Source organism: Dyella sp. 05T440 (genome assembly GCF_056395965.1).
Genome location: NZ_JBFTKN010000007.1, coordinates 1 through 54854 on the forward strand (window position 1 = coordinate 1; position 54854 = coordinate 54854).

The 54854-nt window shown below is 64.9% G+C and carries 58 protein-coding genes (1 of these 58 running past the window's edge); 32 read left to right on the forward strand and 26 right to left on the reverse strand.

Going from position 1 to position 54854, the window contains the following annotated elements:
• The first annotated feature begins 549 nt into the window (after positions 1 to 549).
• The 3 genes from AC1DE1_RS10780 (at position 550) to AC1DE1_RS10790 (ending at position 2989) form a co-directional block, all read left to right on the forward strand.
• Positions 550 to 1431, forward strand: a complete 882-nt coding sequence (locus AC1DE1_RS10780; protein ID WP_441604166.1) for a 23S rRNA (adenine(2030)-N(6))-methyltransferase RlmJ — start codon at positions 550 to 552, stop codon at positions 1429 to 1431.
• Positions 1432 to 1514: 83 nt separating this feature from the next.
• Positions 1515 to 2030: a Slp family lipoprotein gene (locus AC1DE1_RS10785; protein ID WP_477176131.1), complete on the forward strand. Its 516-nt coding sequence runs from the start codon at positions 1515 to 1517 to the stop codon at positions 2028 to 2030.
• 50 nt (positions 2031 to 2080) lie between these two features.
• Positions 2081 to 2989 (forward strand): cation diffusion facilitator family transporter, encoded by a 909-nt coding sequence (locus tag AC1DE1_RS10790; protein WP_477176130.1) that lies wholly within the window; start codon positions 2081 to 2083, stop codon positions 2987 to 2989.
• 99 nt (positions 2990 to 3088) lie between these two features.
• Here the strand turns inward: AC1DE1_RS10790 and AC1DE1_RS10795 are convergent, their stop codons facing one another.
• Both AC1DE1_RS10795 and AC1DE1_RS10800 read right to left on the reverse strand, forming a co-directional pair.
• On the reverse strand, positions 3089 to 3484 hold the full coding sequence (locus AC1DE1_RS10795) for a VOC family protein (protein WP_477176129.1): 396 nt from the start codon (positions 3482 to 3484) through the stop codon (positions 3089 to 3091).
• Complete coding sequence (locus tag AC1DE1_RS10800) at positions 3481 to 3870, reverse strand: MmcQ/YjbR family DNA-binding protein (protein ID WP_477176128.1); 390 nt, start codon at positions 3868 to 3870, stop codon at positions 3481 to 3483. The genes AC1DE1_RS10795 and AC1DE1_RS10800 overlap by 4 nt, the downstream gene beginning before the upstream one ends.
• 180 nt (positions 3871 to 4050) lie before the next feature.
• On the opposite strand from AC1DE1_RS10800, the gene AC1DE1_RS10805 reads away from it, so the two are divergent.
• The 5 genes from AC1DE1_RS10805 (at position 4051) to AC1DE1_RS10825 (ending at position 11632) form a co-directional block, all read left to right on the forward strand.
• Positions 4051 to 4659 (forward strand): N-acetyltransferase family protein, encoded by a 609-nt coding sequence (locus AC1DE1_RS10805; protein ID WP_477176127.1) that lies wholly within the window; start codon positions 4051 to 4053, stop codon positions 4657 to 4659.
• A gap of 141 nt (positions 4660 to 4800) precedes the next feature.
• Entirely contained in the window at positions 4801 to 8253 is a 3453-nt protein-coding gene (gene mfd, locus AC1DE1_RS10810; protein ID WP_477179080.1) for a transcription-repair coupling factor, read from the forward strand.
• 814 nt (positions 8254 to 9067) lie between these two features.
• A complete protein-coding gene (locus AC1DE1_RS10815) occupies positions 9068 to 9985 on the forward strand; it encodes a LysR family transcriptional regulator (RefSeq protein ID WP_477176125.1) in 918 nt (305 codons plus the stop codon).
• A 60-nt stretch (positions 9986 to 10045) separates the two neighbouring features.
• A complete protein-coding gene (locus AC1DE1_RS10820; RefSeq protein WP_477176124.1) occupies positions 10046 to 10465 on the forward strand; it encodes a VOC family protein in 420 nt (139 codons plus the stop codon).
• A 12-nt stretch (positions 10466 to 10477) separates the two neighbouring features.
• Positions 10478 to 11632, forward strand: a complete 1155-nt coding sequence (locus AC1DE1_RS10825; protein WP_477176123.1) for a calcium:cation antiporter — start codon at positions 10478 to 10480, stop codon at positions 11630 to 11632.
• Positions 11633 to 11670: 38 nt separating this feature from the next.
• Here AC1DE1_RS10825 and egtD read toward each other — a convergent pair whose 3' ends face one another.
• The 5 genes from egtD to AC1DE1_RS10850 form a co-directional block, all read right to left on the reverse strand.
• On the reverse strand, positions 11671 to 12657 hold the full coding sequence (gene egtD, locus AC1DE1_RS10830) for an L-histidine N(alpha)-methyltransferase (RefSeq protein ID WP_441604176.1): 987 nt from the start codon (positions 12655 to 12657) through the stop codon (positions 11671 to 11673).
• Positions 12654 to 13904: an ergothioneine biosynthesis protein EgtB gene (egtB, locus tag AC1DE1_RS10835; protein ID WP_477176122.1), complete on the reverse strand. Its 1251-nt coding sequence runs from the start codon at positions 13902 to 13904 to the stop codon at positions 12654 to 12656. Before egtB ends, egtD begins: the two co-directional genes overlap by 4 nt.
• A 247-nt stretch (positions 13905 to 14151) precedes the next feature.
• Positions 14152 to 14508: a hypothetical protein gene (locus AC1DE1_RS10840; protein WP_477176121.1), complete on the reverse strand. Its 357-nt coding sequence runs from the start codon at positions 14506 to 14508 to the stop codon at positions 14152 to 14154.
• A gap of 127 nt (positions 14509 to 14635) precedes the next feature.
• Positions 14636 to 16831 carry a bifunctional 23S rRNA (guanine(2069)-N(7))-methyltransferase RlmK/23S rRNA (guanine(2445)-N(2))-methyltransferase RlmL gene (rlmKL, locus tag AC1DE1_RS10845; RefSeq protein WP_441604179.1) on the reverse strand — a complete coding sequence of 732 codons (2196 nt, stop codon included), beginning with the start codon at positions 16829 to 16831 and terminating at the stop codon, positions 14636 to 14638.
• Positions 16828 to 17352, reverse strand: a complete 525-nt coding sequence (locus tag AC1DE1_RS10850) for an alpha/beta hydrolase (RefSeq protein ID WP_441604180.1) — start codon at positions 17350 to 17352, stop codon at positions 16828 to 16830. The genes rlmKL and AC1DE1_RS10850 overlap by 4 nt, the downstream gene beginning before the upstream one ends.
• 81 nt (positions 17353 to 17433) lie before the next feature.
• Here AC1DE1_RS10850 and AC1DE1_RS10855 point away from each other — a divergent pair, with 81 nt between their 5' ends.
• Positions 17434 to 18000, forward strand: coding sequence for an N-acetylmuramoyl-L-alanine amidase (locus AC1DE1_RS10855; RefSeq protein ID WP_441604181.1), 567 nt, complete (start codon positions 17434 to 17436; stop codon positions 17998 to 18000).
• Here the strand turns inward: AC1DE1_RS10855 and AC1DE1_RS10860 are convergent.
• The gene (locus AC1DE1_RS10860) at positions 17990 to 18247 is read right to left on the reverse strand and encodes a helix-hairpin-helix domain-containing protein (RefSeq protein WP_477176119.1); all 258 of its coding nucleotides are present in this window, start codon (positions 18245 to 18247) and stop codon (positions 17990 to 17992) included. The two genes, AC1DE1_RS10855 and AC1DE1_RS10860, sit on opposite strands and share 11 nt — an antisense overlap.
• A gap of 126 nt (positions 18248 to 18373) precedes the next feature.
• On the opposite strand from AC1DE1_RS10860, the gene tesB reads away from it, so the two are divergent.
• The 3 genes from tesB to AC1DE1_RS10875 all read left to right on the forward strand — a co-directional run bounded on the left by tesB (position 18374) and on the right by AC1DE1_RS10875 (position 20510).
• A complete protein-coding gene (gene tesB / locus AC1DE1_RS10865; protein ID WP_441604183.1) occupies positions 18374 to 19237 on the forward strand; it encodes an acyl-CoA thioesterase II in 864 nt (287 codons plus the stop codon).
• 90 nt (positions 19238 to 19327) lie between these two features.
• On the forward strand, positions 19328 to 19720 hold the full coding sequence (locus AC1DE1_RS10870) for a putative signal transducing protein (protein WP_441604184.1): 393 nt from the start codon (positions 19328 to 19330) through the stop codon (positions 19718 to 19720).
• A gap of 79 nt (positions 19721 to 19799) precedes the next feature.
• Positions 19800 to 20510: an arginyltransferase gene (locus AC1DE1_RS10875; protein ID WP_441604185.1), complete on the forward strand. Its 711-nt coding sequence runs from the start codon at positions 19800 to 19802 to the stop codon at positions 20508 to 20510.
• Between the two features lie 128 nt (positions 20511 to 20638).
• On the opposite strand, the gene AC1DE1_RS10880 is transcribed toward AC1DE1_RS10875, so the two are convergent.
• Complete coding sequence (locus AC1DE1_RS10880; RefSeq protein WP_477176118.1) at positions 20639 to 22156, reverse strand: FMN-binding glutamate synthase family protein; 1518 nt, start codon at positions 22154 to 22156, stop codon at positions 20639 to 20641.
• Between the two features lie 118 nt (positions 22157 to 22274).
• On the reverse strand, positions 22275 to 23456 hold the full coding sequence (gene purT, locus AC1DE1_RS10885) for a formate-dependent phosphoribosylglycinamide formyltransferase (protein WP_477176117.1): 1182 nt from the start codon (positions 23454 to 23456) through the stop codon (positions 22275 to 22277).
• 145 nt (positions 23457 to 23601) lie between these two features.
• On the opposite strand from purT, the gene AC1DE1_RS10890 reads away from it, so the two are divergent.
• The 5 genes from AC1DE1_RS10890 (at position 23602) to AC1DE1_RS10910 (ending at position 27056) form a co-directional block, all read left to right on the forward strand.
• On the forward strand, positions 23602 to 25098 hold the full coding sequence (locus tag AC1DE1_RS10890; protein ID WP_477176116.1) for a transglutaminase-like domain-containing protein: 1497 nt from the start codon (positions 23602 to 23604) through the stop codon (positions 25096 to 25098).
• Positions 25099 to 25158: 60 nt separating this feature from the next.
• Complete coding sequence (locus tag AC1DE1_RS10895) at positions 25159 to 26034, forward strand: SPFH domain-containing protein (RefSeq protein ID WP_441604189.1); 876 nt, start codon at positions 25159 to 25161, stop codon at positions 26032 to 26034.
• Complete coding sequence (locus AC1DE1_RS10900) at positions 26024 to 26215, forward strand: type II toxin-antitoxin system antitoxin (protein WP_477176115.1); 192 nt, start codon at positions 26024 to 26026, stop codon at positions 26213 to 26215. The genes AC1DE1_RS10895 and AC1DE1_RS10900 overlap by 11 nt, the downstream gene beginning before the upstream one ends.
• A gap of 92 nt (positions 26216 to 26307) precedes the next feature.
• The gene (locus AC1DE1_RS10905; RefSeq protein ID WP_441604190.1) at positions 26308 to 26511 is read left to right on the forward strand and encodes a hypothetical protein; all 204 of its coding nucleotides are present in this window, start codon (positions 26308 to 26310) and stop codon (positions 26509 to 26511) included.
• A gap of 80 nt (positions 26512 to 26591) precedes the next feature.
• Positions 26592 to 27056, forward strand: a complete 465-nt coding sequence (locus tag AC1DE1_RS10910) for a DUF1203 domain-containing protein (protein ID WP_477176114.1) — start codon at positions 26592 to 26594, stop codon at positions 27054 to 27056.
• A 6-nt stretch (positions 27057 to 27062) separates the two neighbouring features.
• On the opposite strand, the gene AC1DE1_RS10915 is transcribed toward AC1DE1_RS10910, so the two are convergent.
• A complete protein-coding gene (locus tag AC1DE1_RS10915; protein WP_477176113.1) occupies positions 27063 to 27449 on the reverse strand; it encodes a DUF423 domain-containing protein in 387 nt (128 codons plus the stop codon).
• Between the two features lie 111 nt (positions 27450 to 27560).
• Between AC1DE1_RS10915 and AC1DE1_RS10920 the strand changes: the two genes are divergently transcribed.
• Both AC1DE1_RS10920 and AC1DE1_RS10925 read left to right on the forward strand, forming a co-directional pair.
• Entirely contained in the window at positions 27561 to 28148 is a 588-nt protein-coding gene (locus tag AC1DE1_RS10920) for an SCO family protein (protein ID WP_477176112.1), read from the forward strand.
• Entirely contained in the window at positions 28145 to 28594 is a 450-nt protein-coding gene (locus tag AC1DE1_RS10925; protein WP_477176111.1) for a copper chaperone PCu(A)C, read from the forward strand. The genes AC1DE1_RS10920 and AC1DE1_RS10925 overlap by 4 nt, the downstream gene beginning before the upstream one ends.
• Positions 28595 to 28708: 114 nt before the next feature.
• On the opposite strand, the gene AC1DE1_RS10930 is transcribed toward AC1DE1_RS10925, so the two are convergent.
• From AC1DE1_RS10930 to AC1DE1_RS10960, 7 genes are all read right to left on the reverse strand, one after another.
• A complete protein-coding gene (locus AC1DE1_RS10930) occupies positions 28709 to 29572 on the reverse strand; it encodes a cytochrome c oxidase assembly protein (RefSeq protein WP_477176110.1) in 864 nt (287 codons plus the stop codon).
• 101 nt (positions 29573 to 29673) lie between these two features.
• Entirely contained in the window at positions 29674 to 31572 is a 1899-nt protein-coding gene (locus AC1DE1_RS10935; RefSeq protein ID WP_441604196.1) for a GldG family protein, read from the reverse strand.
• A complete protein-coding gene (locus AC1DE1_RS10940; protein WP_441604197.1) occupies positions 31569 to 32303 on the reverse strand; it encodes an ABC transporter permease subunit in 735 nt (244 codons plus the stop codon). Before AC1DE1_RS10940 ends, AC1DE1_RS10935 begins: the two co-directional genes overlap by 4 nt.
• Positions 32300 to 33232 (reverse strand): ABC transporter ATP-binding protein, encoded by a 933-nt coding sequence (locus AC1DE1_RS10945; RefSeq protein ID WP_046970580.1) that lies wholly within the window; start codon positions 33230 to 33232, stop codon positions 32300 to 32302. The genes AC1DE1_RS10940 and AC1DE1_RS10945 overlap by 4 nt, the downstream gene beginning before the upstream one ends.
• 155 nt (positions 33233 to 33387) lie before the next feature.
• Positions 33388 to 34734, reverse strand: coding sequence for a polyketide cyclase (locus AC1DE1_RS10950; protein WP_441604198.1), 1347 nt, complete (start codon positions 34732 to 34734; stop codon positions 33388 to 33390).
• A gap of 265 nt (positions 34735 to 34999) precedes the next feature.
• Entirely contained in the window at positions 35000 to 35641 is a 642-nt protein-coding gene (locus tag AC1DE1_RS10955; RefSeq protein ID WP_046970578.1) for a response regulator, read from the reverse strand.
• Positions 35642 to 35746: 105 nt separating this feature from the next.
• Positions 35747 to 36976 carry a sensor histidine kinase gene (locus tag AC1DE1_RS10960; RefSeq protein ID WP_441604199.1) on the reverse strand — a complete coding sequence of 410 codons (1230 nt, stop codon included), beginning with the start codon at positions 36974 to 36976 and terminating at the stop codon, positions 35747 to 35749.
• A gap of 210 nt (positions 36977 to 37186) precedes the next feature.
• Here AC1DE1_RS10960 and AC1DE1_RS10965 point away from each other — a divergent pair, with 210 nt between their 5' ends.
• From AC1DE1_RS10965 to AC1DE1_RS11005, 9 genes are all read left to right on the forward strand, one after another.
• Positions 37187 to 37810 carry a GNAT family N-acetyltransferase gene (locus AC1DE1_RS10965; protein WP_121878804.1) on the forward strand — a complete coding sequence of 208 codons (624 nt, stop codon included), beginning with the start codon at positions 37187 to 37189 and terminating at the stop codon, positions 37808 to 37810.
• Positions 37811 to 37818: 8 nt separating this feature from the next.
• The gene (minC, locus tag AC1DE1_RS10970) at positions 37819 to 38598 is read left to right on the forward strand and encodes a septum site-determining protein MinC (protein WP_477176109.1); all 780 of its coding nucleotides are present in this window, start codon (positions 37819 to 37821) and stop codon (positions 38596 to 38598) included.
• Positions 38599 to 38641: 43 nt separating this feature from the next.
• On the forward strand, positions 38642 to 39457 hold the full coding sequence (gene minD, locus AC1DE1_RS10975) for a septum site-determining protein MinD (RefSeq protein ID WP_046970574.1): 816 nt from the start codon (positions 38642 to 38644) through the stop codon (positions 39455 to 39457).
• 5 nt (positions 39458 to 39462) lie between these two features.
• Positions 39463 to 39732: a cell division topological specificity factor MinE gene (minE, locus tag AC1DE1_RS10980; RefSeq protein WP_441604201.1), complete on the forward strand. Its 270-nt coding sequence runs from the start codon at positions 39463 to 39465 to the stop codon at positions 39730 to 39732.
• A 113-nt stretch (positions 39733 to 39845) separates the two neighbouring features.
• Positions 39846 to 40316, forward strand: a complete 471-nt coding sequence (locus AC1DE1_RS10985; RefSeq protein WP_477176193.1) for a hypothetical protein — start codon at positions 39846 to 39848, stop codon at positions 40314 to 40316.
• Between the two features lie 90 nt (positions 40317 to 40406).
• On the forward strand, positions 40407 to 41777 hold the full coding sequence (locus AC1DE1_RS10990; RefSeq protein WP_441604203.1) for an NfeD family protein: 1371 nt from the start codon (positions 40407 to 40409) through the stop codon (positions 41775 to 41777).
• 23 nt (positions 41778 to 41800) lie between these two features.
• Positions 41801 to 42550: a slipin family protein gene (locus AC1DE1_RS10995; protein ID WP_477176108.1), complete on the forward strand. Its 750-nt coding sequence runs from the start codon at positions 41801 to 41803 to the stop codon at positions 42548 to 42550.
• Positions 42551 to 42694: 144 nt separating this feature from the next.
• Positions 42695 to 43954 (forward strand): TIGR03862 family flavoprotein, encoded by a 1260-nt coding sequence (locus AC1DE1_RS11000; RefSeq protein ID WP_477179081.1) that lies wholly within the window; start codon positions 42695 to 42697, stop codon positions 43952 to 43954.
• Between the two features lie 188 nt (positions 43955 to 44142).
• Positions 44143 to 45084, forward strand: coding sequence for an HDOD domain-containing protein (locus AC1DE1_RS11005; protein ID WP_441604206.1), 942 nt, complete (start codon positions 44143 to 44145; stop codon positions 45082 to 45084).
• A gap of 9 nt (positions 45085 to 45093) precedes the next feature.
• Here the strand turns inward: AC1DE1_RS11005 and AC1DE1_RS11010 are convergent, their stop codons facing one another.
• From AC1DE1_RS11010 to thpR, 7 genes are all read right to left on the reverse strand, one after another.
• Positions 45094 to 46086 carry an LLM class flavin-dependent oxidoreductase gene (locus tag AC1DE1_RS11010; RefSeq protein WP_441604207.1) on the reverse strand — a complete coding sequence of 331 codons (993 nt, stop codon included), beginning with the start codon at positions 46084 to 46086 and terminating at the stop codon, positions 45094 to 45096.
• 474 nt (positions 46087 to 46560) lie between these two features.
• A complete protein-coding gene (locus AC1DE1_RS11015) occupies positions 46561 to 47736 on the reverse strand; it encodes a YncE family protein (RefSeq protein WP_477176106.1) in 1176 nt (391 codons plus the stop codon).
• 33 nt (positions 47737 to 47769) lie between these two features.
• A complete protein-coding gene (locus AC1DE1_RS11020; protein WP_477176105.1) occupies positions 47770 to 48582 on the reverse strand; it encodes a creatininase family protein in 813 nt (270 codons plus the stop codon).
• 182 nt (positions 48583 to 48764) lie between these two features.
• Positions 48765 to 48977, reverse strand: coding sequence for an oxidoreductase-like domain-containing protein (locus AC1DE1_RS11025; protein WP_477176104.1), 213 nt, complete (start codon positions 48975 to 48977; stop codon positions 48765 to 48767).
• Between the two features lie 20 nt (positions 48978 to 48997).
• Positions 48998 to 49765 carry a class I SAM-dependent methyltransferase gene (locus AC1DE1_RS11030; RefSeq protein WP_441604211.1) on the reverse strand — a complete coding sequence of 256 codons (768 nt, stop codon included), beginning with the start codon at positions 49763 to 49765 and terminating at the stop codon, positions 48998 to 49000.
• A 94-nt stretch (positions 49766 to 49859) separates the two neighbouring features.
• Positions 49860 to 51257: a M20/M25/M40 family metallo-hydrolase gene (locus AC1DE1_RS11035; protein ID WP_477176103.1), complete on the reverse strand. Its 1398-nt coding sequence runs from the start codon at positions 51255 to 51257 to the stop codon at positions 49860 to 49862.
• An 87-nt stretch (positions 51258 to 51344) separates the two neighbouring features.
• A complete protein-coding gene (gene thpR, locus AC1DE1_RS11040; RefSeq protein WP_477176102.1) occupies positions 51345 to 51941 on the reverse strand; it encodes an RNA 2',3'-cyclic phosphodiesterase in 597 nt (198 codons plus the stop codon).
• A gap of 151 nt (positions 51942 to 52092) precedes the next feature.
• Between thpR and AC1DE1_RS11045 the strand changes: the two genes are divergently transcribed.
• The 3 genes from AC1DE1_RS11045 to AC1DE1_RS11055 all read left to right on the forward strand — a co-directional run bounded on the left by AC1DE1_RS11045 (position 52093) and on the right by AC1DE1_RS11055 (position 53631).
• The gene (locus AC1DE1_RS11045) at positions 52093 to 52494 is read left to right on the forward strand and encodes an ExbD/TolR family protein (protein ID WP_441604214.1); all 402 of its coding nucleotides are present in this window, start codon (positions 52093 to 52095) and stop codon (positions 52492 to 52494) included.
• 192 nt (positions 52495 to 52686) lie between these two features.
• Entirely contained in the window at positions 52687 to 53037 is a 351-nt protein-coding gene (locus AC1DE1_RS11050) for a hypothetical protein (RefSeq protein ID WP_477179082.1), read from the forward strand.
• A 36-nt stretch (positions 53038 to 53073) separates the two neighbouring features.
• Positions 53074 to 53631: a Spy/CpxP family protein refolding chaperone gene (locus tag AC1DE1_RS11055; RefSeq protein WP_477176101.1), complete on the forward strand. Its 558-nt coding sequence runs from the start codon at positions 53074 to 53076 to the stop codon at positions 53629 to 53631.
• 52 nt (positions 53632 to 53683) lie between these two features.
• Here AC1DE1_RS11055 and AC1DE1_RS11060 read toward each other — a convergent pair whose 3' ends face one another.
• Positions 53684 to 54301, reverse strand: a complete 618-nt coding sequence (locus AC1DE1_RS11060; protein ID WP_477176100.1) for a 2'-5' RNA ligase family protein — start codon at positions 54299 to 54301, stop codon at positions 53684 to 53686.
• 159 nt (positions 54302 to 54460) lie between these two features.
• Between AC1DE1_RS11060 and AC1DE1_RS11065 the strand changes: the two genes are divergently transcribed.
• A protein-coding gene (locus AC1DE1_RS11065) for a hypothetical protein (RefSeq protein WP_477176099.1) crosses the window boundary here: on the forward strand, positions 54461 to 54854 show its 5' portion. Its footprint extends 62 nt past the window's final position; the window shows 394 of its 456 coding nt (coding positions 1-394); the start codon lies at positions 54461 to 54463; its stop codon lies off the right edge, out of view.

The window sequence follows — 54854 nt, forward strand, 5'->3', positions numbered from 1 at the left end:
GCGCGCCTGGCGTTGTTCGGCTCTTGGTGTGGCTCTTCGCCCTCGGGGTCCCCGTATGACGCGGCGGGCGGGTGGAGGAAAGCCCGAAGGGTGGCCGCATGGATGCGGCCAGTTTTTCGACAGGACAGGGATGTCCTGTCGAAAAACCCCGTAACCCGCCCGCGCACCTGGAGGGCCGCAGGCCCGGAAGGCGCGTCATCCGGGGTGCCGTTTCTTTTGGTTACTTTTCTTTGGGCAAGCAAAGAAAAGTAACTCGGGCCGCGGCAGCGGCACGGAAGCCCGCGGCAGGCGAGCCAGATCGCGGCATCGCGACAATCAAAGACCGCCGCTACTGGATGACCAGCCATCCGGCTGTTGAAGAGCGCTTCCGGCCCTCGCCCCCTCTTGTGGGGTGCGCCGGGATGACGAGCAAGAACTACGCACCGTCTCTGTTTCACGATGAGGCTAGATTGGCCCCTCACCCCAACCCTCTCCCCGGCGGGGAGAGGGAGTAAAGGCGCGCCCCACCACCCCCTATACTGTCCCTCCGCCCGGCGCCCCCTCCTCCCCATGAACTACCGCCACGCCTACCACGCCGGCAACTTCGCCGATGTCCTCAAACACAGCGTCCTTTTCGCGCTGATCGAAGCCATGCAGGCGAAGCCGACCCCGTTCGCCTTCATCGATACGCACGCCGGCAGCGGATGCTATGCGCTGGACAGCACCGAGGCGGGCAAAACGGGCGAATACAAAGACGGCATCTCGCGGCTGCTGTTTCCGGACCTGTCTCCAAACAACGGCAAGGCCCAGGCGCTGCCGCCGCTGCTGCGCCGCTGGCTCGATGCCATCCTGCGCCTGCCGGGCAACGATCACGGCCTGAAGCTCTACCCCGGCTCGCCGCTGCAGGTCGCCAACGCGATGCGCGACATCGACAGCGCCCAGCTATGCGAACTGCACCCGGAGGAAGCCACGCGCCTGCGCGACCTGTTCCATCGCGACCACCGCGTACACGTGCATCAGCGCAACGGCTATGAAGCACTCAAGGCCCTGCTGCCGCCCAAGGAAAAACGCGGCCTGGTGCTGATCGACCCGCCTTATGAAGCGCAGGACAGCGAGTATCGCGTGATCGAGAAGGCGCTCAAGGCAGCGCTGGAACGCTGGCCCACCGGCGTGTATGCGGTGTGGTATCCGATCAAGCTGCGCAGCCAGGTGCAGCCCTTCCATCGCTGGTTGCAGCACTGCGGCGCGCGGCGCGTGCTGCGCGCGGAGCTGATGGTGCATCCGGACGATTCGCCGCTGCGACTCAACGGCTCGGGCATGGTGATCCTCAACGCCCCGTGGAAGCTGGACGACGCCCTGCGCGATTCGCTGCGCGCCATGGCGCCCATGTTGTCGCAGGAACGCCCTGCCCAATGGCGGCTCGACTGGCTGGCGCAGGACAGCGCCAGCTGAATGCCTGATCCGGTTTCCACTTGCCGTATACCTTCCGCGCGACGAGCCCGTTAAGCTCAAACCAACTCACGCGGAATACGGCCATGACCCACGCCTCCAGCACCCTCCTGCGCAGTGCCGCCGCCCTCGCCATGCTGACGCTCGCGGCTTGCGCGCCGGCGCCCATCTACAAGCCGTCGGCCAACACCGTGGCCACAACGCCGAACAACGTGGCGCAGTCACCGGACCGCTATGCCAATGCCGACGTGATCTGGGGCGGCACCGTGGTCGAAGTGCGCAACTTCCCCGACCGCAGCGAAGTGGAAGTGGTGGGTTATCCGCTGGACAGCTCGCAGCGTCCCAAGCTGGACAACAACGGTGGCTGGGGTCGTTTCGTCGCGGTGATGCCGGGCTTCGTGGAGCCGTTCAACTATCCGACCGGCTCGCTGATCACGCTTGCCGGCCGCATCACCGGCACGCGTCCCGGCAACGTGGGGCAGGCCAGCTACGTCTTCCCGACGGTCAGCGTGGCGCAGTCGCACGTGTGGACCGCCTCCGAAATGGAAGCCGGCAAGTCGAACGTGAGCTTCGGCATCGGTGTGGGCGGCGTCATACACTGACGCGACGCATAGCCGGCTAAACTCAGCGCCTTCGTCCAAAGGAAGGCACGATGTCCGGTCAGGCAAACTCACTCAGGGCGATCCTGCTCGCCCTCGGCGCCAATTTCGCCATCTTCATCAGCAAGCTCGTGGCCGCGTTCATCACCGGCTCGGGCGCCATGCTGGCCGAAGCGGTGCATTCGCTGGCCGACTGCGGCAACCAGGGCCTGTTGCTGTTGGGGATGCGCCAGGCTGACCGACCGCCTTCGGATGAATACCCACTGGGCTGGGGCCGCGCCCTGTATTTCTGGTCGTTCCTGGTCGCCATCCTGCTATTCAGCGTGGGCGGCATGTTTTCCATCTACGAAGGCATCCACAAGCTCAACCATCCGGAGCCGCTGAAATGGGCGTGGCTGGCGATCGGCGTGCTGACCTTCGGCGTGGTCGCCGAATCCATTTCGATGCACGGCTGCCTCGTCGAAGTGAACAAGGCCCGCGAGGGCCGCAGCTTGTGGCGCTGGTTTCGCGAAACCCGCTCGAGTGAGCTGCTGGTGATCTTCGGCGAGGATCTCGCCGCCCTGCTCGGCCTGACCATCGCGCTGCTCGCCGTGCTGGCGACCATGATCACCGGCAACCTGCTTTACGACGCCGCCGGCACCGTCGCCATTGGCGCGCTACTGATGCTGGTGGCCGTGGTGATCGCCAACAAAGTGAAGGACCTGCTGATCGGCCAGGGCGTGGAGCCCAGGCGCCGCGAGGAGCTGGTGGCCTTCATCAATGCGCGCCCGGAAGTGGATGTGGTGCTCAACCTGCTCACTCTGCAGATGGGCCCGGACGTGATGGTCGCGGTGAAGGCGCGCATGTCGCCGGCGCCGGATCAGTCGGCGCTCGTCGAAGCGATCAACAATGTGGAGCGCGCCATGAAGGTGCGGTTCCCGGATATCCGCTGGAGTTTCTTCGAGCCGGATATCGCCGATTGACCTGTGGGAGCGCACCCTGTGCGCGACAGCCACGCCGGGGTGTATCGCTCCGTAGGCTTGTCGCGCACAGGGTGCGCTCCCACAGGAATCTGCGCGGGGTTAGGCGGACTTGAGCTGCAACAAATCCCACTTGTTGCCGTACAAATCCTGGAACACCACCACCGTGCCATACGCTTCCTCGCGCGGCTTTTCGCAGAACGTCGCGCCCTCCGCTTCCATGCGTCGATAGTCGCGCCAGAAATCGTCGGTGTGCAGCAACAGGAACACGCGACCACCGGTCTGATCGCCCACGCGTGCCAACTGCTCCGGCGTCGTCGCCTTCGCCAACAGCACGCGCGTTTCAGCAGCGCCCGGCGGCGCCACCACGACCCAGCGCTTGCCGCCGCCCATATCGGTGTCGTCAATCAGCGTGAAGCCGAGCACGCGCGTGTACCAGTGGATCGCTTCGTCGTAGTCCGCCACGACGAGGGCGATGCTGCCGATGTATTGCTTCACTTCTTGTGTTCCTTTGATGGCGGCCACTCGCCCAACTCGGCCTGCAGTTTTTTGGTCAGCTTGGCGCGGATCAGCCCGTAGGCCGTGCCGATCAGCTCCGACAGTTCCGCGGTGCTGAAACGCTTGGGCTCCACTACTGAGATCCAGCGGGCGCGGGCCAGATAAGGGGCGGCGATCATACCCGGCTGGTCGCTGAGTTCCAGAAAGCGCTCGTCCTCCACCTTGAAGGAGATCCGTCCGCCGTCGGTGGGCATGACGGCAAACATCTTGCCGCCCACGCTGAACACCAGGTCCGCGCCCCATTTGATGTCCCGGGTCACGCCGGGCCAGCCCCCGCAGAGCTTCTCCAGTTGTGCCGGGGTGATGCCTTTGGACCCAGTCGCCATGGATTTCACTCTCTCTCAACGCCGTCACAGGCGTGCTGGCGCATTCTGCCCGGGTCCGGCCCGCTCTCGCAGAATTTCGCGTGCGCTCAGCCATGCGGTGCGACATAGAGTCACCAAGAAGCGCTGCCTTGAAGGCCTTTTGTTCATGTTGCACTGCACACAGTACGGTAAAGTATGGGCATGACTCCCGCCATCGACTACTACTCCAACAGCCGCGCCCTGGTGCCCCTGCGCAGCCCCGAGCGTTTTGCACGCCCGCGCCTGGTGGAGCCGTCCAAGTCCAAGGGTGAGCGGGTGCAGACCCACGATGGCCGCGAGCTGTTCCTGCGCGGCATCGAGCCGGGTGACATGGCCGCGCTCAAGCGCCAGTTCTCGCGCCTGTCGCCGGAAGACATCCGCCGCCGCTTCCTGCATTCGATGGGCGAGCTGCCCGATTCGATGGCCCTGCGCCTGACGAATATCGATCCCGAGCTGGAAACGGCCTTCGTGCTGATGGACGAAACGGTGCAGCCGGCCGAGCTTCGCGGCGTCGGCCGCATCTTTGTGGACGAGTCCGCCAACAGTGCCGAGTTCTCGGTGCTGGTCGAGCATGACTGGGCCCGCCAGGGCCTGGGCGCCCTGCTGATGCAGCGCCTGGTCGATGATTGCCGCAAGCGTGGCCTGAGCGAGATCTGGGGCTATGTGCTGCTGGAAAATCGCCCCATGCTGCAGCTGTGCAAGGAACTGGGCTTCGTGCGCCGCCTGACGCCGGACGAACCCGGCACCGCGCAGATCTCGCTGCAGCTCTGAGGCGCCAGCCGCCCGGGCTTGTCGCGCCTCGCACGCGTTCCCATATAGAGAAGTCCATCCGCCCCGGCTCGTCCGGGGCGGTCGCGTTACACTTGCGCGCTTTCCGGTGTGGTTAGCCACGCCTCTGATTGTCGGGTTCGCATGACCAAGTCGATTCCCCACCCTTCCCTGCCCACCAGTCCCAAGCAGCGCCGTTTCTGGACGTCGCCGCACGGCTCCTCGCGCGCCCTGCTGGTTGCCGAAGCCGCGCGCACGCACCAGGGCCTGCTGGTCGCCGTCACGCGCGACACCCAGCGGGCGAGCGCGCTGGAGGACGAGCTGCGCGTGTTCGCGGGCAATCTGCCCGTGCTGCATTTTCCGGACTGGGAAACGCTGCCCTACGACGTGTTCAGTCCGCACCCGGACATCGTCTCGCAACGCATCGCCACGCTTTACCAGCTGCCCACCGTGCAGCGCGGCGTGCTGGTGGTGCCCATCGCCACGCTCATGCAGCGCATCGCTCCGCGCAGCCACATCACCGGCGCCGGTCTGGTGGTGAAGAAGAGCCAGAAGCTGGACCTGGCCGCCGAACAGCGCCGCCTGGAAGCGGCCGGCTATCGCAACGTGCCGCAAGTGGCCGAGCCCGGCGATTTCGCCGTACGCGGCGCGCTGATCGACATCTTTCCGATGGGTTCGGCCCAGCCCTACCGCATCGAGCTATTCGACGACGAAGTGGAATCGATCCGCAGCTTCGATCCGGAGACGCAGCGCTCGCAACAGCAGGTGGAGACCATCGAGCTGCTGCCGGCGCGCGAATTCCCGCTCACCGAAAACGCCGCCAAGGATTTCCGCACGCGCCTGCGCGAACGCTTCCCGATCGACGTGCGCCGCTGCCCGCTCTATCAGGACATGAAAGAAGGCGTGACGCCGGGCGGCATCGAGTACTACCTGCCCATGTTCTTCGAGCAGACCGCGACCTTGTTCGACTATCTCGCCGACAACGCCGTGTTCCTGCTCGGCGAAGGCGCGCTCGAATCGGCCGAACAGTTCTGGACGCAGACCGGCGAGCGCTACGACCAACGCGCGCACGATATCGAACGTCCCGTGCTGCCGCCCGCCGAGCTGTATTTGCCGACCGAACTGCTGCGCGAACAGCTCAACAAGCGCCTGCGCATCGAAGTGGTGGAGAGCGGCCACGAGCACGCCCTGCCCACCGGCACGCAGCCCGCGCCGGAGCTGCCGCTCAACCGCAAGGGTGAGGAGCCGGGCACGTCGCTGCGCCACTTCCTGTCCAATTATCCGGGACGCGTGCTGATCACCGCCGATTCGGCGGGCCGCCGCGAAGCGCTGATCGAACAACTGGCCGGCGCAGGTCTCAAGCCCGAGACACTCGATGGCTGGCCGGCGTTTCTGAGCAACGACAAGCTGCGTCTTGCCATCACCACGGCAGGACTGGAACAAGGCTTCGCGCTCAACGATCCGGCGCTCACCGTACTCACCGAACGCGAACTGTTCGGCGAGCGCGTGCGCACGGAGCGCAAGCGACGCCGCGGCGCGGCGCGCGATCCGGAAAGCATCATCCGCGATCTCACCGAGCTCACCATCGGCGCGCCCATTGTCCACGTCGATCACGGCGTGGGTCGCTACCAGGGCCTGGTCTCGATGGAACTGGGCGGCATGGACGGCGAGTTCCTCATCATCGAATACGCCAAGGGCGACAAGCTCTACGTGCCGGTGGCGCAGCTGGGTCTGGTCAGCCGCTATACCGGCACCGCGCCGGAACTGGCGCCGCTGCATTCGCTGGGCGGCGATGCGTGGGAACGCGCGCGCAGGAAAGCTGCAGAGAAAGTACGCGACGTGGCCGCCGAACTGCTCGGCATCTATGCGCAACGCGAAGCGCGCGGCGGCGAATCGATGCCGATCGATCGACAGATGGTGGAGGAGTTCGGCGCCACCTTCCCATTCGAAGAGACACCCGACCAGCAGCAGGCCATCGACTCCGTGCTGCACGATCTGGCCGCGCCGCGTGCGATGGATCGCGTGATCTGCGGCGACGTGGGTTTCGGCAAGACCGAGGTCGCGCTGCGTGCCGCCTTCGCCGCCGCCACGGCTGGCCGCCAGGTCGCGGTGCTGGTGCCCACCACCCTGCTCGCCCAGCAGCACTACCGCAACTTCGCCGACCGTTTTGCCGACTGGCCGGTCAAGGTCGACGTGCTGTCGCGCTTCAAGTCGGGCAAGGAAGTCAACGACGCACTCAAGCGCCTCGCCGACGGACAGATCGACGTGATCGTGGGTACGCACAAGCTGCTCGCGCCGGAGATCAAGTTCAAGAATCTCGGCCTGGTCATCGTCGACGAAGAGCAGCGCTTTGGTGTGCGCCAGAAAGAACAGCTGAAGAAGCTGCGTGCTGAAGTCGACCTGCTCACCATGACGGCCACGCCGATCCCGCGCACGCTCAATATGGCGATGGCCGGCTTGCGCGACCTGTCGCTGATCGCCACGCCGCCGGCCCATCGCACAGCCGTGCGCACCTTCGTTGCGCAATGGGAACCGGCACTCGCCCGCGAAGCGTTCCAGCGCGAACTGCAGCGCGGTGGCCAGGTGTACTTCCTGCACAACGAGGTCGACACCATCGAGCGCGCCGCGCGCGAAGTGCAGGAGCTGATCCCCGAGGCGCGCATCGGCGTAGCCCACGGCCAGCTGCCCGAACGCGAACTCGAACGGGCGATGGCGGATTTCCACCGCCAGCGCTTCAACGTGCTGGTGTGCACCACCATCATCGAAACCGGCATCGACATCCCCACCGCCAATACCATCATCATCAACCGCGCCGACCGCTTCGGCCTCGCTCAGCTGCATCAGCTGCGCGGCCGCGTGGGCCGTTCGCACCACCGCGCGTATGCCTACCTGGTGGTGCCCGATCGCAAGGCAATGACGGCCGATGCCGAGAAGCGCCTTGAAGCGATCGCTTCGCTGGAAGAACTGGGCGCGGGCTTCACGCTTGCCACGCACGACCTGGAAATCCGCGGCGCCGGCGAGTTGCTGGGCGACGAGCAGTCGGGCCAGATCCAGGAAATCGGTTTTGGTCTGTACACCGAGCTGCTGGAACGCGCCGTGCGCGCACTGAAGTCCGGCAAAGTGCCCGACTTCGATCTCAGCAGCGAGCACGAAACCGAAGTTGAACTGCACCTGCCAGCGCTGATTCCGGATGACTACCTGCCCGATGTGCACACCCGCCTGACGCTCTACAAGCGCATCGCCAGCGCGCGCAACGACGACCACTTGCGCGACCTGCAAGTGGAAATGATCGACCGCTTCGGCCTGCTGCCCGACCCCGCCAAGCAACTGTTCGCTATCGCCCAGCTGAAGTTGATGGCGACGCCGCTAGGCATCCGGAAACTGGACTTCGGCGCCAATGGTGGACGCATCGTTTTCCGCGACAAGCCGGAAGTCGATCCCATGGCCATCATCCGCCTGATCCAGGGCCTGCCGCGCGTTTACAAGCTCGATGGCCAGGACAAGCTGAAGGTGAACCTGGAGCTGCCGGGGGCGACAGAGCGCATTCGCTCGGCGCATGAGGTATTGGTGCAGCTGGGCGCGCGCAGGCCGAACTGAAAGCCCGCGCGCTTTTCTCGCGACCTTCAATGAGCGCAGCGCGGACAACCCGCGCTTGTCTGTGGGAGCGCACCCTGTGCGCGACAGCCATGCTGCGGTGTACCGCTCCGTAGGTTTGTCGCGCACAGGGTGCGCTCCCACAAATAGCCGACCGCAACTCCAGGTCCACGCCCCACGGCGTGCGCGCTCCCTTGTAGGAGCGGACTTGTGCGCGACCGCGGAGCGTGGGTGTATCGCTCCGTAGGCTGGTCGCGCACAAGTGCGCTCCTACAAAAAGACACCCGGCAAGACAAGCGTTGTTTTTCTCTTGATCCGGCTTTTGGCTCTACCCCCGGGGTCCCCGTATGACGCGGCGGGCGGGTGGAGGAAAGCCCGCAGGGTGGCCGCATGGATGCGGCCAGTTTTTCGACAGGACAGGGATGTCCTGTCGAAAAACCCCGTAACCCGCCCGCGCACCTGGAGGGCCAAAGGCCCGGAAGGCGCGTCATCCGGGGGGCCCTTCTCTTTGGTTACTTTCTCTTGGGCAAGGAAGAGAAAGTAACCCGGCCTCCGGCAGGAGGACGGAAGCCCGCGGCAGGCGAGCCAGATCGCGATAACGCGACAACTAAATACCGAGGCTCTTGGTTCCTGCCGCGCAAGAACTACAAATAGAAACGTTCCCGCGAGCACCCGCCCCTCACCCCAACCCTCTCCCCTGCGGGGAGAGGGAGAAAGTCGCAGTCTGACGGGCACCCAAGCCAGCCGAAAGAAAGCCCACAACCAAACCCAACCCCTTGTCGTACCATCCCCCCACACTCGTTCGAAAGGCCCGAACATGTTGTCCGAAGACGAACTGGCCCTGCTGGAAGCCATTCGCGAAAGCGGCAGCCTCTCCCGCGCCGCCGCACGCCTCGGCAAAGCCCCCTCCACCATCTCGCACGCCGCCCGCCAACTCGAAACCCGCTTCGACGCCCTGCTGTTCGACCGCCGCCGCTACCGCCTGCAACTGACTCCCGCCGGCCAATTGCTCGCACTGGAAGCTGCGCGACTGATGCAGGACGTGTCGCGCCTAAGCCGCCGCGTGAAGCAGATCGCCAGCGGCTGGGAAGACCGGCTGTGGATCGTCACCGATGAAATCATCGAGTTCGAACTCTTCTCGCCCGTCATCCGCAGCTTCGACGCGCTTCAATCGGGCGTGGCCCTGCGCATGACGCATGAGGTGCTGGGTGGCACGTGGGAGGCGCTGCGCGATGGCCGTGCCGATCTGATCGTGGGCGCCACCAACGAGCCGCCGGTCATTCCCAAGTTGCGCTGGTTCGAATTGGGCGTGATGAATTGGGTATTCGCCATCTCACCGAGGCATCCGTTGGCCAAGGCTGCCGAGCCGCTGGAACGCGAAGTGGTCACGCGCCACCGCAGCGTCGTGGTGGCCGATTCATCGCGCAGCTCCGGCGGTCGCGCCTATGGCCTGATCGGTGGGCAAGCCACGCTGGCGGTGCCGAGCATGGCGGCAAAGATCCATGCACAGAAGGAAGGCCTCGGCGTGGGCTGGCTGCCTCGCCAGCGCGTCGCCGGCTTGCTCAAGCGCGGCGAACTGGTGGAAAAACGCATGGCCGATCCACGCGAACCCAATGTGCTTTACGTGGCCTGGCGTGGCGACCAGGAAGGGCGTGCCCTGTCGTGGTGGCTGGAACAACTGCGCCAGCCGCGCCTGGCCAAGCGACTGGTACGCGGGATCGAGATCACCGGCTGAGCACGCCGCGTGACGCATCGTGGCAAGCTTGTTCGTGCATCAGCGACCAGGAAGGTTTCCATGATCAGCAACCGCTCCATGCCGCCGGGCGTCATCATTCCCGAGCTGGCCTATCCCGATGTCCTGGCGGCCTCGGCCTGGTTATGCCGGGCGCTCGGCTTTCGCGAGCGCTTGCGCATCGGCGATCACCGCGTGCAGTTGATCTATGAGGGCACCTGCATCGTGGTCACGGAACGCGCCGATGGCGGCCACGTGGTCGATCATTCGCACGGCGTGATGGTTCATGTGGCAAATGTCGACGAGCATCATGCGCAGGCCACAGCCAGCGGTGCCCGTGTGCTGCGCCCGCCTGCAGACTACCCCTATGGCGAACGCCAATATTCGCTTGAAGACATCGGCGGCCATCGCTGGACGTTCTCGCAATCGATCACCGATGTCGACCCTGCCAGCTATGGCGGCATACTGAGCGATACCCACTGAGCCGGAGCCACCATGACACTCGACTCGACCCTTTCCGACGAGCAACCGCTGTTGCAACCGAAGATGTTCCTGCGCCCCGCCATTGCGTGGGCCACGGTGGCGATGTTCCTGATCTTTGGCTCGGACTGGATGCAGCACCTCAGCAACCACGCCATCGGCATCTCGCTGTTYGCGTGGCTGTTCGTGGTGATCGTATGGGGCTCGTTCGGCGTGGTGCACGAGGCGGAGGAACTGGCGGGCCTGCTCGGCGAGCCGGTAGGCACGCTGGTGCTCACGCTGTCCATCGTGTTGATCGAGGTGGTGCTGATCTCCGCAGTGATGCTCGGCGCGGGCGATACGGCGACACTCGCCCGCGACACCATGTACGCGGTACTGATGATCGTATTGAACGGCGTGGTGGGAATAGGCTTGCTGATCGGCGGCATGCGCCATCACGAGCAGGCGTACAACCTGCATGGCGCCTCCGCCTTCCTGGCGGTGATCATTCCGTTGGCGATGATCGCGCTGGTGCTGCCCAGCTTCACCGCCTCTACCCCGGACGGCTCGCTGACGCCGGTGCAGGCGGTGAGCTTCTCCATCCTCACCATCGGCCTCTACGGCTTGTTCCTGTGGCTGCAGACGGGACGCCACCAGGGCTACTTCGTGGCGCCACGCTCGGACACCGACGCGATCGTGCCCGAAGAGCCTCCTGCGCCACCGCGCCGCGCGCGCAAGGGCGAGATGGCGCTGCATCTGATCATGCTGCTGGTCAACATCCTGCCCATCGTGATTCTCTCCAAGAGCCTGGCCAAGGTGCTCGATTACGGGATCGCGGCGACGGGCGCGCCGCATGCGCTGGGCGGCGTCATCATCGCCATGCTGGTGTTCACGCCCGAAGGCATTTCGGCGCTCATCGCGATACGCCGCGATCAACTCACGCGCGCGATCAACCTGTGCCTGGGCGGCGCTGCATCGACGGTTGGCCTCACCGTGCCGGCCGTACTCGCCATCGGGCTGTTCACGGGCAAGCCCGTAGTGCTCGGCCTGCCGCCGGCCAGCATGGTGGTGCTCGCTTCCACCCTGGTGCTGAGCACGCTGACCTTCTCGGGTTGGCGCACCACCATGCTCGAAGGCGCCGTGCACCTGTCGATGTTTGTGGTGTTCCTGGTGCTGGTGTTCAGCCCTTGAGAGTGTGAGCGCGCTTGTGCGCAAGCGCGCTCCATCGCTCAGGCGACGCGGGCGCCGGCGCGTACGAGATAGTAGACGGCGAACATGCCCTGCGGGTCGGTCCACTCATGGGCAATGGCGAGACCCGCCTTGCCGGCCAGCGCGGCGAAATCCTCGGGCGAGTACTTGCAGCTGTATTCCACCTGCATCGCCTCCTCCGCAGTGAAACCCACCTGCTGCTTGCCCACGCGCACCTTCTGGTCCTTGCTGCTGACGATGAAGGTTTCGATGCGGCCAGCCATCGCGTTGTAGTGCGCGCGATGACGGAACGCCGACAGGTCGAAGTCGCTGCCCAGTTCGCGGTTCAGACGCATCAGCAGGTTGAGGGTGAACTCCGCGGTGACGCCCGCCTTGTCGTTGTACGCCGCCTCGATGGTGGCGGTGTCCTTCTTCAGGTCGGCGCCGATCAGGATGCCGCCGTTGTCGCCCATCTCGCCGCGCATCTTGCGCAGCAGTTCGGCGGCGTCGCGCGCCTCGAAATTGCCGATGGTGGAACCGGGGAAGTAGATCACCGTGCGGCGCGGCGCGCGCGGCGGGATCGGCAAGCGCAGCGGACGGGTAAAGTCCGCATGCAAGGCCTGCACCGGCACGCCCGGGAAGCGCTCGTTCAAGGCCTGCGTGCTGTTGCGCAACGGCTCGGCGGAAATCTCCACCGGCACGTAGGACACCGGCGCGTGCAGATGTTCGAGCAGCATGCGCGTCTTGATCGCGTTGCCGCTGCCGTATTCGACCAGGCGCACGTCCTCGCCCAATACATCGGCGATATCGCCCGCATGCGCATCCATCAGCGCGATCTCGGCGCGCGTCAGGTAGTACTCGGGTTGCTCGCAGATCTCTTCGAACAACTGCGAGCCACGCTCGTCATAGAACAACCAGGATGGCAATCGCTTGGGCTGCGCGCGCAGCCCGCGCTGCACGATGCCGAGCAGGTCGTCGACCGGTGGGCGGCGGTCATCGTCGCGGATATCGAAAGCTTGCACACTCATCGGTCCTGTCCCAAGCGTATCCCCATGAACTGCCAGCGGGCATGGGGAGGAAAGAAATTCCGGTACGTCGCACGCAGATGTTCGCGGGGCGTCGCGCAGGAGCCTCCGCGCAGCACCCACTGTCCATTCATGAATTTGCCGTTGTATTCGCCCAGCGCGCCAGCCAGCGGCCGGAAGCCGGGATAGCTCACATAGGGTGAGGCCGTCCATTCCCAGACATCGCCGAACATCTGGAGCAGGCCGTCCCCGCCCTTCGCTGCTTGGGGATGGAACGACTTGGTATCAAGTAGGTTGCCCTGCAGCGGCAAGCTGGCAGCCGCATTTTCCCACTCCGCTTCGGTGGGCAGGCGCATGCCGGCCCAGCGCGCAAACGCGTCGGCCTCGAAGTAGCTGATATGGCTCACGGGCGCATTCGGATCGATCGGCTGCACGCCGGCCAGGGTGAACTCGCTGGCCAGGTCCTCCTGCCAGTAGAACGGCCGCTGCCACTGTTCGCGGCTGATCGTGTCCCATCCTTCGGACAACCACAGCGAGGGCTCCTCATAACCGCCGTCATGCACGAAGGCGGCGTACTCGGCATTGGTCACCGGCCGGTTGGCCAGCGCGTGCGGCTGCAACAGGCTGCGGTGCCGCGGCGATTCGTTGTCGAAGGCGAAACCGCCACTCTGGTGGCCGATCTCCACGATGCCCTCCTTGCCCGCGATGAAGCTCATGGGCACGGAGGTCGACGAGGACGAGCTGAGCGGCGCGGTATAGGCCGGGAGCAGCGGATTGATGAAGAACGCATGCTTGATGTCGGTGAGCAACAGCTCCTGGTGCTGCTGTTCGTGCTCCAGCCCCAGTTCGATGATGCCCATCGTGGTGGCGTCGATATCGCGCGACAGCCAGTCGCTGATCGCCTCATCCACCCGTTCGCGATAGTCGCGCACCTGGGCGACGCCAGGCCGCGAAAGCAGGCCGCGGCGAGGACGCGCGTGCATCGGGCCCACACTCTGGTAGTAGGAGTTGAACAGGTAGTTCCACTCCGGGTGCGGCGACCGGTAAGCCGGATCGCGCTCGAGCACGAAGCGTTCGAAGAACCAGGTGGTGTGCGCAAGATGCCACTTTGCCGGGCTGGCGTCCGGCATGGACTGCACCATCATGTCTTCGGGGGTGAGCGTCGCGCACAAGGCCATGCTGCGGGAGCGGATTCTCCGGAATCGCAGCGTCAGCGCCTCGGCTTGCGCGGCCGAATGCGCCAAGGTCATCGGGGCCTCCGGGAGGCGGTCGCGGGGCCGTCGGACATGCCAGAGATTTTATGAAGACTCATACCGCGATCATTGCGCCGTGACATACGCAAACGATGCCGGACAGAACGTTCAAACGGTGTGATGTGAAGATGGCGAAACGTTGAAATGTGAGCACCCGCAATACTCCTTTGGTATCGCCATTGCCACAAAAAAAGAAACCCGGCGCCAGGCCGGGTTTCTTCCGTATCAACGAACGCCTGCGCGATCAGTGACCGTAGTAACGGTAGCCGCCGCGATTGTAGTAGCCGCGGTTGTAGTAGCCACCATGATGGTAGTAGCCGCCATGGCCACCCACCACCACCGCAGCGCCCACCGGGTAAACCACCGGGCCACCGTAGACGGGACCGCCGTAGACGACCGGAGCCGGCGCGTAATACACCGGCGGAGGCGGTGCGTACACCACCGGGGCCGGAGCGTAATAACCCACGCCAACGGCCGGCAGACCGATACCCACGTTCAAGCTGACGTGGCCCGCAAACGCCGGGGCAACGGCGGCACAGCCAACGATCATGGCCGCGGCCATCGCAACGCGCTTGATGGTGGAAATCTTCGTCTTATTCATGAGTTTGTCTCCCAAGGGAGGCTTGATTCCGACAGAAGGATTGGACGTTGCCTTCTATCGCTCTTTGCCGGGATCAATGCTGTGACTTTTGCGCTGAATCCGGACTGAGTAGAAACCGTGAAAACGCTTAACGCCTGGCCTTGTTCCGGACGTGGTTCACACTCTCACCCCAGGGCGATTCCTGTGGATGCAGGCGCAGCAGCCAGCAGCCGTGGATATCGGACCGGCGGGTGAAATCAAACGGGATGCTGGGGGCACTCCAGTCCTCGATGATGAACCGTTCAGCCAGCGCCTCATGGTTCAGCTTGAAGCGGCGGAAGTTGTTCGAAAACACGATCACGCCATCGCTGGAAAGACGTTCCGCGCAAGCCAGCAGGAGCTGGGCGTGATCGCGCTGGACATCGAAGTCTTCCGCCCGCTTGGAGTTGGAGAAGGTCGGCGGGTCGACATAGATCAGCCCGTAGCGTTCCTTGTCCTGCTTGAGGAAACTCATCGCGTCCGCCTGCATCAGGCGATGCTTGCCGCCGGTGAAGCCGTTGAGCGCAAGATTGCGCGACGCCCAGTCCAGGTAGGTGGCCGACAGGTCCACGCTGGTGGTATCGCGCGCCTCGCCCGCCGCCGCATAGACGCTGGCCGTCGCCGTATAGGCAAACAGGTTGAGGAAGCGGCGGCCCGAGGCCAGCTCGCGGAGCTTGCCGCGTACCAGCCGGTGGTCGATGAACAGGCCGGTGTCCAGGTAATCGGTAAGGTTGGCCAGGAAGCGCAGGCCGCCTTCGGCCACCTCGATGAACTCGCCACGCTGGTCGAACTGGCCGTACTTGGAGCCGCCCTTGCCGCGTTCGCGCGTCTTCAGCGCAATGCGATCGCGCGGGACGCCCAGCACTTCGCCGGCCACGCGCACGATCTCGCGCAGGCGGTGGCGAGCCGTTTCGACGGGGATCTCGGCCGGCGCGCGGTATTCCTGGATGTGCAGCCAGGGTTCCGCGCCCTCCCTGCCATAGACGTCGATGGCCGCCGCGTATTCGGGCAGGTCCTGGTCGTAGGCACGCCAGCAATGGATGTCTTCGCGGTCAAGGCGCTTGCGCAGGTTGCGCAGGTTCTTCTCGAGGCGGTTGCGCAGCATCTGCGCGCCTTCGGAAAGCGGCTTCACTTCGCGCGGGGTCTCGCTGCGCGCGTGCAGTTCAAACACCAGCAGCTGCGTTTCCAGGGCGCCGTTGTAGAGCGCGTATTTCTTTTCGGCGCGCAGCGGGATCGCCTGCCCCAGTTCCGCATCGCCTGCCAGCACGGCGGCGCGCCAGCCGGCAAAGCGCTCGCGCAGGGTTTCGCCCAGGGCGCGGTAAAGGCGCGGCATTTCCACGCGGTCGCCCAGACGCTCGCCGTACGGCGGGTTGGTGATCACCAGTCCGCGCGTATAGCCCGGCGGCGGCGACACATGGGTGGCGTCGTGCTTGTCCAGCGTGAGGAAGCCGGCGACGCCCGCTTCCTGCGCATTGCGCTTGGCCGTCTGCACCATGCGCGAATCCGCATCGCTGCCGAAAAAGCAGCTACGCAGGGAACGCAAGCCGGCTTCGGCACGCTGGCGCGCGTCATCGAGCAGGCTGCGCCATACAGCGATGTCGTGCTGTGCCCAACCCAGGAAGCCGTAGTACTCGCGGTGCAGGCCCGGCGCCACGTCCGCGGCCATCCAGGCGCCTTCGACCAGCAGCGTGCCCGAGCCACACATCGGATCGAGCAGCGCGCCGCCTTCGGCATAAATTTCCGGCCAACGCGCACGCAACAGCATCGCAGCGGCTAGGTTTTCCTTCAGCGGTGCTTCGCCCTGCACTTCGCGCCAGCCACGGCGATGCAGCGGCGAGCCGGCCAGGTCGAGCGATAGCGTCGCGCGGTCACGACGCAGGCGCAGGTTGATGCGCACGTCCGGCTCGTCGGTATCCACAGCGGGGCGCGAACCATCGCGCTGGCGGAACTGATCGACCACCGCGTCTTTCACGCGCTGGGCGATGAACTGGCTATGGGTGAGCTTGCTCTGCGCCGAATTGGCGTCGACCGCCAGGGTGGCGTGCGAGGCGAGGTGCTTTGACCAGTCGATCGCCTGCACGCCCGCGTAAAGCGCGTCGTCCGTGGCGGCATCGAAGTCGGCCAGCGGCAATAGCACACGGCTGGCCAGGCGCGACCACAGGCAGGCCCGGTAAGCGGTCTCCAGCGTGCCGGCGAAATGCACGCCGGCCAATGCCTCGCGCACGTCTTCGGCGCCCAGCGCCACCAGTTCGTCGCGCAGCAGGTATTCGAGGCCCTTGGGGCACGTGGCAAAGAAAGCGCTCATGCGGCCGCCAAAGAAGTAAGGAACAAGCCGAACTGGTCGACGATGCGATCGACGCTGTCGCTCAGGCGGTGGTCGTCATCGACCACGATCAGAGGCAGTCGACGGCGGGCGGAGAAGCTGATCACCCCTTCGGGCGGGCAGACGTCATCGCGCCAGCCGTGGTAGAGCAAGGTGGGCACGCCCTCGGCCAGATCGAATGCCTGGCGGTAGCCGGGGATCTCGCTGGGCGTCGCCAACAGGAACAGGCCGGCCACCGGGCGCTGCAACGAGGCCAGGCCGGACACGAAGGAACCCATGCTGGAACCGACCAGGATCGGCGGCGCGTCCAGCGTATCGATGGCCGCCAGCAGGCGCTCCACGCGCGGAGCCACCGAGCCGGCGTAACCCGGCAGGTCGTCGCTGCGATAGTCCGGGCGCTGGGTTTTCCAGCCCAGGGACTCGGCGAAGCCGGCCAGCACGCTGACCTTGGTGGCGTCCGGACCGGAATCCGAACCGTGCGAAAGAATGATCTGGCCGCGCATCGCGGTCTCCACTACTGCGTCCATCTGGCCGCGCATGGTAACAGGCGACGTCCCGGCCCACCGTCGCTAGACTGCCAGCCCATGCCTCTGACCATCACAGATCAGCCCCTCCCCTACGTCTCCCTGCTGCCAGAGCGTCCCGCCGACGCGGTGGAGATGGTGGTCATCCACTGCACCGAGCTGCCCGATCTGGCCACGGCCCGCGAGTACGGCGAGCGTGTGCTCTATGACAGCGGCGCGGGCGCCAGCGGGCATTACTACATCGACCGCGACGGCAGCATTTACCGCTATGTGCCAGGCACCCGCGTGGCCCACCACGTGCGCGGCCACAACCCGTATTCCATCGGCATCGAACTGGTGAACCTGGGACGCTACCCGGAGTGGTGGGATTCCCGCCGCCAGACCATGACCGAGCCCTACCCGCCTGCCCAGCTCGCCGCGCTGCGTGCCCTGCTGGCCCAGCTGAGGCAGGACTTCCCTCGCCTGCAGCTGATCGCCGGCCACGAGCAGCTGGACACGGACCGTCTGCCGGCCACCGACGATCCGGCCCTGGATGTGCCGCGCAAGCTCGATCCAGGCCCGCTGTTCCCCTGGGCCGAGGTGCTGGAAGGCAGCGGGCTGACCCGATGGACCCCGCCTAACGGCTAGACGTCAGCGGGGGCGAATGACGAGCCAGCGCCACGGCCAGCATCACGGCGACGCGCGCCTGCGGGCTGCTGCGCCAACAGGTGGCGCCCAGCAGGGTGCTGATCTGCAGGAGCACGTCGTCGACCTCAACGCCGGCCAGTTGGTCCAGCGTGCAGATGCCGATCTGTTCCAGGCGGGACACCACCGCCAGACCGACGCCAGGCACATCCAGCAGGCATCGCCGTTCCCAGTCTGAAAACTGTTCCATCACCGCCCCCTTGGTCGTGGAACGATGAATACCGTCGGCGCTATCCACCCGTCTGCCAGCCCTTCCCGACCGCGACGGTCGGCGCGTCGCTATAATTCCCGGCCACTTACACCGAGCCTGCTCTCCATGACGGAAAACCACGTCCGCGAACTCGTCGACCTGCTCGAACTCGAGCGTCTGGAGGACAACCTGTTCCGCGGCCAGAGCCGGGACATCGGTACGCATTTCGTGTTCGGCGGCCAGGTGCTGGGCCAGGCCTTGTCTGCCGCCCAGCGCACCGTGGATGCCGATCGCGAAGCCCATTCGCTGCACGCCTATTTCCTGCGCGCGGGCGACATCAAGGCGCCCATCGTCTACAACGTGGAGCGCACGCGCGACGGCGGCACGTTCTCCTCGCGTCGAGTGGTGGCGATCCAGCACGGCCAGCCCATCCTCAACGGATCGATTTCCTTCCAGGTGCCGGAGACCGGCTTCGAGCATCAGTCCTCGATGCCCGAAGTGCCCATGCCCGAGGACATCGAGCCGATGCAGGCCGTGCCGCCGGAGCAGCTGACCAAGCTGCCGGAGAAGCTGCAGCGCTGGCTGGGCGTGGATGCGCCGTTCGAATTCCGCCATGTCTGGCCGCAGGACAAGCTGCATCCGACCAAGCGGCCGCCGATCCAGCACATCTGGTTCCGTCTTACCGCGCCGGTCAGCGATTCGCCGATGCTGCAGCGCTCGCTGCTGGCCTATGCCTCGGATTTCAACCTGATCGGCACGGCCACCCTGCCGCACGGCATCTCCTACTACACGCACAACGTGCAGATGGCGAGCCTGGATCATGCGCTGTGGTTCCATCGCCCGTTCCGGGTGGACGAGTGGCTGCTCTACTCGTTCGACAGCCCGACCGCCCAGGGTGCCCGCGGTCTGGCCCGCGGCCAGATATTCACCCGTGACGGCGAGCTGGTCGCCTCGACCGCCCAGGAAGGCCTGATCCGCCTGCGCGGCTGAGGGGCCGCATCACCGTAGTAATATCGGGCTGGCCCTTCCCCGCGGCCAGCCATTCCCGTACCTGCCCGCCCGGCGAACCAAGGTTTCCTTATGCGTCAGCTCTATACCTCGCCCCGCCAGGAAAACATCGACCGGGTTGCCAAGCTCCTCAAGGAGCAAGGCATCGAGTGCACCATCGAGAACCGCTCGAACTACAACCGCGGGACCTACCAGCGCTTCAGCTATACCCAGCGTCAGGAGAACCGGGATAACTGGGCCCAGGTCTGGGTGACCCGGGCGGACGACTACACCCGGGCCCGCGCCCTGCTCAAAGAGCTGGGCATCGAGCCGGTGGTCCGGCACGCGGAGGAGCTGGCCCTGGCCCGCAACGCCACGCCGGACATGAAGCGCCAGGGCATGGCCAACCGGGTGCGCCGCATTGTCATGTTGGCCGTGGCGGGCGCCTTTGTGGTCCTGATGCTCCGGTATATGGGCGTCATCTGACACCGATTCGGCTCAGCCAATCGCCATATCAGATTTCCCCTACTGACACAGTGACGTGGACCGGACATAGAATCAGGCCATGCGCTCTGACCGTGTCCGCCTCTTCCAAACCCTGCCGCACGCCTGCGGCTACTTTGCCGAGCGCACGGCACAGAACCTTGTGATCGATCCGGCCGCGCCGCAGCTGGACCAGCTCTATGGTCCGGCGTTGGAGCGCGGCTTCCGCCGCGCGGGCGGACACCTCTACTACCCCTACTGCACCAGTTGCCGCGCCTGCACGCCCTGCCGCATCGACGTGGAGCGGTTCACGCCGGATCGCAGCCAGCGCCGCTGCCTCAAGCGCAACGAGGATGTGCAGGTGGTCGAATCGATGGCCGGCTACAACGCCGAACGCCACGCGCTATACGAGCGCTACCTGCGCCAGCGTCATCCCGGCGGCGGCATGGACGAGGCGGACGCCAGCGATTTCCGCCGCTTCCTCACCGCGCCGTGGAGCCCGACCATGTTCCTGGAATTCCGCCAGGGCTCGCGCCTGCTCGGCGTGGCGGTGACGGACGTTTGCCAGCAAGGGCTTTCAGCCGTCTACACGTTCTACGAGCCGGAGGAAACGTCGCGAGGCCTGGGCACCTTCGCGATCCTGCAGCAGGTCGCGCTGGCCAAGCGCCGCGGCCTGCCGTGGATTTATCTGGGCTTCTGGATCGCCGGCCATCCGAAGATGGACTACAAGCGCAAGTTCCGCCCGATGCAGATACGTACCAGCGAAGGCTGGACGGAGATGGCGGAAGGCTGAGGCTGGCGTTGCCTCTCTCAAACCCTGTGGGAGCGCACCCTGTGCGCGACAAGCTGACGGAGCGATGCGCCGCGGCGTGACAGTCGCGCACAGGGTGCGCTCCCACAGGCGTGGCGACTTTGTCGCGTTTACGCCTGCGTCGCCCTCGGCACCACCGGATACGGATACAGCTTCACCAACGGTACCGAGATGCCGTCATCCCCCACCACGCGACAATGCGTGCGATTGAGCTGCCGCGGCTCATCCACTCCGCAACTGTGCGCGATGATGCCGACCTCGTGCATCAGGTTGGTGGCGTAGTTGGCCACGCGCTCGCTCTTGTCGGCGACCACCAGGCCGCGCTGCAGCTTGGGATTCTGCGTGGTAACGCCAGTGGGACAAGTATTGCGATTGCACTGCAGCGACTGGATGCACCCCAGCGACAGCATGAAACCACGCGCCGAGTTGACGAAGTCAGCGCCCATCGACAACGCCCACGCCACGTCGTACGCCGTGATGCACTTGCCCGAACAGATCACCTTGATGCGTTCGCGCACGCCTCGCACCACCAGCAAGTCGACCAGCGCGGGCAAGGCCTCGTGCAACGGCAGGCCCACGCCTTCCATCAAGGTTTGCGGTGCGGCGCCGGTGCCGCCTTCCGAACCGTCGACGATGATGAAGTCTGGTGCGTGTTCGATGCCGCGCTTGCCGATCTCGTCGCATAGATCCGCAATCCATTCCACGCCGCCAAACACCGCCTTGAAGCCGACCGGTTTGCCGGTGAGCTCGCGGATGTGATGGATCGCATCCATCAGCTCCTGCACGTTGCCGATGTCGAGATGACGGTTGGGACTCTGCGAATCCTGTCCCACCGGAATGCCGCGAATCGCAGCGATTTCCGGCGTTACTTTTGCGGCCGGCAATAATCCGCCCATGCCCGGTTTGGCGCCCTGGCCGAGCTTGATGCTGACCATCTTCACCTGCGGATGGGCGCAGATAGCCAACAGCTTGTTGTCGTCGAGTTTGCCGTCGGGCGTGCGCACGCCGTACTTGGCCGTGCCGATCTCGAAGATGATGTCGCAGCCGCCTTCCAGGTGGTACGGCGCGAGACCGCCCTCGCCCGTGTCCATCCAGATGCCGGCTTTTTTCGCGCCGCGAGACAGCGCACGCACGGCCGGCGCCGACAAAGCGCCGAAACTCATCGCCGAGATGTTGAAGAACGCGGCATGCGAATACGGTTCGCGAGAATAAGGGCCCAGCGTCACCGGCAGCGGATCGACGTGTTTTTCGCCCAGCGCGGGAAATGGCGCATTGACGAAAAACGGCACGCCCTCGCCACGCAGGTCGCGCGTGGAACCGAAGCTGTTGGTGTTGTCCACGTTCTTGGCCGCGCGATACACCCAGGTGCGCTGCGCCCGGTTGAACGGCAGCTCTTCGCGATCGCTGGAATACAGGTACTGCCGGAAAAATTCACCCAGGTGCAGAAACCAGTAACGGAAGTGGCCGATCACCGGGAAGTTGCGCAGCACGGAGTTGCTGGTCTGGTTGCGGTCGACCAGCCAGACCACTGCGATGACCACGACCAGCAGCGCCAGCAGCACGAGAAACAGGGCGGCGAAGGTTTCCACCATCACCACCAGCCAATGGGCGAAGCCTGTCGGTTGCATCAATGTCTCCGTATGTTCGGCGTCTTGCAGGTCATCCATGCGGGGCTGGCACGATCTCCGGCACCCGCGACTCGTTCAACGATACAAGCGTATTCCTTTCACGCCATGCGCGAGGGCGTCAAAACGTAACGCGGATGAACTTGGCAGCGCGGATCGCTTTGGCCTTCGCGGCCTCCACATCTTCGTCGCGTGCCAGCGTCACCGCCATACGACGACGGCCCTTCACGGCCGGCTTGCCGAAGATGCGCAGCTGGGTGTCCGGCTCCTGCAAGGCGTCGGCCAGCCCGTGGTACTGGGGCGCCTCGCCCTCGCCTTCTACCAGCACGGCGCACGATGCCGACGGACCCAGCTGGCGGATCACCGGAATCGGCAACCCAAGTATGGCGCGCGCATGCAGCGCAAACTCCGAAAGGTCTTGCGATATCAGGGTCACCAGTCCGGTGTCGTGCGGACGCGGGCTCACCTCCGAGAAGATGACGCTGTCGCCCTTCACGAAAAACTCCACGCCAAACACGCCCCAGCCGCCCAGCGCGCCGGTGATCGCCGCCGCCTGTCGCTGCGCCTCCTCCAGCGCGGCCGCGCTCATCGCCTGCGGCTGCCAGGATTCGCGATAGTCGCCGTCTTCCTGGCGATGGCCGATCGGTGCGCAGAAACTCACCCCATCCTTGTGTCGCACGGTGAGCAAGGTGATTTCGTAGTCGAAATCGACGAAGCCCTCGACGATCACGCGTCCCTTGCCGGCGCGACCGCCCGATTGCGCGTAATCCCAGGCGTGCTGCAACTCGCCAGCCTGGCGCACCACGCTCTGGCCCTTGCCGGAGGAGCTCATCACCGGCTTGATCACGAACGGCAGGCCGATGCTGGTTGCGGCGTCCTGGTACTCCGCTTCGGTGTCGCAAAACCGGTAACGCGACGTCGGCAGCTTCAGTTCCTCGGCGGCGAGGCGGCGGATGCCTTCGCGGTCCATGGTGAGCCAGGCGGCGCGCGCGGTGGGAATGACGCGCAGGCCTTCCTTCTCCAGCTCGATCAGGGTGGGGGTGTGGATGGCTTCGATCTCCGGTACCACGAGATCGGGCTTTTCCTTTTCGATCAGCGCGCGCAGTGCGGCCCCGTCCAGCATGTCGATGACGTGGCTGCGATGGGCCACCTGCATCGCCGGCGCGTTGGCATAACGATCCACGGCGATCACCTCGACCGCGTAGCGCTGCAACTCGATCGCCACTTCCTTGCCCAGTTCGCCCGATCCCAGCAGCAACACCCGCAGCGCATGATCGGAATAAGGCGTGCCAAAGGGCTTCATCGATGTCTCCGCGGAGGTGGCAAAGAACCATTGTAGACGGCAGCTCGCGCGATCGCGCGCGACTGCTTCGTCATCACGCAAATTCCATTGACGAAACACACGGACCGGCATTGACTGTAGGTGCACCGTCCCCACGGAGCGACCTATGCGCTACTGGCTTGCCGCGCTATGGATGGCATTCGCGCTGAGCTCTCCCCCTGTCGCCGCCGCCGGGGCGATGGAGAGCGGGCCCACCAGCAACACGACCTGGATGACAGTCATGCTGGCCGGCCGTCGCATCGGCCATCTGCGGATCGATCGCGTCAGCGACGGCAAGATCATTACCACCACGCAGGACCTGCAGATCGAGATCAACCGTTCCGGCCGCACCGTGCCGATGGCGGTGCTGACCCGCAGCGTGGAGACCCTCGACAGCCAGCCGCTGGGCTTTTATTCGCGCAGCACGCTTTCCAGCTCGGACAGCATCGTCGACGGCCAGCGCCAGGCCGATGGCCGCTACGCCATCACCACCACCGTGGCCGGACTGGCCAAGCAATCGACGCTGGCCTGGCCCACGGGTGCCCTGCTGAGTGATGGACAGCGACAAGCCATGGCTGGGGCGGCCAGTCGCCCGGGGCACTACGCGTTGAACTTGTTTGATCCGGCGAGCCAGGACGTGGCCGCGGTGGACATCGAGGTGCTGGGCAATGAGCGCGTGTCGCTGCCCGATGGCGCTGAGGTCCTGAACCACCAGCGCGAAGTACTGCAGACGCCCCGCGGCGTTCAACGCATGGACCTGTGGGTCAATGCACGAGGCGAGACCCGCAAGGGTTCGCTGCAAATGCTCGGCCATCCCCTGGACATGCTCGCCTGCAGCCAGGCCTGTGCGCTGGCCCCGGTGCAGGACATCGACATGCTGCGCGCCTCCATGGTGGATTCGCCGCAGGGACTCTCATCGTCCATGCGCGCGGGCTTCCTGCGCTACGTCATCCACGTCACCGACGGCGATGCGCAGCCCCTGATCAGCACGGACGAACAACGCGTCACCTCGCTGGGGCATGGCAACTGGCTGGTGGATGTGGGCAACCCCGTCGCGGGCGGCCAGCCGGCGCCGGTGCCGGAAGACACGCAGCCCAATGCCTGGGTCCAGTCTGACGCACCGCCGATCCGCAAGCTGGCGGCGCAGGCGGTAATGGGGGCCGAAGACGATCTGCAGAAAATGATCCAGCTGCGCGATTTCGTCAGCGCCTATATCCCGCCCCATAGCCGCGACATCGGCTACGCGTCCGCCATGGAGGTGGTACGGGAGCGTGCGGGCGACTGCAAGGAACACGCCGTGCTGCTGGCGGCGCTGGCCCGCGCCGAACATATCCCCGCCCGCGTGGTGACCGGCATGGTCTATGCCGACCGCTACGCCGACAGCTCGCGCGTATTCGTGCCGCACGCCTGGGTGCAGGCCTGGGTGCACGGGCGCTGGCAGAGCTTCGACGCCGCCCTTGGGCACTTCGACAGCACCCATATCGCGCTGGACAGCGGCGACGGCGATCCCTGGCACTTCTTCAACCTCGCCAACTTGTTCGGGCAGATGCGCATTGCCCAGATCGGCACCGCGCCGGAGCAGACCGCGGCCACCATGAGCGGCACGGTCGCCACCCGAGATTGACCCCTCCTTGAATTAGATATCATTTTGATATCTAATTGCCGCTCCCAGGGAGGAACCCCCATGAACGAACAGCAAGGCTTTTCGACCGCCGGCATCCCCACGGTCTTCTTCGTGCTACTCCTCGGCGCCCTCGGCCTGGCGCTGGAAGGCTACGGTCTGGTGCACGAGGCACCGGTCGTCGTCGCGATCGGCCTGGGCATCGCCATCCACCTGCTCGCCGGCTTCATGGCCAAGGGCTTCTTCCAGGTGGCCCCGAACGAGGGCCAGGTGCTGCAGTTGTTCGGCAAATACCACGGCACCGTGCGCGAGGAAGGCCTGCGCTGGACCAACCCGTTCTGCAGTCGCCGCCGCGTCTCGCTGCGCGTGCGCAACTTCGAGAGCAGCAAGCTCAAGGTCAACGACAGCGACGGCAATCCCATCGAGATCGCTGCCGTGGTGGTATGGGAGGTGATCGATACGGCCGAAGCGGTGTTCTGCGTGGACGACTACGAGAACTTCGTGAACATCCAGAGCGAATCGGCTTTGCGCCAGATGGCCCAGAACTACCCGTACGATGCGCACGACGACGGCAAGCCTTCGCTGCGCAGCCACGGCGAGGTCATCAACAATCACCTGCGCGATGAAATCCAGGCGCGCCTGGAAAAAGCCGGCGTGCACGTGATCGAAGCGCGCATCAGCCACCTCGCCTATGCCCAGGAAATTGCCCAGGCCATGCTGCAGCGCCAGCAGGCCAACGCCATCGTGGCCGCGCGCGAACGCATCGTGGAAGGCGCTGTAGGCATGGTGGCGATGGCGCTGGACAAGCTCAAATCGCAGGGCGTGGTGGAGCTGGACGAAGAGCGCAAGGCCGCCATGGTCAGCAACCTGCTGGTAGTGTTGTGCGGCGATCGTTCCACGCAACCGGTGGTGAATGCCGGCACACTCTATGGCGGTTGAGAAAAAGGCTTATCCACTGCGTATCAGCGCTGCCGTGCTTGAAGCCATGCAGCGCTGGGCCGACGATGATCTGCGCAGCGTCAACGCGCAGATCGAATTCGTACTGCGCGAGGCCTTGCGCAAGCAGGGCCGCCTCAAGCGCGAGGCGTCCGAACCTGTGCAGGACGACGACACCAATTGAAATGGATGGTCCGCGGCGTTTATCCCGCTTCGACGCAGCCTGCACGACACCGGCGCTACTTTCGTCGCTTCAGTGACGTCCGGAGAACCGCCATGGCCGAGAGCCAAACCTATCGCCTGCTGCCTGACGGCCCGGTGCTGTGCGAAACCTGCTCCAGCACAGGCGAGAGCGTGGAAATGGAACGCTACGATCCCCTGCCCGCCGAAGCGCAGCGGTGGTCGCAGGAACAGCGCACGGAACTGCAAAGCTACCGTTGCCCGGAGTGCGAAGGCGTGCAGGTGTTTCGCGTCGACTGAGCCAGCAGGCGCAAGAATCGGATGGCCGCAAAGACCCGATTGCGCGACGCTGGGAATCGTCGAATCCCAGGAGCTCCGTCATGCATTTCCGTCTTTCCGGCCTGCCCGCCGAACCGTTTGCCGAACTGTTTTCGCTGCCCGACGAAGCGCTGGCCCAGCGCCAGGCCATGCGCGTGGTGGCCGACCAGCCCCACGGCTATCCGTGTCGCATCAGCCTTACCGATGCCGAACCCGGGCAGCCGCTGATCCTGCTCAACTACGAACACCAACCGGCCAACTCGCCGTTTCGTTCGACCCATGCGATCTACATCCGCGAAGGCGAACAGCAATACGACCGCATCGACGAAGTGCCCGATCAATTGCGTCGCCGGCTGCTCTCGGTGCGCGGGTTCGACGAGCAAGGCATGTTGCGGGACGCCGACGTGGCCCAGGGCACGGCGCTGGAACCGCTGATCGAGCGCTTGTTTGCCGATCCGACCGTCGCCTACCTGCATATCCACATGGCGCGCCCCGGTTGCTACGCGGCGCGCGTGGATCGGGCCTGACTTTTTTCAGGCAGCGTCGCGGCCGGCCCGGGTAGACAGCGCGACGCCGAGCGCGATCCAGCCCACGATAAAGGCCACGCCGCCCAGCGGCGTGATCGCCCCGAACCAGCGCGGCGCACCCAGCGCCAGCGCGTAGAGGCTGCCGCTGAACACCACGATGCCGATGGCAAAAGCGGAGACGGCGACCCGGCGTGCGCGCCCCTTCGCCGTCATCACGGCGAAGGCGAGCGCGAGCGCATGCCAGAAGTGGTAGCTCACCGCCGTATGCCACAACTCGCTGCCGCGGGCATCCAGCACGTCACGCAGCGCGTGCGCACCGAACGCCCCCAGGATCACGGCGCTGGCGCCGGCCAGGCCGACCAGCACGCCTGTCGCATAGGCAGGTTGTCGCATGCGCATAGCTCCTCGGTTAGCCGCCATCCGGGCGGGCGGCCAGTGTCGTATGCTGCCCGGATGATTCCTATCGATTCTCGCACGAAGCGTTGTCGCACCCGCCGGTGGCTGATGCTGCTGATGCTTGCCGTCGGCACCTGCTTGCTGGCCGGCTGTCATCGCGGCGACAACATCGAGTGGCGACTCACCAATGTCACCGGCCACATGCCGGACCTCGACTTTCAGCTGGTCGACGACCACGGCAGGAAAGTCTCTGGCCAGGACTTCCGCGGCAAGGTGGTGCTGTTGTATTTCGGCTACACGCACTGCCCCGATGTCTGTCCGCTGACGCTCGCGCAACTGCACGTGGTGATGCAGCGTCTTGGCCCCTTGGCCGATGGCGCGCGCATCCTGTTCGTGAGCGTCGACCCCGCACGTGATACGCCCGAGATCATGCATGCCTACGTCAATGCGTTCGATCCGCGCGCGGTCGGCTTGTCCGGCACGCCGCGCGAGATCGAAGCGCTGAGCAAGCGCTATCGATCCGCCTTCACCCGCGAGCCTGATCGTGCCGACGGCCAGTATGAAGTGAGCCACAGTTCGGCCATCTATCTGTTCGATGGCCAGGGCAAGGCACGCCTGCTGTCCACGCCCAACAACACGCAGGACGAGATGGTTCACGACCTGCATCTGCTGCTGAGTCCGGGATCATCGTCATGAGTCGTCGCATCACCCTGCCCTTGCTGGTTGCCAGCCTGCTGCTGACGACCGGCGTCGGCGCCACCGAAGCGGAACACATCCGCGCCAGCGGTGCATGGATTCGCGTGCTGCCCGGCGATCTTCCCGCCGGCGCTTACGTGGTGCTGGAAAATACCGGCGACCAGGCGGCCAGCCTGCGCGGGGCACATAGTTCGCGTTATGGCGAGGCCATGCTGCACCAGAGCTCCAGCGCCGGTGGCGTCAACCGCATGGCGATGGTCGATGAACTCGCCATCCCCGCGCATGGCAAGGCCGAGCTATCGCCTGGCGGGTATCACCTGATGCTGATGAAGGCGGCTACGCCGGTGAAGGTTGGCGACAAGGTGAAGGTGACGCTGAGTTTCGGCGATGGCAGTACGTTGGATGCCGATTTCGTCGCGCGGCCGGCCAACGCCACTGGCGGATAAAACTCGCCGCACCACCTGTGGGAGCGCACCCTGTGCGCGACAGGTTCGGCAGCCGAGCGCTTGGAGGCTTCGCAAGCCCCGAGTCGCGCACAGGGTGCGCTCCCACAGTGAGGGTTATTGCTGCGCTGTTGCGGCAGATCGCCGAGACGGCCACGGCTTGCGCCGAATTCGCCCACTGCGCGACAACCGCAGCCATTGCCGCATGGCCAGCAGGCCGCCGATGGATTCGATCAGCGCCGCCGGCACCCACATGATCACGCCGCCCACCAGCTGCGCGGTGAGCACGTTGAAGGTGAAGGCACGGCCGCAGATTTCGAAGATCGGATAAAGGTCGGTCTTGGAAAAGGTGACAATGGCGCCGGCCAGGATCTGCGGCGTCATGGTGATGCCCGGCGACAATACGCGGATGCCCGGCGTCATGCGGCCCGGCGGACGCGGACGGTGGTCAAGCACCAGCCACCAGTAGGTGAATCCGCTGGCCAGCATCGACCAGTTCATGAAGCGATAGATGCGCCAATCGAGCATGGCGAGCGTCTGCATCGACGGGATCAGCCAGACCAGGATGAACGCGACGAACAGCACCGTGGCCACCGCCGGGTTGCACCACACCGCACTCGCCATACGCCACGGCGCCGAACGCCGGATGGGATGCAGCAGGCGCAGGCGCCATGCGAACGGCAGGCCTTTGTGCAGCACCGTGCCGGGATACGAGGCAATGATCAGCAGGGGCGCCAGATGGTGCAGCAGGATCTGCTGGATGCGATGCATGAAGAACTCATGCTCGAAGAAGTAATCCAGATAGGTGTGCAGCGACACATAGATCAGCGCCATGCCCGTCCAGAACGACAGGCGGCGGCCAAAGCTCACCGGCAGGCGGCGGCAGCCGCGCACATACAGCACGCAGCAGGCGATAAAGCCGAGCAGGAACACCCAGGAAAACTCCCAGGGCACGATCCACATGAGCACGCTATCGATCATCGAACGTACCGGACCGTATCAGTGGCGACCAGCCATCATACGCGCCGTCCCGGACGCATCCACGGCAAGCGGCTGCGACACTTCAGCACTGCCTGTCACCTTCACGCGCGCCGCCTGCTGCGCCGCGAGCGACGCCAGCCATAGAGCAGGCCGATCACCGTCACCAGCGCCGGGATCAGCACGATATTGATGAACTTCAGGCGCAGGCCGAGCGCGTCGATCTCGGCGTTGAACTGGTGCTGCACATCGCGCAATTCCTTGTTGATGGCCAGCTGGCGCTGCAGGAACTGCTCGATCTCGGCGCGCTGCTCGGGACTGGCGGTGTCGCCCCGCCCTGCCGCCTTGGCCGGCTGCAGTTCGCTCAGGCGGGTACGCGTGACGGCAAGTTCGCGTTGCAGCTCCTGCTTCTTGGCCAGGTATTTCTGGTCGGCCGCGCTTTGCAAGGCGAGCACGCGCGTGAAGGGTCGCTGCGAACTCACCCGGCCATGGATGGAGAGCAGCGCCGAGGAACCACTGAGGTTATCGGCGATATTGGTGATCAGGTCGCCGTTGTTGGCGATCGCGCTCAACTGCGGCTGGCCCAGCAGGCTTTGCGCGTACGACACCCACAGGCGATCGCTCAGCAGGTCGGTATCAGCCACCAGGATCACTTCCGCATTGCCGACGCCCGGCACGTGCCCCTTCTGGCCGGCGCGTTCCGGGAAGGCGCTGGGAAACTGTCCGCGCACGCGTGCGGCGATCACATAGTGCAGGTTGTCGGGCTTGTAGTTGTCCAGCAGCCCGGCCGGGTTGTTGAGCGACTCGCGCACGCGCTCGCTCGACACCACCTCGGCATCCGTCGTCGACTGCATCAGTGGCTGCAGGCGCGAGGTGGTGCCCGGCGCGAGGTCGAAATAACCCACGCTGGACACATTGATGCGCTGCAGGCTCGCTGTGGTCACGTCATCGTGGTTGAGCTCCTGCTGGCCCAGGCCGAGCATTGCCGGATGGCTCATGGAGCTATTGTCGGCCAGTTCGATGCGCAGCGCGCGCGAACGGTCGAGCACCACTTTTTGCGGATCGTATTGCACGCCCCAGGCATCGAACAGGCGCGACAGATTCGAGTTGTGGTCGTCGGTGACGCCGCTGCTGTCGATGAACGGCGTGTTGTCCATCTCGGCCACCGGGTCCACGAACACCACCAGATGACCGCCGTTGAGCACGTATTGATCGATCGCGTACAGCGCATCGGCCGGCATGTGCTTGGGATGGATCACCAGCAACGCCTTGATGTCGGCGTCGATGTGGGTCAGCTTGCTCGGGTCGAACGACTTCACGTCGAACTGCTGGCCCAGCTGACGCATCACGGCCCACGGCTCCTCGCCGATCACCGGATTGCCCTGCACCGGCAGGCTGCTGATCACGCCGATATGCGGCTTGGACGGCTGGTCCAGCTCGTACAGCAGCTTGGCAATGTCGTATTCGAGGAAGGTTTCGCGCGATGGATCGAACAGCGCAATCGACTGCACCTTGGTGGGCAAGTGCGTCTCGCCGTCGCCATCGCCGTCCGCGTTCGAAGGCAGCGTGCTGCCCACCAGACCGAAAAACACGCGCTCGCCGTTGGTGCCGCCGCTGATGGGCGACAAGCCATAGCCTTCCGCGCTGGCCTCGTCATCGGAATACGGCACGGGGTCGACAATCTGCAGGCGCAGGCGGCCATGCGCGCGCGCCACCATTTCCTGCAACATCTCGGCCACGCGCTGCTCATAGCTGCGCAGCTGCGGCAGGTCGCGCGTGGCATGACTGGAGAAATAAAGCGTCAGGCGCAGCGGCGCATGCAGCCCATCCACGATATGCACGGTGCCCGGCGTCAGCGTGTAGAGCTTGTCCGAGGTAAGGTCGATGCGCCCCATGCGCCAGCGGCTGCTGGCAAGCACGAAAGTCACGAACACGATCGCCAGCAGCACCAGGGCCGCCGACAACACGGCGCGACGACTGAAATGGATGCGCCGCATGCTCATGGCGTCCTTTTCAGGTCGAGCGTGAGTACGCCGGCGATGAGCCAGGCAGCCATGCTCGCCACGAAGTACAACAAGTCACGCAGGTCGAGCACGCCACGCGAGATCGCTTCGAAGTGGCGCACCATGCTCAGGTGCGCGAGGCCGTTCACCAGCTTGCGCGGCAACGCGCCCTGGAAAAACTCCATCACCTGCGGCTGCCCCACCAGGATCAGCAGGAAACACACCACGAGGGTCAGCACGAAGGCCACCACCTGGCTCTGCGTCACGGCGGACAAAGACGCGCCGATGGCGAGGAAGGCACCGGCCATCAGCCAGCTGCCGATGTAGCCGGCGAGGATCACGCCGTTGTCAGGCGAGCCGAGATAATTGACGGTGATCCAGATCGGCAAGGTCAACACCAGCGCCAATCCTATGAACAGCCACGCGGCGAGGAACTTGCCCAGCATCGCCTGCGCCAGCGTCAACGGCAGGCTCATCAGCAATTCCAGCGTGCCGCCCTTGGCTTCTTCGGCCCACATGCGCATCGACACGGCAGGCACCAGCACCAGATAAAGCCACGGATGCATCACGAAGAACGGCTGCAGGTCCGCCTGATTGCGTTCGTAGAAATCGCCCGCGTAAAACGTGAGGATGCCCGACAGCACCAGGAAGATCACCAGGAACACGTACGCCACCGGAGTCACGAAATAGCTGCGCAGCTCACGGCGTGTCACCGCTGCGATGGGACTCATTCGCGGTTCTCCGCGCCGGTGGTGATCTGGCGGAACACTTCGTCGAGTCGGCCGCGTTCGAGCTGGATCTCCGACACCTCAAGCCCCTGCTGGCGCAGCAGCGTTTCCACCGGCTCCAGGATGCGTTCACCCGGACGCGGAAACACGGTGATGCGACCGTCCATCGGATCGACCTCGATGGACGACACCTGCGGCAACCGCCCCAGCATCTCCTGCGACACGCCGCTGCCCGGCGCACTGAAAGACACCGCGCCGTGATAGCGCGAGCGCGATTCGAGCTCGGCCGGCGTGGCATCCACCATCAGGCGGCCGTTGGCGATGATCACCACGCGATTGCACAGGGCGTGCACTTCCTCCAGCAAATGCGTGGAGATCAGGATGGTGCGGTCGCGTGCCATCTGGTCGATCAGCTGGCGCACGGTGTGCTTCTGGTTGGGATCCAGACCATCGGTGGGCTCGTCGAGCATCAGCACCTGCGGGTTGTGCACGATCGCCTGGGCCAGGCCCACGCGGCGCTTGAGACCCTTGGACAAGGTATCGATGCACTGGTCAAGCACGCTCTCCAGCTGCAGTCCGCCAACCACCCGATCGAAGCGCCGCGAGCCTTCATCGCGCTGCAGGCCACGCATGCGGATGATGAAGGACAGAAATTCGCGCACGGTCAGCTCGCCATAGCTAGGCGCGCCTTCCGGCAGATAGCCCAGCGCGCGCTTGGCCTTCAGCGGCTCCTTGCGCACGTCGTAGCCGCACACGCGCGCCGTGCCCGAGCTGGGCTCGAGGAAGCCCGCGATCATGCGCATGGCGGTGGTCTTGCCGGCGCCGTTGGGGCCCAGCAGCCCGAGCACCTGGCCCGGTTCGGCGCGGAAACTCAGCGAGTCCACCGCCGTGAGGGCACCGTAGCGTCGAGTAAGCAGTTCGGTTTCGATCATGTCCTGTGGAGTCAGTCGCGTGCAGTGCTGCGCGCATGGCTGCGGGATCGACCCGCACTGTAACCGAAAGTTCGCCCAGCCCGGCCCGCGCAGGGCCTGAAAATGAAAAGGCCCTTCCGAAGAAGGGCCCTTTCGAAGCTTGCCGCCGGAGCGACTTACTTGCCGGCGCTGGCGGCGCTGGCCGGAGCGGCGGTGCTGGACGAGGCCGGAGCCTGGTCGCTGCCGGTATCGTCGAGCGACGGCGGCTTGATGCCCGCAGCCTGTTCCGGGGTCTGGTCCGGCGCCCAGCTCAGCGGCAGGTACACGTCGAACTCGGCGTACTGCGTGACCTGGTCGCCCTGCTTCACTTCCGGCTTGGCTTCGATGTCGTAGAAGCGATTGGTCACTTCGTCGAACTTGTAGCCGTGGGTCTGGGCATAGGCCTTCATCAGGTCGCGGGTCTGCGGCACGCCGGCGGCGGTACCGTTCCACACGGCCTTGAGGGCCGGGCCACCGAAGGCCAGATAAGCACGCACATCGTTGTCGACGATCAGGCGGCCGAAGCGGTCATGACCACCCGGAGTCGTGTCGCCGGCGGTGCTGCTCGCATCGGCGCTGGTGCTGGCCGCGGCGGCGTTGAGGTCCGGCGCCTTGGCGGCCACCAGCTCGACGGTCTGGCCGGCAACGTTCAGGCTGGTCGCGCTGATCGGCATGGCCACGTCGAACGAGTAGTTCTGGTCGCCGTAGTTGGTGGTGTAGATGATGCGCGGACCGGTGGTGGTCACGCCCAGCTTCTTGGCGGCAGCCTGGATCTGGCCAATCGCCTTGTCCGTCGCGTCATTGAGGGCCTCGAGGCCACCCTTGCGCTCGATCGAGGAGGACACCATCAGCACCGGCGTGGGCTGGGTCTGCTCGATGTACGGGATCAGCTTGGTGTAGTCCACGTTCTGGACCGCAGCCAGCACGTTCTGCAGGTTGTTCAGGCTGAACTGGATGAAGGCATCCGGGTCGCCATGAATGTACAGATTGGAATAGCGGTTGATCAGGTTGAAGCCGTAGTCGACGTCATACGACCAGGTCACCTTGGTCAGCTGACCGCGGCTGCCGTTGCGCTCCAGATCAAGCGTGAAGTGCTTGTCGTTGCCGCGCCAGTCGTTGTCGACGTTCCACACGATGGTGGACTTCTTGGCGGTCGAGTCGACCTTGTCGAAGCTCGGATCAGCGGAGGCGATGGTGAACTTGCCGTTGCCGACCTTGCCGTCATCGCTGGCCCAGCTGATTTCGGCGCCCGGGCCATAAGCCTTGCCCGAGAAATCAAACTTGATATTGCGGTCGTACTCGCGCTGCACGGAATACTCCGGGAAGCGGCGGAAATTGTTGAGCACGTCGTAGACCTGACGCATGTCCTTGCCAACGACCAACGACCGTTCGACATGGCCGCTGCCAGGCATCACCACGCCCACGACCACCGCCACGACGATGACGATGATTAGGGCAACAATAAACTCAAGAACACGCATCATTCCAGGATTCTCCGCACGTCTCTTCTGGTACACGGCACAAGGGCAGTCGCCGGAGACCGGCCCGCCACGGGAGATTCCCGAAGAATCACTGCCTGAACGGGGGTCGGCCAGCGCCGAAGTTTCCGATACTACTTGCTCCGGCGTCCAGCCGTAAAGACTGCCTGACACGGGGCTTCCAGACGCCTGCGAATGGCGTCCGGCAAGGCTCCGCAAGGATTCAGAGCCGGTTTGCGACCTCCGCTAGGTGAAGATCGCAAACAGGCTCTCAGACGATGCCAAGCTCCAGCGCCTTGAGCACCGCACGCGTGCGGTCGCGCACGCCCAGCTTGGAAAGAATGTTGGAAACGTGGTTTTTCACCGTTCCCTCCGCCACTTTCAAGGAGTTGGCGATCTCCTTGTTGCTGTAGCCGCCCGACAGCAGGCGCAGGATTTCCGTCTCGCGCTCGGTCAGCGGGTCGGGCTGTTCCAGGCTGGTGAACTGGTTCTGCATGCGGCCGACGCCGGCCAGCAGGCGCTGGGTGACCATCGGCGCCACCAGCGAACCGCCGGCGGCCACGGTGCGCACGGCTTCCACCAGTTGCTCCAGCGAGACGTCTTTCAGCAGATAACCTCGTGCGCCGGCCTTCAGGCCCTGCAGCACCAGCTGATCGTCATCAAAGGTGGTGAGGATGATGGTGGGCGGCAATTCATTGCGGGCGGACAGCGCCTGCAGCACTTCGAGCCCGCTCATGTTGGGCATGCGCAGGTCCAGCAGCACCACGTCGGGCCGGATCCGCGGGATGTCCTGCACGGCCTGGGCGCCATCGGCGCATTCGGCCACCACGCGGATGTCCTCGGCCAGGTCCAGCAGTGATCGGACACCCTGGCGTACCAGGTTCTGGTCGTCAACGAGACAGACGGAAATCATCGCGGATCCTCGAAACGTAGGTGGCCGGCGTGCGATGCCCGCGGCCAACGGAGAAAACGATGCGGCTATCCAAGCAGCACATTTTTACACGACAACCCAGCAAGGCTACAGCATGCCCAGCGCGGGCGGCTCGAACCGTGACGGGGTGTGCGCAAGTTCCGGCAGCTCGCCCAGCGGCAGGCGCACGGTAAGCGCAAAACCCTGCAGCAGCGCCGGATCGACCATCACACTGCCCTCGAATTCGACCAGTCGCTCGCGCATGCCCGACAAGCCATTGCCCGGGCGGAAGTTGGTCGCGCCGCGGCCATCGTCGCGCGCGTAGAGCTCCAGCAGGTTGGCGTTGACGTAATCAAAGCGTAGCCACAGGTTGCGCGCGCCGGCATGGCGCGCGGTATTGGTGATGATTTCCTGGGCACAACGCAGCAGCACCTGGGCGCGACGGGGATCCTCCACGCTGAAGCGCGGCGGCGTTTCCATGTGGACATTCAGGCCTGGCACGCCCTCGGTCAGGCTGCGCAAGGCGACGGTGAGGTCGATCGCGTCGTCCTGGCGCAGCTCGCTCACCACTTCGCGCACGTCCGACAGCAGATGCTTGGCGGTCACCTGCGCTTTCTGCACATGTTCGGCAGCCTGCGCGTTGACCAGGTGGCTGGCCACTTCCAGATTGAGGCTGAGCGCCGTCAGGTGATGGCCGACCAGGTCGTGGAGGTCGCGCGCAATGCGCATGCGCTCGGCGATGCGGGTGGACTCGGCCAGCAAGGCGCGGGTGGCGCGCAGCTCGGAATTGAGGCGCCGCTGCACTTCGCGCTCTTCGGCCTGCAGGCTGGCGATCATCGAGGTGAAGAACACCAGCGCCGAGATGCCCAGGTACATGCACACCTGCAGGAACGCGGTGACGATGGTCCAGCCCATGTAACTGGCGATGATCGGGATCAGCATCAGGTTCTGCAGCAGCATCCAGGCCAGCCCCGCGCCCACCGGCAGCTGCCAGGGCAGCACCACGGCGATCACCAGCATCAGCATGGCCGACAGGCCGCTCTGGCTGAACCAGCCCATGGCCACTGCCGAACCGGTCAGCACCACCAGGCCCAGCAGCTGGACGATGGAGGGGTAGCCGGTCTGGCGCGTCATGCCCGAGCGCCGGGTCAGCAGCAGATAGGTCACGCCGAAGATCAGGTAGGAAAGAATCCAGCCCGTGATATTCGGGTTGCTCCACCACGCACTGACCTCCGCCAGCCCGCCAGGACCGGAGAGCAGCGGCAGCGCGACGCAGAGGTACGTGAACAGACCAGCGTACCGGAGCAGCCGGATGTGATTAATGTTTGACCAGGCCATATGCGCATCATTCGCTACCCGCAGACTTGGTGCAATGCGTGAGAAGTCATTGCTCCACCCCTGCCAGAAGGCACAAAGGTTGGCGCTTTACAAAGGTTTTACATGGTGCGCCGTGTTATGTGCGGCCGCGTGGCGCATGTCATAATGCCGCCGTCACGCGGGGCCGATCCAACGGTCTTACTCTTCGAACCACACACAGCGGAGCAACGAATGGCCCTTGCCATCCGCGACGTGCGAGAGCACGACCTGGATGCCGTACTGGCGCTCAACAACGCCGCCGGCCGCACCATCCTCGCCCTGGACACCGCACAGCTGCGCTATTTCTACGACCACGCGGACTATTTCCGGGTGGCCGAAATCGATGGCCATCTTGCCGGTTTCCTGGTCGCCTTCCGCGAAGGTCGGGACTATGACAGCCCCAACTATCGCTGGTTCTGTGAGCACTACCCGCAATTTGCCTATATCGACCGCATCGTCATCGCCAACGCCTACCGCCGCCACGGCCTGGGTCGCATTTTCTATTGCGACGTCACCAGCTATGCGGAAGTGCGCGTGCCGCTGCTGACCTGCGAAGTGTTCCTGGAGCCCCGCGACGACGTGGTGGTGCTGTTCCACGGCACCTACGGCTTCCAGGAAGTGGGCCAGCAGCGCATGGGCAGCGACGGTCCCCAGGTGAGCCTGCTCGCCAAGGACCTGCCCAGCTACGCCTTCGTGCGAGAAACCTATCTGGACCACGACGGCCTTCCCGATGTGCCGTGGCTGGCCGAACGCCAGCACCCGTCCTCCTCCCCCGATACCACCCGGCGCCGCCTCGCGGGAGAGCGCCGCCAGTGAATGCAAAGATGGATCAACAAGACGCCTGTGACCTGCGCTTCGGCCAGGTAGGCATCGCCAACGTGCGCATCAAGCGCGTGGACGCAGCGGCGCTGTGCGAAGAGCTGGAACGCCGCGTTCGCGCCGCGCCCCAACTGTTTGCCCGCGCCGCCGTGGTGCTGGATCTCAGTCACCTGATGAACCTGCCCGACGACGGCACGGTCGACGCGCTGCTCGAAGCCGTGCGCAGCGCCGGCATGCTGCCCGTGGGCCTGGCCTATGGCACCAGCGAAGTCGATGCGCTCTCCCAGCGCATGGGCTTGCCGCTGATCGCCAAGTTCCGCGCCGCGTATGAGCCCGCAGACGGTGGCAGCATTGCGCCGCCGGCGCCGCCTGCTGCCGCTGCCGCTGCCGCTGCCGAGCCCGTGCGTCGCGCGGAGCCTGTGCGACAGGAAGCCGAGCCTGCTGCGCCGGTCACCAACGCCGGTGCCCAGCACTACGAAGGCACGGTGCGCTCTGGCCAGCAGGTATATGCGCGCGACCGCGATCTCGTCGTCACCGGCGCCATCGCCAATGCTGCCGAGGTGATTGCCGACGGCAGCATCCATATCTACGGCAGTTTGCGCGGTCGTGCGATGGCCGGCGCACAGGGCGATGAGAAAGCGCGCATATACATTTCAGACTTCCGCGCGGAGCTGGTAGCTATCGCTGGCCACTATCGCGTGTTTGAACAAATTCCAAAGGACCTCGAAGGCCAGTCTGTGCGATGCTGGCTCGAAGGGGAAAAATTGCTGATCGCCAAGCTTTGACGATCAGTCATTACAACTACAAAAAACCATGCGGAGATGAGCCTTGACTGCTGAGATTATCGTTGTCACCTCGGGCAAGGGTGGCGTGGGCAAAACCACGACCAGTGCCTCGCTTGCCACGGGCCTCGCCATGGCCGGCAAGAAAGTCGCGGTGATCGATTTCGACGTCGGCCTGCGCAACCTCGACCTCATCATGGGCTGCGAGCGGCGCGTGGTGTACGACTTCGTCAACGTCGTGCACGGCGAAGCCACGCTCAAGCAGGCGCTGATCAAGGACAAGCGCTACGAGACCCTCTACGTGCTTGCCGCCAGCCAGACGCGCGACAAGGACGCGCTGACCCAGGAAGGCGTCGAGAAGGTGCTCGAAGACCTGGGCAAGGAAGGCTTCGATTACGTCGTGTGCGATTCGCCGGCCGGCATCGAAAAGGGTGCGCACCTGGCAATGTATTTCGCCGATCACGCCGTCGTGGTGGTGAACCCGGAAGTGTCCTCGGTACGCGATTCCGATCGCATCCTGGGCCTGCTCGCCAGCAAGACGCGCCGTGCCGAACGCGGCGACGGCGCGATCAAGCAGCACCTGCTGCTGACGCGCTACAACCCGGCCCGCGTGGCCGTGGGCGAAATGCTCAGCGTGAAGGACGTCGAGGAAATCCTCGGCATCAACGTGGTGGGCGTGATTCCCGAATCGGAAAACGTACTGGCCGCCTCCAACGCCGGCGTGCCGGTGATCCTGGACGACAACTCGTTTGCCGGCCAGGCATACAGCGACACGGTTGCCCGCATCCTTGGTGAAGAACGTGCCCTGCGCTTCCTCGAGGTGCCGAAGAAGGGCTTCTTCCAGCGCGTATTCGGAGGCTGATCGGCATGGGTATTCTTGATTTCCTGAAGCGCAAGCCGGAACCCACCGCTGGACTCGCCAAGGAGCGTCTTCGCATCATCGTGGCTCAGGAGCGCTCCACCCGCGGCGCTCCCGACTACCTGCCGTTGCTGCGCAACGAGCTGCTCGAAGTGATCAAGAAATACGTCCACGTCGACCTCGACGCCATCAACATCAATGTCGAGCGCGACAGCGGACACGAGATCCTCGAGCTCTCCGTGGCGCTGCCCGAGAACACGCCAGCCAAGTCGATCTGAGGTCGTGGCGCGGCACTGCCGCGCCACGCACTTCGCGATCTGCGTCGCCGCTGATTCGCGGCGACTCTTTCCCCATGCCAGTTCCCACCTCTCCTCCTGACGAAGCAAGCGTGATGCGCCTAGCCGAGATCGGCTTCGAGGCGCCTGCACGGCTGCTTGCGCGTTATGGGCTCGACCTGCAACGCGTGGATGTCGGCACGCCTATTCCCGGCAGCTTCTGGGGCGATGAGGAAGCCGGGATCATCGGCACGACGGTTTACGCACGCGACGACACGCCCGTGCATTCGTTGCTGCATGAAGCCGGTCATCTGATCGTGCTGCCGCCTGAGCGCCGCAGCGAGGTGCATACCGACGCCACCGATTCCGTAGCCGAGGAAGACGCCACCTGCTACCTGCAGATCGTGCTGGCGGATGAATTGCCCGGCGTGGGCCGCGAGCGCCTGATGGACGATATGAATGCCTGGGGCTATACGTTCCGGCTCGGCTCGGCCCAGGCCTGGTTCGGCGAGGATGCCGCCAATGCCCGGCAGTGGCTGGTGGAACACGGCCTGCTGAACCCGGACGGGCAGCCCGCGTTTAGCTGACCCAAGCGGGCCAAGCAAAACCTCCCGCTTATCTCACACCGAGACAACACCCGCTGGCGCAGTGTGATATCGCCAAACGGGAGACCGTGCGTGACACCATGGCTGAAGACAGCGGCCAGTGTGCTATGTGCCGCGATGCTGGCCTCAACCACGCTTGCCGGCGATGCCGCCGGTGGCTCGGCGCGTTCCGACGGTTTCGTGGCGCGCATCGAACTCAACGGCCCGATCGGCCCCGCCGCCGCGGAATACGTAGACACCTCTCTTCAACACGCCAGGCGCGACGGCGCAACGGCAGTGCTGATGCAACTGGACACCCCGGGTGGCCTGTCCGATTCGATGCGGCAGATCGTCGCCAGCATTCTTGCCTCCCCTCTTCCGGTAATTGGTTACGTGGCACCGGGCGGTGCCCGCGCCGCATCGGCAGGCACCTATATCCTCTATGCCTGCCCCATCGCCGCGATGGCGCCCGGCACGCATCTGGGTGCGGCCACGCCGGTATCGCTGGACGGCAGCGGCAAGCTTCCGCTGCCGTCGCCGGCGACATCCGCACCGGACGCAGCGCCACTGACGGGCGCCGATGCGGAATCCAACAAGGTGATCAACGACGCCAATGCCTTCATCCGATCGCTGGCGCAGCTCAACGGCCGTAATGCCGACTGGGCCAGCAAGGCCGTGCAAGGCGCGGCCACGCTGACCGCCGACGAAGCCCTGCAGAAGCATGTGGTGGATCTGGTGGCGCCCGATGCTTCATCGCTGCTCGCGCGCCTCGAAGGGCGTCGCGTGCACGTCGATGGCCAGGATGTCACGCTGCATCTGGCGGGGCTGCCCTTGCGCGACTATGCGCCGAACTGGCGCACGCATCTGTTGGGGCTGGTCACCCATCCCACCATCGCCTATCTGCTGCTGCTCGCCGGCATCTATGGCTTGGTGCTCGAGGCCTTCCATCCGGGCGTGCTGCTGCCGGGCGTGGCCGGGGCCATCTGCCTGCTGGTCGGGTTGTATGCCTTGCAGCTATTGCCGGTGAACTACGCCGGACTCGCCCTGATGATGCTCGGCGTATGCCTGGTGCTGGCGGAAGCCTTGATGCCATCGGTGGGCGCCATCGGCATCGGCGGCGTGCTCTCCTTCGTCATCGGCTCGATCATGCTGTTCGATGCCGGTGTGCCCGGTTACGCCGTGAACCTGGGCGTGATCGCCGGCATGGCGCTGGCTGGCGTGGTGGTGCTGGCGCTCTTGTTGCGCCTCGTCGCGCGCGCCCGCCACACGCGCAAGTTCAATGGCGACGAACGAATGCTGCTCAGCACCGGCGAATTGACCGAGCCGCTCGACGCGGCAGGCGATGGCTGGGCGCGCATCGGCGGCGAGCAATGGCGCGTGCATGGCGACGCCCCGCTGCCGGCCGGCTCACGTATCCGCGTGGTGGGGCGCGACGGCTTGCTGTTGCGCATCACCCGCGCCTGACATCGGCAACAAAGGAGAGGCTCATGTTTGGTTTCGTCGGCGTGATCGTGATCTGGGCTGTGGCGATGCTGTTCCTTTCGATCAAGGTGCTGCCCGAATACCAACGCGGTGTAGTGCTCACGCTGGGCCGCTACACCGGCACCAAGGGACCGGGACTGGTGATCCTGATTCCCATCGTCCAGCGCATGATGCGGGTGGATTTGCGCGTCACCGTGATGGACGTGCCGCCGCAGGACGTGATCTCCCGCGACAACGTCTCGGTGCGTGTCAATGCAGTGGTGTACTTCCGCGTGGTGGAACCGGACAAGGCGATGCTGCAGGTGGCGGATTTCTTCCAGGCCACCAGCCAGCTGGCGCAGACGCGTCTGCGCTCGGTGCTGGGCCAGCACGAGCTGGACGACATCCTCTCGCAGCGTGATTCGATCAACCACAGCCTGCAGCAGATCCTGGACGAAGCCACCGATCCCTGGGGCATCAAGGTCAGCAATGTCGAAATCAAGGATGTGGATCTCAACGAGACCATGGTTCGCGCGATTGCCCGCCAGGCGGAAGCGGAACGCGAGCGCCGCGCCAAGGTGATCCACGCAGAGGGCGAATTGCAGGCTGCCGAAAAACTGCGCGATGCCGCGGCGATGCTTTCGCAGCAACCGCAGGCGCTGCAGCTGCGCTACATGCAGACCATGTCGGACATGTCCAACAGCGGCAAGGCCTCGACTATTGTGTTTCCGCTGCCGCTGGATCTGTTGAGGCCGTTGCTGGGCCCGAACAGCTAAGCGCGTGACGTCTTTTGTGGGAGCGCACCCTGTGCGCGACTCAACCTTGCCCTGAGGCGAGGCCGGTCGCGCACAGGGTGCGCTCCCACAGGGGCGGGACTTGTGTGTCTGTACAATGCCCGGCCACCCATCATCCGCGCCGCCATGTCCAGCACGCCTACCCACGTTCGCCTCGCCGTCATCGGCGGAGGCCCTGCCGGCCTGATGGCGGCGGAAGCGGCGCATGCGGCGGGCGTGGCGGTGGATGTGTTCGACGCCAAGGGCTCGGTGGGACGCAAGTTCCTCATCGCCGGCAAGGGCGGCATGAACCTCACGCACGGCGAAGCCAAGCCGGATTTCGTGCAGCGCTACGGCAAGCGTGCGCGCGAAGTGGGGGCATGGCTTGAGGATTTCGATGCGGACGACTTGCGCGCCTGGGCACGCCAGCTGGGCGTGGAGACCTTTGTTGGCACGTCCGGTCGCGTGTTTCCCAGCGATCTGAAAGCCGCACCTCTGCTGCGCGGCTGGGTACGCCGCCTGCGCGAGGATGGCGTGCGCTTTCATGTGCACCACCGATGGCTGGGCTGGACGGATGACGGCTTGCTGCGCTTCGCCACGCCCGATGGCGAACATGCGGTGCGCGCCGATGCAGCGGTGCTTGCCATGGGCGGCGGCAGCTGGCCGGAACTGGGTTCGGAGGGTGCATGGCAGTCGCCGTTGCTTGCCCGCGGTGTCGATGTATCGCCCTTGGTGCCTTCCAACTGCGGCTTCGATATCGCCTGGAGCGAACATATCGCCGGTCGTCATGCCGGCGCACCGCTCAAGCCGGTAGTGATCCATCTGCGCGATGAGCATGGCCGCGAGCACGCGCGCCAGGGCGAATGCGTGATCACCGCCCACGGCATCGAAGGCAGCCTGATCTATGCTTTTTCCGCCTTGATCCGCGACGCCATCGCCGCGCACGGCCCCATCACCATCGAACTCGATCTTGCACCCGATCGCACGCTCGATCGCCTGCGCGCCGATCTGGCCAAGCCGCGCGGCAAACACTCCATGAGCGACCACTTGCGTCGCCAGACCGGGCTCACCGGGGTGAAGGCCGCGCTGCTGCACGAGGTGCTCGACCGGCAGCAATTCCACGATGTCGACACGCTGGCCCGCCGCATCAAGCGCCTGCCGCTGCGACTCACCCGCGCCCGTCCCATCGAAGAAGCCATCAGCAGCGGCGGCGGCGTGCGGCTGGAAGCGCTGGACCCGCAACTGATGCTCGCCGCCCTGCCCGGCGTGTTCTGTGCCGGCGAAATGCTAGACTGGGAGGCGCCCACCGGCGGCTACCTGCTCACGGCCTGCTTTGCCAGCGGCCGCCGCGCCGGACTCGGGGCGGCGGCATGGATCAAGCATTTGCCCCCAGCTGCCGATAACTGAGCAGAGCGTCGCAGCGCGGCACAGTCGCACTACATTTTTTCCGCCAGCTGCCGATACCCCCAGCGTAGCGGGGGCCACACAGGGGAGCTGGCAGCACGATGATGGGGAACTGGTGGCGGGTATTCGGGCGTGAGCGCGCGGCAGAACCAGCAGCGACGCGGCCGGCTGCGCCCGAGCCGGAACTCCCGGTGGAAACCAGCCTGCCCCACGGGATGGTCTCGGGCGATGAGCTCGCCGAGCGTTTTTTCCGCTTCATCCTCAACCAGCCGGTCAACGCCGGCGACAGCGCCAACAAGCCGCGCGAACAGGCCGTTCTCCAGCGCCTGAAGGACCAGTGCGAGAACGGCCGCTTCGACGTACGCAGTCTGCCGCGCATGCCAACGGTGCTGCCGCAGCTGATGCGCGCGATGAAGAACGACAAACTCAGCGGCGCCCAGCTGGCCGACCTGATCAAACGCGATCCGGTGCTGGTGGGCGAAGTCATGCGCGTCACCGGCAGCGTCACCTATCGCACCGCCCATCCGGTGGGCAGCCTGCAACACGCGGTGGTGCTGCTCGGCCAGATCGGCTTGCGCCACGTGGTGACGTCTTACGTGATGAAGCCCATCCTGATGGCCAGCGCCGGTGCCAACGGGCAGATCGTGGGCCAGCGTCTATGGGATCACGCCGAACGCTGCGCGCACGCGGCGGTGTATCTCAGCAAGGGCCAGTGCGACGCGTTCGAAGCCTATCTGGTGGCCCTGGTCGGCTATAGCGGCCTGGGCGCCGTGGCGCGTTTGCTGGATAAGGAATTGCAGAACAGCGAACTGCCCGCCAGCTCAACGGCCTTCATCGATGGCTGCGTGCAGCTCGCCGCCGAACTCACCGTGCAGGCAGGCCAGCATTGGGATCTGCCGCCGCCCGTGCAGGAAGCGCTGGTGGAACATTGCGAGCACGGCCATGCCGCGCTCACGCTGCCAATGAGTCGCGTGCTCTACGTCTCCCAGCGCCTGGCCATGAACCAGCTCCTCGCCGAACAAGGCCTGCTCGACAGCGAGGCTGGTTACAGCGAGGACCCGGTGGCCGCGTTTCCCGCGCAGCTGCTGGCGCGTTGCCAGCAGGATCTGCGCAGGAGTTTCGCGCCGGCCTGATCGGCGGCGTCAGCTCGACAGACGCTGCTTTACATCGGCCACGATGGCGTACGAGCGACAACGCGCCTCGTGATCGAACACGTTCGCGGTGATCATCAGCTCGTCCGGGCGATGGCGTTCGACAAACGATTCGATGCCCTGCTTCACCGTCTCGGCGCTGCCGATCACCGCGCAAGCGAGCGCATGCTCCACGCCGAATTTTTCGGTGGGCGTCCAGAAGTCTTCGATATTGTCGATCGGCGGCGGGATCAGGCCCGGGCGGCCACGACGCAGGTTGACGAAACTCTGCTGCTGGGTAGTGAACAGGCGCTTCGCTTCCTGGTCGCTTTCCGCCGCGACGATATTCACGCCGAGCATCGCGTACGGCGCGGCCAGGCGCGCCGAGGGACGGAAATCGCGGCGATACAGGGCCAGCGCATCGTCCATCGCGTCCGGCGCAAAGTGCGAGGCGAAGGCGAACGGCAAACCCATCGCAGCCGACAGGCGGGCGCTGAACAAGCTCGAGCCCAGCAGCCACACCGGCACATTGATGCCGGCACCGGGCACGGCGCGCACGGGTTGATGGGGTGTCGCCGGCTCGAAATACGCCAGCAATTCAGCCACGTCCTGCGGGAACTGCTCGGCGCTATCGAAGTAACGGCGCAGTGCACGTGCAGTCGCGTGATCGGTTCCAGGCGCGCGTCCCAAGCCAAGATCGATGCGTCCCGGATAGAGCGACGCCAAGGTGCCGAACTGCTCAGCCACCTGGAGCGGCGCATGGTTGGGCAACATGATGCCGCCCGCGCCAACACGTATGGTCGAGGTCCCACCCGCCACGTGACCGATCAGCACGGCGGTGGCCGCGCTGGCGATGCCTGGCATGTTGTGGTGCTCGGCCAGCCAATAGCGGTGGTAGCCAAGCGCCTCGGCGCGACGGGCCAGATCCAGCGTGTTGGCGAAGGCCTGGGTGGTATCGCTGCCTTCGGTGACCGGTGCCAGATCGAGGACGGAGAACGGAATCATGGGGCTTCCTCATGCGGGAAGCCCCGATATTGGGGACGCTGTCCCCAATTGCCAGTGAGGCCGACCGACGTCTCAGCCCATTCGCCAGTTGCGCTCCTCGACGCGACCGCAGCGGCTGCATTCGCGGCGACCGGGTTCCGGCCGAGCCCATTGATGCTTGAAAACACGGCATAAAAGCCGTTCGAGCCACTGCTTCCCCTTCATGCCCACTCCCTGAATCGCATGCCAAAACGTGCTCTACGTCACAATTTAACAGTGGCATTCAGAAAAGGCGATAACAGCCGCATGACAGTTGGAAACTCGCCGTGTTTGACGCAAGTGCTCGCACCGGCCTGACTTTTTTTCAGGCCGGTGCGGTCAACAACGACGGGAGACAGGTGTGGAACGCAGCATCGACGTCCGCGCGGTCAATCGACTCCCGCTGCGGTTGAAGGACGGCAGCGGGATCGCGCGCCTATGCCAGCGCGCTCATGCTCAGCGCATGATGCCCGTGTGGCCCAGCGAGTAACGGCCCGGCTGCGGCCATACGGCGAGACCGTGCGGCTCCTGGCCCACCTTGATCTTGCGGATCTGGCCCGTGGCGGTGTCGATCGCATAGACCTCGTCGTCGAAGCGACCCGACAGCCACAGCGTCTTGCCATCGGCGCTCACATTGCCCATGTCCGGGCTGCCGCCACCGGGGATCGGCCAGTTGGCCACCACCTTCTGCGAGGCGAAGTCGATCACCGACACGCTGCCCTTGCCGCCGCGCGGACCGTGCACCTTGTTGGAGCCGCGGTTGGCGACATACAGCTTGGTGCCGTCGCGGCTCGGGTACAGGCCATGCGTGCCCACGCCGGTCTTGACGAAGCCCACCTGCTTGAAGCTGGCGCCGTCGATCAGGTACACGCCATCGGCCATCATGTCGGCGACGTAGAAGGTCTTGCCGTCCGGGGACGAGCGGATGTCCTGCGGCATGCCCTTCTTGGACAGGTCCAGGTAACCGAGCACCTTGCGGTTGACCATGTCGATCTTCACCAGCTTGCCGGTGAACTCGCAGGTGAAGATGGCATAGCTGCCGTCGATGGCGAAGTCGGCGTGGTTGATGCCCTTGCAGTCCGGCGCGCTGAGGCTGGAATGTTCCTTCATGCTGTGAGCATCGCGGAAATCCAGGCGCGCGAACGCTTCGGCAACGACGATGGCTTCCTTGCCGTCCGGCGTGAAGTACATGTTGTACGGATCGTCCACTGGCACGGCCGTGCCCGGCTTGCCGGTAGCCGCGTCGATCGGCGTAAGGCTGCCGGTCTTCTTGCGCTCGGCATTGTTGGTGACCCACAGCGTGCGCAGATCCCACGACGGCACGACGTGCTGCGGGCCCTCGCCCACCTTGAACTTGTCCACCACCTTGTAGGTGGCCGGATCGATCACGTAGACATCGTTCGAACGCAGGTTGGGCACGTAGATGCGCGCCGGGTCGTTCTTCACGGCGGCGCTGAGGTGATTGAGCCCCGCTTCGCTGTACATGTTGGCGGCGTTCACCACCGGCGGCATGCCAGGGACGGTGGTGACGGACGAAGCCGCCAGGGCAGTGCCGGCCAGGCACGCAGCGGCAAGCGCAAACGGTGCCAGGCGGAGCAGACGGGAGGAACGCAGGGATTTAGCGATGGCCATGGCTCACAACTTAGGTCGGGTGATTCGGGGAGGTCAGTGCGCCTGCGTGTCGCGACGCAGGGCATTCACTGTATTTACCACAATAGCATTCACGCCCAGCTGACCGAGGTCAGCCGCGGAGCGGCGCGGGTCGCCGCCATACACGCCATCGGCGGCGCCCAGCTTGGGGCCATCCTGCAACTGGCCAAGGCGCACCATCTGCGGGGCCACGGCAAGCTGCAGGGACGTATCGGCCAAACCGGCGTGCGTGCCGATCTCGTCATCCTTGATGCCGTGCTGGCGAAGGATCTGGTTGAAACCCTCCGATGAGGTGGCGTAGTACTCCGGCGGCACGATGACGCGCGCCTTGCCGCCCCAGGTTTTGTTCAACTTGGCGGCGACGCGGTCCAGATCCTTCAGATAGCCGCCGTGGTCGCCCAGCAGGACGATGTTGCGGAAGCCATGCACGGCAAAGCTTTGCGCGGCCGATTCCAGCATCTGCTCGAACACGGCATCGGGGATGGTGATGGTGCCGGGGAAACGCATATGCGAACTGGGTGGCGCGGTGCCACCTTCGGGCACGTAGGTCACCACGGGCGCCACCAGCGCATTGCCCAGGCGTTCGGCGATCTTCTGCGAGAGGAAAGCTGCGCGTGCATTGTGCTTGCCCACGGCGATGTACGGACCACTCTGCTCGGTGCCGCCGATGGGAATGATGATGGTGGTCTTGCCGGCCTGGACCTGGTCGCGAATTTCGGTCCAGGTGAGGTCTTGCAGCTGCACGGTGTGCGGCGTCTGGGCGAAGGCGGCGTGGGCGCTCAGCAACAGCAGCCCGCAGGCAAGGGTTCGCAACGACGGGAAAGGCATCGGATGGTCCTGAAAAGCAGGCGCCAAGTGTAGAACGCCCCCCTGTGGGAGCGCACCCTGTGCGCGACAGCAACCTATCAGCGCCCCCGCCCGTCGATCATCGCCAGGCGAATGATCAACACTGAGGCAGTCGCGCACAGGGTGCGCTCCCACAACAGTACGGCCTCGCGGTACCGCGACAATCAGTCGGGCGAATGCAGCGGATGCCGCTCTTTCCACGCGGTCAGGGCCTCGCGGTACTTGCCCATGGCTTCATCGTAGAAATCGAAGATGCACGGCACGCAGCCCTGGCCGCAGCAGTCTTCGTCGTCGGGGCGTTGCGGCGGGGTGGGCGGTGGATCGACGGAGGGCGCGCTGGCACCCTCCGTTACGGTGGTTTGCTGTAAATCAGTCAAATCGTAAGTACCGCTCAGAGTCAGCCGGGCTTGCGGAAACGATAGACGAACTGGTCGGTATGACCACGGATCGACTTGTCGAATACCTTGATGTTGTGCGGGTCTTTGGGATTGCGCAGCACGTCGCTTTCGCCGTCGAACACAAAGCCCACGGACTCGACCTGCTTCTTGACGATGGCCGGATCGATGCGATGCAAGGTGTCGGTGTCGCGCATCCCCGAACCGGCTTCGGCAACGTGATCGACCACCACGAACAGGCCGCCGGGCTTGAGCGAATCGAACACCTGCTTGTCGAAGGTCACCGGATCGACGTTGCCCATGAACTTGTCCGGGTAGTCGTGGTAGTTCTGCGACGTGAAGACGAGGTCAACCTTGACCGGCGTCTTGAACTCCTTGGCCGGCACCATCAGTACACCGACATTGGCGTAATGCGGGTTGGCTACCAGCGCTTTGGAAGCCTGCACATCCGACTGCGCTTCCTTGCCGTATTCGTTGGGCCACACGGCGAAGACCTTGCCCTGGGGGCCGACCACGCCGCTGAACACGCGCGTGAAGTAACCGCTGCCGGGAATCAGGTCGACGACCGACTGGCCCGGCTTGACCTCGGCGAAGGCCATCAGATCGGCGATCTTGCGGCGATCATCGTTGACGGTGTCGTCCTTGCGCGCGGGATCGTTGACCGCGGCGGTGACGTACGAGGGGACCTCGGCTGGCGCCGGCGGGGTCGCCAGCGCCGCGGTGACAGGGAAAGCAAGAGCTACCAGCACTGCAAGGACGGTCGGACGCATGACGAACTCCGTTTTCAGTTGGGTATTGGGGGCGCTAGTTTGCGCCCCCTCAGCATAAACCGCTGCAGGAGTTTCGGCACGGTCCCAGGTCGCGTTATTTGCCGACCGCCGGACCCGCCAACGTGGTGAGCAGCACGTGCCAATAGGTCACGTCGTCATAGAACGACTTCACCGGCACGCGCTCGTTGAGGCCATGCGCGAACGCGTCGCTGTTCTTCATGAACATGCCGTTCACGCCATAGGTCGGGATGCCTGCTGCGCGGAAGTAGATGCCATCGGTGGCGCCCGATTCCTGCACCGGCGTGATCGCCACGCCCGGACGAATGGCATGCACCGCCTTGGTCACGGCCGCAACCACATCCGGACGCAGCGGCGAGGCATCGCTGGAAACCGCCTTGCCGATCAGGTTGACCTCTACCTTGGAACCCACCTGATCGGCCAGCGTCTTGCGCACCGTCTCGATGGACACGCCAGGGAAGATGCGGCAGTTGATATTGGCGGTGGCCGATTGCGGCAAAGCATTATCGGCGTGACCACCGCGCAGCATGGTGGCGACGCAGGTGGTCCGCGTCTTGCCCACTTCAGCAGGATCGGCCGCCAGCACGCTCGCTGCGTTGGCGTCATGCGGGTCCTTGGCGAAGTCGCGCATGGCCTGCCCCACTTTGCCTTGCGTGGTCGCCCCGAGTGCCTTGAACGAAGCGATGGTCGTGTCGTTCCACATCACCGGAAACTGATAGCCCTGCACTTTCTTCAGCGCGTCCGCCAGTTCATAGATGGCGTTGTCGGCACGCGGCAGCGAACTGTGACCGCCTGCGTTGCGCGTGGTGAGTTCGAAATCCGCATAGGCTTTTTCAGCGGTTTGCAGGCCGAACACCAGCGGCTTGCCGTCTTCACCGAGCTCGCCGCCGCCGGCATCCGTATTGAGTGCGAACTCCGCATCGACCAGGTCGCGATGGTTCTTCACCAGGTCGTCCATGGTGTCCTGCGAGGTTTCCTCATCGCCCGTGTAGACGATGATGAGGTCGCGCGTGGGCACGAAGCCGGCCTTCTTGAGCTGGATGAAGTTCGCCGCAAGCACGGTGACGCCGCTCTTGATGTCTTCGGTGCCGCGCCCGTAGAAATAACCGTTTTCTTCGATCAGCTTGAACGGGTCGCGCTGCCAGTCTTCCGGCTTGGCGGTGACCACGTCCATATGCGCCATCAGCGCGATGGGCTTGCCGCCGGTGCCGTTGCCGCGATAACGCACCACCATCGCCGCCGTCTCGCCGTGCGGAATGATATGGATATCCGCATCGGGGAAACCGGCGGCGCGGAACTGATCGGCGAGGTAGTTCGCCATCACCGGCACCTGCCCCTGCCCGATCTCCGTCTTGAACGCGATGAGGTGACTGAAGATGTCGCGCGCCTGCGCCTGGTTGGCGTTCGGCGCGGCAGCCATGACGGGAAGCGCGACCGAGCAGGTCAGCACAGTAGCGAGCAAGGGTTTCAACATGGGCAACTCACCGGCGTCGGAAGGAGCCGTGAGTATGTCGTGTTACCCGGCCGCACGGCATCCTGCGGCGCGCCATGGCCCCGTGGGCTACGGTGCCTGGAACCGCCAGGCGTCCAAGATCCGGTAGTCGCCGCCGCCAACGACACTGTGCACCAACGAAAAACCTTCCACGCGCCAGCTGATCGGCGCGATCGCCATGGGCTCTGGCAGGCGGCCCCGGCTATAGGCAAAGGTCACATGCGGGGTGAACTGGCGCGACAGGTGTCGCCCCAGGCCGGCCAGCGACAACGTCTGTTGGAGGTCATTCCACAGTCGCTGCAGGCCTTCGGGCATGTGCGAGCAGCGCAGCACGCAAGGTGGTTCGCGACCATGGAAGGCCGCCGCCGAATCCAGCACCAGCTCAAAGGGCTGGGCCCGCACCTTGGCCGCGGCCGCCATCGCCGCCTTGGCGATGTCTTCGCGCAACATTGGGTGATCGCCAAGGAAATGCAGCGTGGCGTGATAGCGCGACGAGCGGATCATGCGTGCATGCAGATGCTGCTCGGCAGCCACGCGAGAGGCAGCGGCCTCGATGCGTTGAGCCACGGCAGTGTCCGGCATCAGGGCGAAGAACAGGCGGTGGACTTGCGGCGGGGTGTGGCCACCCAGCAGGTCAGGCTGGTGATCAGAAGATGAGCGGTTCATGCAGACACGACGTGGGGCTAGCGGTACACGATACCGCACACGACGGCCCTACTTGCGCGACACCCGGCCGTCGGGAGTAATCTGGTCCCGCCGGCTCATCCCCAGATCCGGCGTCCCACATCGATGCCATTCACGCGGTTAAGGAGGAAGTATGGCTTTCTCTGCACGTGTTTCCGATGCTCCGCTCGCCCAGATCAACGTGACGCCACTGGTGGATGTGCTGCTGGTGCTGCTGGTCATCACGATGATCACCTCGCCCGTACTCACCCACAAGTTGAAACTCGACCTGCCGCAGCCGGGCCGCAGCAACCACGCCGCGACGTCCGAAGCGGTACGGTTGTCGATCCAGGTGGACGGCTCGATGACCTGGAACGATGTGCCGATCGATGCCGCGATGCTGTCATCGCAACTGGCGATCGCCGCGCACCAGGGCGAACCGCCGCGGCTGCAGCTTGATCCCGCCGATGGTGCGCCCTATCAGTCCGTGGCCAGCGTGATCTCGGCGGCCAAACGTGCAGGCCTGGAGAAGATCGACTTCGTTTCCACGCGCTAGCATCAACACCGGCGAGGACGTTGCGGCGTCCTCGTCGCTGTCGTGACAACGCAAATGTCACGCGGCAGCGACATAGGCAAACCGTTCCCAAAGTCGTATGAAAATGCGGTGACGTATTGTGCTGGCGTGCACATGGCCAGACCTACGCTTCCCACGTGCGACACCACCGCCGCACGGCCGGAGGGAACGTAGATGAAACACCACTCGTCCATCGCACTACATCACAAGCTTGCCGCCGCCGCGATGGCTGTGGCCTGGATGGCGCTGCCGCTGCCGGCGCTGGCGCAGTACCACCATGGCCCGCTGCCGCATTACGACCACCACGATTATCACAGTCATTACGACAATCACTACGACTATCACCATGACCACTACGACCATTACGACAATGGCGGAGCCGTGGTTGCCGGCGCCCTGCTCGGCGTGGCCGCAGGCGTAGCGATCTCCAACGCCAATACGCCGCAGCCGCCGCCGACGGTGATTTACACCTCGCCGCCGCCACCGCCGCCGCCGGGTGTCGTCTATTACAACGACGGCTACTAGAACGCTGCCGCCATCCACTGCACAGGAACTCCGACGATGAAAACCACTCTTCGCAGTTTGACCCTGCCGGCGCTGGTGTCCTTTGCGCTGGTGGCCGCTCCCGCATGGGCGCAACAAGCCGCACCAACCACCGCGCCTGCCGCGCAGAAATTGCCCACGGCCACGCCGCCGGGTGCGCAGGACCATGGGCAGAAACACGCTGATGCGGTCGAGCGGCGCATCGCTGACCTGCACGCGCAACTGAAGATCACCGACCAGCAGGCCAAGCCCTGGGACGCCTTCGCGCAGACCATGCGCGACAACGCACGCAAGGCCGACGAGGCGTTCCGCGAACGCGCGCAGAAGCTGCCGACCATGAGCGCTGCCGACGCCATGAAGTCCTATGCCGATCTCACCGAGACGCATGCGGACAATATGAAGAAGCTCTCTTCCTCCTTCAGCGATCTGTATAGCGCGCTCTCGCCTGAGCAAAAGCAGATTGCCGATGCGATGTATCGCAACCCGGGCGGCGGCCCGAAGGGCGCCGGCCCTCACAAGGGCGGCAAGGCGAGCAAGAGCGTACCGGCTGGGGCTTCTTCAAGCGCGCATAGCTGATCCACCGCTGCACCAACGAGGCGCGGCACGGCGATCGTCGTGCCGCGCTTTTCTATTGCGCGCTGCGGGCGGGTTCCTGTGCATCTTCGAGCGCAACACGGCGAACGCATTGCAATGGCCCAAGTTGATCGCGAGCGTCGTAGGTGACGTACTGGAGCTCGCTGGCCTGCAGCGAGGGAGGTGGCGCCGCGACATCATCCAGCCGTTGCCGCAGTTCAGCCACAGATACGCAGCGGCGATACAAACCCAGGGTGATGTGCGCGACATAGGGCGACTGCCTGATTTCGGCGCTGCATTCCCCCAGGACACCCCGCCACGTCGCCAGTCGTCCCATGGGATCGCCCACGGGAATGAAGGCAGCGCTGGCGAAGCTGTCCACTCTTGCGAGAGGCAGGCTGCACGCGACACCTGCGTCTGCCTCAAGCAGAGCCAACTGCTGCCCGAGCCGTTGCAGGGGAAAATCGTCGTCGCGCTCTCCTTCGCCGTGAAAGCCGCAGACGAATACCGTCAGATGCGCCTGTCGACGCGGGCTCGGATGCAGCAAGTCCGCCAACTGGTTGCGCGCGACCCGGATGTACTCGAGCAGTTCCGTATCGACCACGGGAACGATCCAGACGCCGTAGCGCAGGCGCCCCCGGCGCCAATGCGGGTAGTCGCGCAAATCGGCCACCAGGGTTTGGGCGGGTGCTGCCGTGGAGTCGGAAAACAACATGGATCGATGCTATCGATTTCGCCCGGTTGGTAGTGGCCGGCGACCCTGCAAAGAGTCATGTCGCCCGCCGGCCTGTATGCGTTTAGAGTAGCGGCGCCAGACGCCACGGAGAACACCATGACTCGCTCGCGTCATCCCCTGCTCGCAGCCATCCTCTGGGGTGGCCTGGTCGCCGGCACGCTGGACATCGGCGCCGCCTCGCTCATCAGCGGTTTCAGCCCCGTCGTGATCCTCAAATACATCGCAGCCGGCTTGCTCGGCAAGGGCGCGCTCGCAGGCGGCCCAACGGAAGCGGCGCTGGGCATGCTGCTGCAATGGGCCATGTCGCTGGTGATCGCAGCCGTGTTCGTGCTGCTCGTGGGCCGCCGCGTGGCCGCCACGCGGCAGTGGCCCATCTGGGGCATAGCCTACGGTGCGGTGGTGTTTGCGGTGATGAATTACGTGGTCGTGCCATTGTCCGCCTTGCACAAGGTGCCGCACTTCAGCGTCTTCAGCTTCGTGGCCAACCTCG

What these genes read in the sequence shown, in the direction of transcription:
- AC1DE1_RS10780 (WP_441604166.1), top strand. Translation starts at nt 550, where the DNA reads ATGAACTACCGCCACGCCTACCACGCCGGCAACTTCGCCGATGTCCTC.
- AC1DE1_RS10785 (WP_477176131.1), top strand. Translation starts at nt 1,515, where the DNA reads ATGACCCACGCCTCCAGCACCCTCCTGCGCAGTGCCGCCGCCCTCGCC.
- AC1DE1_RS10790 (WP_477176130.1), top strand. Translation starts at nt 2,081, where the DNA reads ATGTCCGGTCAGGCAAACTCACTCAGGGCGATCCTGCTCGCCCTCGGC.
- AC1DE1_RS10800 (WP_477176128.1), bottom strand. Translation starts at nt 3,870, where the DNA reads ATGGCGACTGGGTCCAAAGGCATCACCCCGGCACAACTGGAGAAGCTC.
- AC1DE1_RS10805 (WP_477176127.1), top strand. Translation starts at nt 4,051, where the DNA reads ATGACTCCCGCCATCGACTACTACTCCAACAGCCGCGCCCTGGTGCCC.
- mfd (WP_477179080.1), top strand. Translation starts at nt 4,801, where the DNA reads ATGACCAAGTCGATTCCCCACCCTTCCCTGCCCACCAGTCCCAAGCAG.
- AC1DE1_RS10815 (WP_477176125.1), top strand. Translation starts at nt 9,068, where the DNA reads ATGTTGTCCGAAGACGAACTGGCCCTGCTGGAAGCCATTCGCGAAAGC.
- AC1DE1_RS10820 (WP_477176124.1), top strand. Translation starts at nt 10,046, where the DNA reads ATGATCAGCAACCGCTCCATGCCGCCGGGCGTCATCATTCCCGAGCTG.
- egtD (WP_441604176.1), bottom strand. Translation starts at nt 12,657, where the DNA reads ATGAGTGTGCAAGCTTTCGATATCCGCGACGATGACCGCCGCCCACCG.
- egtB (WP_477176122.1), bottom strand. Translation starts at nt 13,904, where the DNA reads ATGACCTTGGCGCATTCGGCCGCGCAAGCCGAGGCGCTGACGCTGCGA.
- AC1DE1_RS10840 (WP_477176121.1), bottom strand. Translation starts at nt 14,508, where the DNA reads ATGAATAAGACGAAGATTTCCACCATCAAGCGCGTTGCGATGGCCGCG.
- rlmKL (WP_441604179.1), bottom strand. Translation starts at nt 16,831, where the DNA reads ATGAGCGCTTTCTTTGCCACGTGCCCCAAGGGCCTCGAATACCTGCTG.
- AC1DE1_RS10850 (WP_441604180.1), bottom strand. Translation starts at nt 17,352, where the DNA reads ATGCGCGGCCAGATCATTCTTTCGCACGGTTCGGATTCCGGTCCGGAC.
- AC1DE1_RS10855 (WP_441604181.1), top strand. Translation starts at nt 17,434, where the DNA reads ATGCCTCTGACCATCACAGATCAGCCCCTCCCCTACGTCTCCCTGCTG.
- AC1DE1_RS10860 (WP_477176119.1), bottom strand. Translation starts at nt 18,247, where the DNA reads ATGGAACAGTTTTCAGACTGGGAACGGCGATGCCTGCTGGATGTGCCT.
- tesB (WP_441604183.1), top strand. Translation starts at nt 18,374, where the DNA reads ATGACGGAAAACCACGTCCGCGAACTCGTCGACCTGCTCGAACTCGAG.
- AC1DE1_RS10870 (WP_441604184.1), top strand. Translation starts at nt 19,328, where the DNA reads ATGCGTCAGCTCTATACCTCGCCCCGCCAGGAAAACATCGACCGGGTT.
- AC1DE1_RS10875 (WP_441604185.1), top strand. Translation starts at nt 19,800, where the DNA reads ATGCGCTCTGACCGTGTCCGCCTCTTCCAAACCCTGCCGCACGCCTGC.
- AC1DE1_RS10880 (WP_477176118.1), bottom strand. Translation starts at nt 22,156, where the DNA reads ATGCAACCGACAGGCTTCGCCCATTGGCTGGTGGTGATGGTGGAAACC.
- purT (WP_477176117.1), bottom strand. Translation starts at nt 23,456, where the DNA reads ATGAAGCCCTTTGGCACGCCTTATTCCGATCATGCGCTGCGGGTGTTG.
- AC1DE1_RS10890 (WP_477176116.1), top strand. Translation starts at nt 23,602, where the DNA reads ATGCGCTACTGGCTTGCCGCGCTATGGATGGCATTCGCGCTGAGCTCT.
- AC1DE1_RS10895 (WP_441604189.1), top strand. Translation starts at nt 25,159, where the DNA reads ATGAACGAACAGCAAGGCTTTTCGACCGCCGGCATCCCCACGGTCTTC.
- AC1DE1_RS10900 (WP_477176115.1), top strand. Translation starts at nt 26,024, where the DNA reads ATGGCGGTTGAGAAAAAGGCTTATCCACTGCGTATCAGCGCTGCCGTG.
- AC1DE1_RS10905 (WP_441604190.1), top strand. Translation starts at nt 26,308, where the DNA reads ATGGCCGAGAGCCAAACCTATCGCCTGCTGCCTGACGGCCCGGTGCTG.
- AC1DE1_RS10910 (WP_477176114.1), top strand. Translation starts at nt 26,592, where the DNA reads ATGCATTTCCGTCTTTCCGGCCTGCCCGCCGAACCGTTTGCCGAACTG.
- AC1DE1_RS10915 (WP_477176113.1), bottom strand. Translation starts at nt 27,449, where the DNA reads ATGCGACAACCTGCCTATGCGACAGGCGTGCTGGTCGGCCTGGCCGGC.
- AC1DE1_RS10920 (WP_477176112.1), top strand. Translation starts at nt 27,561, where the DNA reads ATGCTGCTGATGCTTGCCGTCGGCACCTGCTTGCTGGCCGGCTGTCAT.
- AC1DE1_RS10925 (WP_477176111.1), top strand. Translation starts at nt 28,145, where the DNA reads ATGAGTCGTCGCATCACCCTGCCCTTGCTGGTTGCCAGCCTGCTGCTG.
- AC1DE1_RS10930 (WP_477176110.1), bottom strand. Translation starts at nt 29,572, where the DNA reads ATGATCGATAGCGTGCTCATGTGGATCGTGCCCTGGGAGTTTTCCTGG.
- AC1DE1_RS10935 (WP_441604196.1), bottom strand. Translation starts at nt 31,572, where the DNA reads ATGAGCATGCGGCGCATCCATTTCAGTCGTCGCGCCGTGTTGTCGGCG.
- AC1DE1_RS10940 (WP_441604197.1), bottom strand. Translation starts at nt 32,303, where the DNA reads ATGAGTCCCATCGCAGCGGTGACACGCCGTGAGCTGCGCAGCTATTTC.
- AC1DE1_RS10945 (WP_046970580.1), bottom strand. Translation starts at nt 33,232, where the DNA reads ATGATCGAAACCGAACTGCTTACTCGACGCTACGGTGCCCTCACGGCG.
- AC1DE1_RS10950 (WP_441604198.1), bottom strand. Translation starts at nt 34,734, where the DNA reads ATGATGCGTGTTCTTGAGTTTATTGTTGCCCTAATCATCGTCATCGTC.
- AC1DE1_RS10955 (WP_046970578.1), bottom strand. Translation starts at nt 35,641, where the DNA reads ATGATTTCCGTCTGTCTCGTTGACGACCAGAACCTGGTACGCCAGGGT.
- AC1DE1_RS10960 (WP_441604199.1), bottom strand. Translation starts at nt 36,976, where the DNA reads ATGGCCTGGTCAAACATTAATCACATCCGGCTGCTCCGGTACGCTGGT.
- AC1DE1_RS10965 (WP_121878804.1), top strand. Translation starts at nt 37,187, where the DNA reads ATGGCCCTTGCCATCCGCGACGTGCGAGAGCACGACCTGGATGCCGTA.
- minC (WP_477176109.1), top strand. Translation starts at nt 37,819, where the DNA reads ATGGATCAACAAGACGCCTGTGACCTGCGCTTCGGCCAGGTAGGCATC.
- minE (WP_441604201.1), top strand. Translation starts at nt 39,463, where the DNA reads ATGGGTATTCTTGATTTCCTGAAGCGCAAGCCGGAACCCACCGCTGGA.
- AC1DE1_RS10985 (WP_477176193.1), top strand. Translation starts at nt 39,846, where the DNA reads ATGCGCCTAGCCGAGATCGGCTTCGAGGCGCCTGCACGGCTGCTTGCG.
- AC1DE1_RS10995 (WP_477176108.1), top strand. Translation starts at nt 41,801, where the DNA reads ATGTTTGGTTTCGTCGGCGTGATCGTGATCTGGGCTGTGGCGATGCTG.
- AC1DE1_RS11000 (WP_477179081.1), top strand. Translation starts at nt 42,695, where the DNA reads ATGTCCAGCACGCCTACCCACGTTCGCCTCGCCGTCATCGGCGGAGGC.
- AC1DE1_RS11010 (WP_441604207.1), bottom strand. Translation starts at nt 46,086, where the DNA reads ATGATTCCGTTCTCCGTCCTCGATCTGGCACCGGTCACCGAAGGCAGC.
- AC1DE1_RS11015 (WP_477176106.1), bottom strand. Translation starts at nt 47,736, where the DNA reads ATGGCCATCGCTAAATCCCTGCGTTCCTCCCGTCTGCTCCGCCTGGCA.
- AC1DE1_RS11020 (WP_477176105.1), bottom strand. Translation starts at nt 48,582, where the DNA reads ATGCCTTTCCCGTCGTTGCGAACCCTTGCCTGCGGGCTGCTGTTGCTG.
- AC1DE1_RS11030 (WP_441604211.1), bottom strand. Translation starts at nt 49,765, where the DNA reads ATGCGTCCGACCGTCCTTGCAGTGCTGGTAGCTCTTGCTTTCCCTGTC.
- AC1DE1_RS11035 (WP_477176103.1), bottom strand. Translation starts at nt 51,257, where the DNA reads ATGTTGAAACCCTTGCTCGCTACTGTGCTGACCTGCTCGGTCGCGCTT.
- thpR (WP_477176102.1), bottom strand. Translation starts at nt 51,941, where the DNA reads ATGAACCGCTCATCTTCTGATCACCAGCCTGACCTGCTGGGTGGCCAC.
- AC1DE1_RS11045 (WP_441604214.1), top strand. Translation starts at nt 52,093, where the DNA reads ATGGCTTTCTCTGCACGTGTTTCCGATGCTCCGCTCGCCCAGATCAAC.
- AC1DE1_RS11050 (WP_477179082.1), top strand. Translation starts at nt 52,687, where the DNA reads ATGAAACACCACTCGTCCATCGCACTACATCACAAGCTTGCCGCCGCC.
- AC1DE1_RS11055 (WP_477176101.1), top strand. Translation starts at nt 53,074, where the DNA reads ATGAAAACCACTCTTCGCAGTTTGACCCTGCCGGCGCTGGTGTCCTTT.